Genomic DNA, 57,671 nt, shown 5'->3' on the forward strand with positions numbered 1-57,671 from the left:
CTGCTTCGTGGGGAGCCATGGGGATAACCTCCTTGCCTCGGCCATTTCTGTCGGCAATCGGGACATGGCCGAACTTCCGGCTGGTCTCTGCAATCAGCTGGGCGTCGTAGGCGGCATCCATCAGGTCGTACAGGTAGGTTAGCTTGTTACTGGTCAGCTTGATCAACGGGATAGCCACCTGGCTGTCATGCAGCGAGGCTGAAGTTGGGCGCCCAGATGTCGGTCAGCCGATTAACACATATCTCTCATGGCCTCGATCAATATCGTATCTATTGGCCCCAAATTGCCGCTCTCAAAAATCCTTTGGGTAAAAAATCAATAAAAAAGGCCGTCAGCCCACCCCTGGTGGACCGACGGCCTGAAATTCGAAAAATCAGCCAGGTTCAGCTGTTCACGCCGCAGCACTTCTTGTATTTTTTCCCGGAACCGCACGGACAAGGGGCGTTGCGGCCGATCTTGTCTTCGGCCCGCTGTATCGGTTTGTGCTCTACCTCGCCGGGTTCCCGGGCGCCGGAACGGCTGGCTTCGGCCAGCTCCCGTTCGCGCTGCTGCCGCTGCTCCTCTTCCAGCCGGGCCAACTCGTCTTCCTGGACCAACTGGATACGCATCAGGTTGGCAATGGTGTGCAGCTTGATCGCGTCGATCAGGTTGCGGAACAGGTGGAAGCTCTCCCGCTTGTACTCGTTGAGCGGATTCTTCTGGCCATAGCCCCGCAGGCCGATCCCTTCCTTGAGGTGGTCCATGTGGAGGAGATGCTCCTTCCACAGGGTATCGACCATCTGCAGCAGCACCATCCGTTCGAGCTGGCGCATCTGCTCCACGCCGTTGCGGGCCTCCTGGCGGTTGTAGAGCTCGGCCACGGCTTGTCGCAATTTTTCCGAAAACGTAAAGGAATCGAGGCTGTTGCGCTCTTCTTCCGGCCAATCGAGCTGGAGATCGAAGGCCTGGCCCACCCGTTCGCCGATGGCCGGCCAATCCCACTCCTCGGCCGAGATCTTGGCCGGGGCGTAATCCACCACCACCCGGTCAATCAACTCGGCGACGATGTCGGTGACGATCGGCTGGATGTTGTCGCTCTCAAGCACTTCGCGGCGCTGGCTGTAGATGACCTCGCGCTGCTTGTTCATGACGTCGTCGTATTCGAGCAGGTGCTTGCGGATATCGAAGTTGTGCCCTTCGACCTTGCGTTGGGCGTTTTCGATTGCCCGGGAGACCATCGAATGTTCGATGGGCTCGTCTTCCTCCATGCCCAGCTTGTCCATGATCGACAGCAGCCGATCGGAACCGAAAATGCGCAGGAGATCGTCCTCGAGCGAGAGATAGAAGCGGGAGGTGCCGGGATCGCCCTGGCGGCCGGAGCGGCCACGCAGCTGATTGTCGATGCGGCGGCTCTCGTGGCGGCTGGTGCCGAGGATATGCAGCCCGCCCAGTTCGCGCACGCCCTCGCCCAGCTTGATGTCGGTACCGCGACCGGCCATGTTGGTGGCGATGGTCACCCGGCCCTTCTGCCCGGCCTCGGCCACGATCTCGGCCTCGCGCTCGTGCTGCTTGGCGTTGAGCACCTCGTGCGGGATGTTCTCCTTGGCGAGCATCTTGGAGATCTTCTCGGAGACGTCGATGGAAATCGTTCCCACCAGGATCGGCTGCCCCTTTTCGTTCAGCTCCTTGATTTCCCGGACGATGTTCCGGTACTTCGCTTCCTGGTTCTTGTAGATGACATCGGCGTAATCCTTGCGGATCATTTTTTGGTGGGTGGGGATGACCACCACGTCGAGGTTGTAGATCTTCTTAAATTCAGGCGCCTCGGTGTCGGCGGTGCCGGTCATGCCCGCCAGCTTGTCGTACATGCGGAAATAGTTCTGGAAGGTGATGGAGGCCAGCGTCTGATTCTCGCGCTCGACCTTCACCCCCTCCTTGGCTTCCAGGGCCTGGTGGAGGCCGTCGGAATACCGCCGCCCCTCCATGGTGCGGCCGGTGAATTCGTCGACAATGACCACCGCCCCGTTCTTGACGATGTAATCGACATCGCGCTTGAACATGAAATGGGCCTTGAGCGACTGGTTGACATGGTGCAGTTGGTTGATGTTGCGAGGATCATAGAGGTTGTCGACTTCCAGCAGCTGCTCGGCCAGTACCACGCCCTCGTCGGTGAGCATGATCTGCCGGGACTTCTCCTCCTTGGTGTAGTGCTCGTCGGCCTTGAAATGGCGCATGATCCGGTCGACTTTCAGATACAGATCGGTCGACACGTCCGCCGGCCCGGAAATGATCAAGGGGGTCCGCGCTTCGTCGATGAGGATGGAATCGACTTCGTCGACAATGGCGTAGGCAAAACCGCGCTGGCAGAAGTCTTTCAAAGAAAACTTCATGTTGTCGCGGAGATAGTCGAAACCGAACTCGTTATTGGTACCATAGGTGATGTCGGCGGCATAGGCCTCGCGCCGCTCTTCGTCGTTCAGCTCGTGGAGGATGCAGCCGGTGGTCAGGCCGAGAAAACGGTAGACTTCGCCCATCCACTGCAAATCGCGCCGGGCCAGGTAATCGTTGACCGTCACCACGTGCACGCCCTTGCCGGCCAGGGCATTGAGGTACACCGGCGCGGTCGAGGTCAGGGTCTTGCCCTCGCCGGTTTTCATCTCGGCAATCTTGCCTTCGTGCAGCACGATACCGCCGAGCAGCTGGACATCGTAATGCCGCTCGCCGAGCACCCGCCGGGCCGCCTCACGAACCACGGCAAAGGCCTCGGGCAACAGTTGATCCAAGGTCTCGCCTTGGGCGATCCGCTCCCTGAACTCGACTGTCTTGGCGGCCAGTTCGGCATCGGAAAGCGGCTCGACCGAGGGCTCCAGCTCGTTAATCCTGCGGACAACCCTGCGGTATTGCTTGATCATTCTGTCGTTCTTGCTGCCGAATATCTTGGCAAGTACCTGTCCCACCATTACGATTCCCCCAGTAAGGGTCTGAAATTTTTATACAATATTTGTAGTTACCAAAGAAGCCTATCGCTCATCCGCGGGCGGCAAGCCCGATCCGGATCAGGGCGTCCTCGTCGCAGTCGGGAAATTTGGCGCAATGAATGCAGTCGCTCCAGATCTTGTGCGGCAACTCCTGCTTGTCCCGGTCCACGAACCCGAACTTGCGGAAAAACGCGGCCTGGTAGGTGAGCACGAACACCTGGTCGATCTCCAGGCTCCTGGCCTCGTCCAGGCAGGATTCGACCAGCAGGGCGCCGACGCCGCTTTTCTGCCGCTCCTCGGACACGGCCAGCGAGCGGATTTCCGCCAGATCATCCCAGCAGATGTGCAGGGCGCAGATCCCGTAGACGACTCCGTCTTCCTCGTAGACGATGAAATCGCGCAGATGGTCGTACAGAGAACTGATCGAGCGGGGCAGCATCAACCCCTTGTTGGCAAAGGTGGTGAGCAGGGCGTGAATGGCCCGGACATCGCCCATGCGGGCGGGTCGGATTCTGCCCGTTTTTACGTCGTTTTTGTGTACGGTCGCCATACTTCCTCCTCTCACCTCTCGGCACTGCCGGACGGACGACTAAAGATCATCATCGGCCGAAGGCGGCGGCACCGCTTGCGCGGATGCCCCGGTCAAGGCGCGATACAGCCACCAGTTGCCCAGTCCGGTGGTCATGCCGATGAGCAGCAAAAAAAACACCCGCGGGATCGAAGCGGGTGCGAGCAGCAACAGCAAAACAAGGGCCACGGCCGCGCCGTAAGCGACTCCGGATGCCAGGGTCAGGGTGTCCGGCATCCATTGGGGAAATTTTCGGGCCAACAATCCGGCCGCCGGTCTGGCCACGGCAAAAAAACAGCCGTAGGAGCACAGCAACAGGGGCATCACCCCGTACACTCCCCAGGTCACCAGGGTTTTATGCAGCGCCAGGCCCTGGGGCAGAGCCCCGGACTTGATCAGAATCAGGGTCACCACGGTGATGCCGTGGGCCAGAAAGAAAAAAAACAGCGGCATCACGGCCGGCACATAGACAATCAAATACTTTTTGAGATGCTGGACGAGCACCTTGCGCACCGCCGACACCGGAGAAATCCGCACCCGGCGCGTGTTGCGGCGGTTTCTTTTGTTTTTCATTGCTGGCAACGGCATCGATAAATAAAACCATGGGGCCGGTGTTCGTTGCTGCCGGTTCGAGGAACCGTTTTCCGCCACGGGTCCGGACGAGAACGTGTTAGCTACTCACTCCCCTGCGCCGTCTGCACGGGCCGGGGCGGTAGAAGAATGGTCTGTCCCGCCCAGACGCCGAGCAGGAACATCCACAAAAAAAGACAAAAACAAACCACCACCAACCCGAACATGCCCCGCCAGCCCAGCTCGATCCGAAAGGCCTTGGGACGGACGGTCTCTGCCGGCGGACGGACCTTTCGCCTAAACAATCCCACGGCTTTCCAAGCTGGTACCGGCGGCGGCGCACCGCCCTCCGGCGCCGGCCGCCATCCACGGCCGCACCGGATAATGTGTAAGAAATTCGCCAGGAAAAGCAAGTAGGGAAAGCAAAAAAAACACGGCTGCCGTCTCCCCGGCTACATGCTCTCCGGCGCCGTCAACCCGATCAGATGCAAGCCATTGCGGAACACCCGCTTCAAGCCGCCGCACAGCGCCAGACGCGCCGCCGTCAGCTCGCCATCCTCGGTCAGCACCTTGTGTTTGTTGTAAAATCCGTGGAACTGAGCGGCCAGCTCCATCAGATAAAAGACCACCCGGTGGGGTGCCAAATCGGCCGCGGCACCGGCCACCATGGTCGGATAATCGGCCATGGTCTTGAGCAGGGCGTACTCCTCCGGCTCGACCAGCCGTTTGAGCCCCTGCTCCGCCAAATCGGCCGTCTTGCCCTGCTCCGCCGCCATCTTTTCGATACTGCACAGACGGGCGTGGGCGTACTGCACGTAGTAGACCGGGTTTTCCTGGCTCTGCTTCTTGGCCAGATCGAGGTCGAACTCGATCAGGTTGTCGGGCTTGCGCATCAGGAAAAAAAAGCGCAGGGCGTCCGACCCGACCTCGTCCACCAATTCGTCGACCGTGACAAAAGTGGCCTTGCGGGTCGACATCTTCACCTGTTTGCCGTCGCGCAGCAGGGTGACGAACTGATAGAGGACCACGGTGATCCGCGAATCGTCGTAACCGAGCGCCCGGACTCCGGCGAGCACGTCGGGCACGGTGGCGATGTGGTCGGAGCCGAAGACATTGACCATCCAATCGTAGCCGCGCTTGAACTTGTCGCAGTGATAGGCGATGTCCGGCAGCCGATAGGTGGGCTCGCCGCTGCTCTTGATGATCACCCGGTCCTGCTCCTGCCCCAACTCGGTGGTCTTAAACCAGGTGGCGCCCTCCTGATCGTACACCAATCCCCTGGCACGCAGGGCGTCCACCACCTCGTAGATCCGGCCATCCTCGTAGAGGGTATGCTCGTTGAAATAGGTATCGAAGCCGATGCCGATCCGCTTGAGAGTGGCGTCGATGTCGACAAAAATGGCCTTCTGGGCGCGATCCTTGAAAACCGCGACCTCGGCCTGCGCAAATCCGTCGCCCCCCTCGGCGATCATCGAGCGGGCGATGTCGTAGATGTAGTCGCCCTGGTAGCCGTCCTCGGGAAAATCGCCGGCCAGGCCGAGCAATTCCAGGTAGCGGGCCCGGGTCGATTCGCCGAGCACGCGCATCTGGCGGCCGGCGTCGTTGAAATAATACTCCCGCTGGACGGCGTAGCCGCCGGCCTCGAGCACCCGGGCGATGGCGTCACCGAGTACGGCGTTGCGGCCATGGCCGACGCTCAACGGCCCGGTGGGGTTGGCGCTGACGAACTCCACCAGCACCCGGCGGCCGGCCCCCGCGTCGCAGCGGCCGAATTGTTCACCTTGGGCGTGGATGGGCGCCAGCACCGTGGCCCAGATCGCCTTGTCGAGAAAAAGATTGATGAAACCGGGTCCGGCAATCTCCACCCGTTCGATCATCGGCTCCTTGGCCAGGAACTCGGCCATCGGCCCGGCCAGGTCGCGGGGTTTGCGCTTGTCGACTCCGGCCGCCACCATGGCGAAGTTGGTGGAAAAATCCCCCTGCCCTTCGCGCTTGGGCACCTCGATGGTATATCGTCCCTCCGCGGCGGTGCTCCAAAGACCCTGTCGCACGCCCTCGGCGAAACAGCGCTCGACGATGGCCTTTATCCGTGATTTTATCATAGTGTTGTCTCTTCTCAAAAGGCGGATGCGCCCTAATCGACCAGTACCCGCGCGTTCAATTGACCGAACAGGCACAATACCTCGTAGCTGATGGTCTCCATCCAGCCGGCGATCTCGTCGGCGCCGATCTCCCCCTGCCCTTGCCGGCCCAGGAGCACGACCTCGTCCCCCACCTGGGGTTCGGGCAGATCGGTAACGTCGACCAGGGCCAGGTTCATCGAGATCCGGCCGACCACCGGGGCGCGGCGGCCGCCGATCAAGACTTCGGCCCGGCCGGTCAGGTTGCGCAGGTAGCCGTTGGCATACCCCACCGGCAGCACGGCAAGGGTCGAAGGCCTGGCAGTGGTGAACAGGTGGCAGTACCCCAGGCCGCTGCCCTTGGGCACGCGGCGCACCTGAATGATCCGGGTGACATAGCGCATGGCCGGCCGTAGCCGGGGCGGGGAGGCGGTGGCGGTTCCGGCCGCCCCGTCTGGGTAGTATCCGTACAGGGCGATGCCCGGCCGGACCATGTCGAGCCGGGCGCCGGCAACATAAAATAATCCGCCGGAATTGGCAAGATGGAGGCAGCATTTCCCGCAGTTGAAATCGGCCAGCATCGCGGTCGTTTGCTGAAAGGTGCGCAACACTTCGGCGGAGTTATCCGACTGTCGGTCGTCGGCCAGGGGAAAATGGGCCATGACTCCATCGAGGCGCAGGTGGGGCGTGGCCAGCACCGCCCGGACCAGATCGCGGAAATCGGCAGGCAGGGTACCCTGGCGGCCCATGCCCGCATCCACCTTGAGATGCAGTCCGAGTTCGCTGCCGCTTGCCCCGGCCAGGCGGGACAATGCCGGCAGGATCGTGGCATCGGTCACCACCGGGGTCAGGCGGGCGTCGACAATGGCCGGCAGGGTCTGCGGCACCACCCCGACCAGGACCAGAATCGGCTGGGTGATCCCGGCCTCGCGCAAACGCACGCCCTCGATGGCCTCGGCCACGCCGAAGGCCGCCGCCCCCTGGCTGGCGAAAATCCGGGCGCAATCGATCATGCCATGGCCGTAGCCATCGGCCTTGACCAGCGGCAGGATGGCGGCATCGCCGGCCAGCTGCCGGCAGACCTGAAAATTGTGGATCAGCGCCGAACGGCTGATCTCAACTCGATTAAGCGATTCCATGGTGGTGTACTCGGTGATACCATTCGCGCCAACCCAACCGGCTGGACAGGCACAGCGACCAGCCGACCGCGCCGTATAAGATGCCGATGGCCGGTCCCGGCTCGGTCAAGCTGCGCAAGGTAATGCCCGTGGCCATCATCAGCAGCACCAGCAGCCAGGTTTTCCAGGAATAGACGGCCCCCAGGCAGGTGCCGTCCTGAAAACGGATGATGCGGTCCAGGGAGCGTCGGGCAATCTTGTCGAGGATAAACAGTGACTTCAAGGTACCGAGCAGACCGGCGGCCACAAACAACAGCCTGCCCCGCCCCGGCTCGAGCCATCCCCAACCGCGCGCCATCAGCAGCCCGCCGATGGCGGTCCACAAAAAGGGGGCGGCAAACAAGTGAACCGTGCGCGGAACGCCGGGTTTCGTCAGGAGCGTCATCGCTTCTTTCTCCGAGAATTGCCCTGCCCTAGAAACAAGATAAGCCCATCCCCGGCAAGGGATGGGCTTATCGATCGACCCAGTGGACCGGGTGCGATCAGATTTCGGTAACGGTGATGGCGCTTTCGGGGCATACCTCAACGCAGGTCTCGCAGCCCAGGCACTCATCGGAATGCACCGGCTCGGCCTTGCCGCCCTGCATCTCGAAAACCTGCGCAGGGCAAGCGTTTACACACTCTTCATCACCGGAACATTTGTCTTTATCTACAACGATTTCCCACATGGCACAACCTCCAAGAAAGAATTAAGGGGCTTGATAACTCAGATACTGATTACGGCCTCGATACTCAGAAAATACAAGACACAAAATCATTTTTTTTTAAAGGACGGGCCAGGGTTTGTCAAGCGAAAAGACATGAATGGGGTACAAGCAAGGAGCCGCTTTTCCGGTCCCCCCGCCCTGTTGGACGAACCAGCTCCGGAGAGGCAGACAGGGCCGCGACCCGTCCGATCTTTTTTTGGTTTGCAGGAGCGGGAAACAGAGGTACAAAGAATTCATTTTACTCATTCAATTCGAGGTGCCGCCTTATGGTCAAGAAACAACAAGCCCGCCGGGGCAAGACAGCCCCTTCCCCGGAAACCGGGGAACAGGCGATGATCGAGGCCATTCTCGAAGGCAGCCCGGAAGCGGTGGGGGTGGCGGTGATCCGTCTCGACTGCGGTTGCCGCAAGATGGCGGCCGTCAGCTTGAGCGGCGATCCGGCCAGTAAAATCATCGTCTACCGGGACAATGCCCAGTCCATCTGCGACCAATGCAAGGACGACCACGGCGATTTCCAACGGGTGGTCAAGCAGTTCATCAGCTGGAAGAAGCCGGAGCCGGATCATGCCGCCATGGCGATGATCAGCGCCAAAGTATTGGGAAGTTAACAACCCCTTTCGGCACCGGACCGCCTGTCCGTGAGGCCCGCCTCGCTGCCGATGCCCGTTCCATGCCTGCCATGCTTGCCGATTACCCCCAAACCTCTCCTCTGACCATCGAGCTTCGCCCCCTGCTGCACCCCCTGTTCCGGCAGTTGCGCGAAGGCATCTCCGAATTCACCTTTGCCAACCTGTACCTGTTCCGGGCAACGCACCGCTACAGCGTTACCGCCCTGGCCGACGGTACCATCGCCTTGCTCGGCCGGGACGGCGCCAGGGCCTTTTTCATGCTGCCCTTCGCCCTGCCGGAAGCCGGCTTGCTCAACACCCTCTTTCACGACCACGGCATGCTCAAGTGCGCCTCCGCCGCCCAGGCACGCATCTTGGCGCAACAAGGCTACCGGATCGAGGAAGACCGGAACAATTTCGACTATCTGTACCGCCGGCAGGATCTGGCGCTACTGGGCGGACGCAACTATCACAAGAAGCGCAATCTGATCAAGGCCTTTACCCGCTCGCATGCCTTTAGCGCCAAGCCGTTGCGCACCGAACTGCGGGAAGACGCCCTGCGGGTGCTCGAGGATTGGCGCCGGGGAGCGGAGGAGGGCGGCGATTACGAAGCGGCGCGGGAAGCGGTGGTGCTGATGGACCCGCTCCAGCTCTGCGGCGGCATCTACTATGTCGAATCGCAGCCGGTGGCCTTTGTTCTCGGCGAGGAGTTGGCCGGAGGCGCCAGCTACGCCATCCACTTCGAGAAAGCGGTTCCCGGATATAAGGGGTTGTATCAATTCATCAATCAATCCTTTGCCGCTGTTCTGCCCGAAGAATACGCCACCATCAACCGGGAGCAGGACTTGGGCGATCAGGGACTGCGCCAGGCCAAAATGAGCTATCTCCCTGCTGGTTTTGTCGAAAAATTCAAGATATACCCAGAGGATTCCCCATCGTTTTAGCCACCCGTCCCATCGCCACGCCGCAGCTGGAAGGTGCATCCCCGCAAATCGCGGCGGCTTCGTCCTCCCAAAAAAACTGATTGCCACTTCGCTTCAGCCGATTGCATCCCGGAGGCTATTCCACTGAAATTTATTAAGATTTCTCCTCGCCGCGTTCGCCGAAACGACCAACAAAGGACGTTCGGGACAAGGATAACGCTGACCGCATGGCCATCTCGAACGCCGTGAGAGATCTCGCTTGATCGACCGGCTTTCCGGGGCGTCAAGAACACGGCCGGTTGCCGGCAAGCGAGCTTGGCTGAGATTCGATGGCAATCAAAAAAAAACGCCTCCTTCCCTGCGGAATGCGGGAAGGAGGCGTCTCTCACGTAGCGATTAGCCGACAAGCAGGCGGCAATCTGCCGCCCATGCGACCGTCACCCGATCAATACACGCCCAACAGGTTCAGCGCCAGCACCACCAGGCCCACGCAGGCGACCCGCTTGACCACCAGAGGGCTGACCCGCTTGGCGATCTGCGGCGCGATATAACCGCCGAGAATCGCGGCCGGGAACATGGCCAGAAAAAAATACAGGTCAAAGTTGCCGAACTGGTAATGCCGCATGGTACTGATCGAAGTGTTGAAGAAGATGGCCAGCAACGAGCTGCCAACCACCAAATACATGGGCAGCCGCAGGGCGACGGTCATCAGCGGCACCATGAACGGGCCGCCACCGAATCCGAACATCGACGACATGATGGCGATCAAAAAGCCACCGATGCAGCCGATCACCATGTTCACCTTAAATTCTTGTCCCCAAAATTCTATTTTCATAATCGATCCTCCTCGACAGATCCTTATTTTCCGCCCTTGGCGGCCTCTTCGGCGCGCTTCTTGAACTCTTTCAAAATGGCCTGTTCCTTCTTGTTCCTGGAGAGATAGCCTGGCGTGGTCTGCCAGAGCATCAACGCGGCCAGGACGAGCAGAATCCAGCCGAAAGCGAACTTAAACTGGTCCAGAGTGATCATCTCGGTCAGTTTCGGTCCGATGAAGCCGCCCAGGAGCATGGCAACGCCAATGCCGCAACCGAGCTTCCAATTGATGAATTTGATCTTCGAGTAGTTGTAGATGCCGCTCCCCTGCGAGAAGAGCACCGTCGGGGTCACCGTGCCGGCGACGATGGTATGGGGCAAGGCGGGGAACAGGGCCAGCAGCAGCGGGTTCATGATGAAGCCGCCGCCGGCGCCCATGAGCACGCCGAAGATGGCGACGCACAAGGACAGCACAAAGGGGTAGAAGATATTGAGGCTGGTGCCGGCGTTGTCCAGGTACACCAGGGGAAAGGCGATCTTGTTTTCAAAGGTCGCGGGCTCGCTCTTGGTCATCTTGTCCACCACGGCGACGATTTTGTACTTGCCGGGCGACAGGCCTTCGCGGATCTTGATCTCGGCGGCATAGGTGCCGTCCGGCTTGATGTCGACATCGGCGGCGAACACCTTGTCCGGGCTCCGGAAACGGGCCTTGGTCAGCTGCATGGCGCGCTTGCGGTTTTCCTTCTCGTCCATGGTCGGGAGCAGATCGCCCCGGCTGCCGATGATGCTGGCCATCAGGGTGGATTGATAATGCTCGATCTTCATCTTGGCCGGAACATTGAAGGCGGCCTCGGCGCCCATATCCTTCAACAGGGCGGAATAGCTCCATTTTCTCCCTTCTTTCTTGGCCGCGTCGATTTTGGCCTGCATTTCCTTCGGGGCAAAGATCTTGTAGTAGGCCGGCATCACCTCGGAGATGTAGAAAATGTAGGGCCGTTTGTTGGTTTCCTTGTCCAGCTCGCTGTCGAACCGGTTGGCACGGACATTGTGCTCAGCCGCCCAGACCTCGAGATACACCGGTTTTCCCGCCGGAACGCGGCCGCTGACCTTGATCGTGCCGCCGTTGTTGATTTCGGTTTTGTCGATGACGATCGTCGGCGCCGTCACGGCGGCGGCAGCCGGTTGATTCCCCGGCTGGACCTCCCCTTCGGCCACAGCCACGCCATTGCTCCCCATCAGCACCACCATCGCCGCCAACAGCCATGGAACGACGCCCTTTCTCATGTTCATACTTACTCTCCTGGTTATTTGTTCACTCAAACCGGCCGGATGCCGTTGCCCGGCGCCGACGGCTGTTCCTTTTCTCTTCCCTGTCGCTGGCTGCCGGTTACGGACCGGCGTTATCGCCCTTGTCGCAAGCGTGTGGCTCAACTCTTCGGTTTTGCCGCCAGCACCTTGGCCACCTTGTCTTCCAATTCGACCCGGTCGATGGGTTTGACACAGTACTCGTCCACCCCCAGGCCAATGGCTTCGCGAGCGGTTTCCACGGTCGGATATCCGGTGAGGACGATAGTCCGCATGGCGGGATGCTCCTCTTTCAGAATAGCCAACACTTCGATACCGCTCATTTTTTTCAATTTGATATCGAGAATGGCCAGATCGATCGGATGGGTGCGGGCAAAGGCGATGGCTTCGTCCTCCTCGGTGAAGGTATGGACCACATGTCCTTTTTTCTTGAGGATTTTGCCCACGAGCACCGTGGCGTCGAGGACATCGTCCAAGGCGAGAATTTCTGCCATGCTGTTCTCCTTACCCTATTGCGGCCATGATCGATTGCCCTGCCCTGCGCCCCGGTCCGCCCGTGCCGCTCCTCGGAAGATGGGTGGACATACGCATTTCAGAGGATTGCTTGCACATCCGATGCCAACTGGCAACGGCGCCATTACAAAATTTAATACATTGATATACTTATATTTTATCGAAGAAAAAATCAACGGACAGGAGCAAGGGAATCGCCCCGCACCCCGCGCAGGCGCAACAAATATGATGCAGGGCAACAAAGAAGAGGCACCGGCCGCAATGGACCGGACAGGGTCCGAGCGGACGGACGGGATCAGCGGTGCTCGTCCTTGGGCGTGGTCAGGATGCGTTCGACCCGGGGCTGGATGAGTTCCAGCAAGCCGGGATTCTCCAGGTACGGGCACGGCCGGTCGTAGGGAAAGTCGCGGCACTGCCGGGGCCGGGCTACGTGCACGGTGCAGCGTTTGCACATCCGGTCGTCGGCCAGCAGAGGGCAGGAACCGTCCTCCCTGGTCAGGAAGGTGTTCTTGTTTTCCAGGTAGCGGCGGCGGAACTCGCCATCACTGATCCCGAAATGGCGAGCCAGGCGGTTGATGTCCTGTGCATCCAGGTACAGGGTGGCGCCGGGCAGGCGGTAGCAGCAGTAACCGGGGCAAAAATTGCAATAGGATTTGTTGCGCGCCAGGACGTAGGGAGTTGGTTGCTTATCCATCGCGATAGGTCCTCGAATCGATATTGTGCCGCCGCAGCAGCCGTTGGAATGCCTGCCGTTCCATGCCGCAGTCGCGCGCCGCCGCCGTGACGTTGCCACCGGACGCACGCAGGGCCTGGGAAAGGTAGGCGGCGTTGAACCGGTGCAGCAGCGCATTTTTTGCCTGTTGATAGGAAAGCCGGGCAAGGGATGCGGCCGCGATGTCATCCGGGAGATCCATTGCCGCCCCCAATGCCGGCGGTTTTTCCATCTCCTCCCAAAGATCCGCCGGCTCGATCACCCCTTGGTCGCACAGGAGCACGCCTCGGTTGATCGTATTCTGCAACTCGCGGACATTGCCGGGCCAGCTGTGCTGCATCAGCGACTGGAGCGCCTCGGTGGAACATTCCAGGGGCTCGCGGCCGTATTCACGACTGTAGCGATCCAGAAAATGTTGGGCCAGCAGTGGGATGTCGCTGGCAATGGCCGCCAGGTTGGGCATGGTCACGGTCATCACCTTGAGGCGGTAGAAGAGGTCCTCCCTGAATTCGCCCCGGCGGATCTTGGCCTCCAGGTCCTGGTTGGTCGAGGCGATGACCCGGACATCGACCCCGAAGGTCCGATTTTGCCCCAAGGGCTGCACCTCCTTTTCCTGGAGAACCCGCAGCAGCTTGGTCTGGACGCTCACCGGGATGTCGGCGATCTCGTCGAGCAGGATGGTGGAACCGTCGGCCTCGGCGAACAGGCCGGTTTTATCGCGGTCCGCCCCGGTGAAGGCTCCCTTGCGATAGCCGAACAGTTCGCTTTCCAGAATATGCTCGGGCAGGGCCGGACAGTTGACGGTGACCATCGGCCGGCTGGCTCGCGACGAGAGCCGGTGGAGCGCCTTGGCCGCCAGTTCCTTGCCGGTGCCCGATTCGCCGCGGATGAGCACGGTGACGTTGCTCCGGGCCACCCGGCGCAGCAACTCCAGGGTCTGTTGCAGCCGCCGCGAGCGGCCGACAAAGCCGTGGTCGTGCTCCTGCCCCGAGAGCCGATCCTGCAACCTGGCGTTTTCCCGCATCAGCCGGGTCCGCTCCACGGCCCGGTCGAGGGCACGGAGAATCCGCTCGTTGTCGAAGGGCTTTTCGACAAAATCGTAGGCGCCGTCCTTGAGCGCCTGAACCGCCATTTCAATGGTGCCATGGCCGGTCATCAGTACCGTGGTCACCGCCGGATCGAGCGTGCGTATCCGCTGGAGAAAGGCCAGGCCGCCCATGCCCGGCATCTTGATGTCGGTCAGGACGGCGGCGGGCGGCTCGGCCTGCGCCTTGTCCAGGGCCTCCTCGGCGCAACGGGCCGTGACCGCCTCGTACCCGCCTTTCCTGGCCAGCATCTTGGCCAAAAAGGCAAGCAGATCGAGATCGTCGTCGACAACCAGAATGCAGGGGGGCTTGCTCGCGCTCATGGCCGCATTCTACCCGGTTTTGCCGCAGGCCGCCTGGAAATAAAGCTGGACGAACTTGCCGGAAACGGTGTCGGCCGAGGAAAACCGGAGCTCCGTGGCCAGGGGCATCCGGCCGGTCAGGATTTGATAGGCTTGGCGCGACAGCTCGGCCATGAGTCCGGCCACGGCTACGGCCACTCCGGCGTCGGTGGCCTGGCCGTAGCGGCACCGGGGCGGCCGGTCGGCGAAGACCTGGCAACGGCCGTCTGCCAGCAGCGGACAGGGAAGCGGAACGTGCGAAAAATGCGCGGCAAGCTCCTCCGTGGCCAGGCCGGGATACTGGCGGTGCAGGTCCTTCATGGTCTGGGCCAGGGCGACCGCCCGCTCGATCGCCGCCTGCCGCTGCCGCCGGGTCAGGCCCCGGTTGACCGCCTGACTGAGCGCCATGCTTTCGATCAGATCCAGGTCAAAGGGGCTGTGGCAGCAGGGGTGGTCATCAATCCCGCAACCGGTGTCGTGCGGCGGGCCGATCTGGGCATCGGCCCAGGCAATGGCCTGGGCGTAGGCCTCCAGCAGCGGTTCCACATCCGGCCGGGGGCGGTTGTCGATCCGGGGCGGGCCGGACTTGAGCGGGCCGGACTGCTTACCGTATCGCTTCAAAAAACGGCGCTGGGCAAAGGTGGACGGACTGGCGAGCCTGCCCTTCAACGTCTGCTCCGCACCCTTGAAATCGAATCCCCGGCGCAGCAGGTAGGCGGCGACAAAGGTGCCGGTGCGGCCCTGCCCCATCCGGCAGTGCACCAGCACCTTTTTGTCGAGATAAATGCTTTCGTCCAGCCAATCGAGGGCCTGCTCCATGGCCGCCAGATCCGGGGCGCATTCGTCCGCCACCGGCAGATAAAACACCTCGAAACCGCTGCTCTCCTCGATTTGGTGCAAATCGCAGAACTCGCCGCAGAGATTGACAATGGCCCGGATTCCCTGGGCGCGGATGGATTCCAGGTCCTCGTAGGACATGGGGGCATGGCCGGTGGCCAGATGATCGGTGATCCAGTGCAATCGGTACATGGGTCAGCGGGCTCCAATGCCTTTGAAAAACGCATCGATGTGCCGGTCGATCTCCTCTTCGCGCAGCGACAGGTCCAGCTGCTTGGTCAGCCCGAGCAGGCGGCCGAGACTCTCCAGTTGCAGGCGCAGTTCAACGGGCGGGCAACCCGACAGAGAAGCGTCGAGCAGCAGGGATTTGACCGTGACCGCAAACCCCAGGCGCTCAAGCACCTGCCGGAGCAGTTCGATCCGTGCCCGGCGGCCCTGTTCCGCGCCACCGCCGCCGGCAAACCGCAACCGGCAGTAGTTTGTCTGGCTGCGGTCGCCGCACAGGCAGTCGATCTGGGTGAAATGGAAGCCGAAACGCAGGTTGAGATTGACATAGTCGGCCCCGACCACCGCATACGAGGCAAAATGCTTGTCCGTCTCCGCCACGATCCCGCCGGACAGCGCCATGTCGCCAAACTCCTGCCAGTCGAAATGCGGATGCCGGTTCCATTCGATCTCCGGATGGCCAAGCCCCTGCCATAGGGCAAGAAAAGGGGTGGAATGCACCGACTCAAGAGCAATGGTGTCCGCGCCGGCATCGGCAAAACCGCCGCCAACGTCGAGCAACAAGACATCGAGCGGCACCGGGCTTGCCAATCGGCGGCAGCGGCTCAAAGCACCGCCGGAAATGTCGCCCAGGCCGAACATGGTCCGCATGGCCGTTTCATGGGCAAAACGGATGACATCGTGCAGCGAACGGCAGGCTTGGGGCCGAAATTCGGGGTCGGCGGGATCGAGCAGGTGCAGGGGGGTGATGTATTGAAGCAGAGCGCCCAGCCGGCGCCGGAAGGCGGAATCCGCCGGTGGCTGTCGAGCGCCATCGGCAAGCAGGGATTCGATCCGGCCGGGATACACGGCGGCGGTGCCGCCATCGACCGTCACTTCCATCCCTTGAGGCAAGGCGGCAAGGGCACCCTCGGCCTCCACCAACAGCACTACGCCGGATTCCCGGCAGACCGTGGCGAAATGGCCGGTGGTCGATCCCTGTTCGCAGACCACCGCGGCCAGGTTGGGCAGATGGCGAGCCAGGGAAGGAGGTAGGTGGCGGGTGACCAGCACCGTCTTCTCCGGTGGCGGATGATCGTCGGAGGCGGAAAAATGCCGGACCGTGCCGTGGGCGGCAAAGCCGGCCGCCCGCCGGGCACCGGCCAGCAGCGGCGGGCAGTCGATGGCCGGACCGGAAGCGCCCGACCGGGCAGGGGCAGCCTTTTCCAGGTGCAGCGGCCGAACCTGGAGCAGATACAAACGGCCGTCCGCGGTCAGGGTCCATTCGATATCCTGGGGCCCGTCAAAAAGGTGCTCCAGTTGCCGGGCCAGACGAACCAGCTCGGTTCCCTGTTCCGGATTGAGCGGCAAACGTGCCGCCTGTTCGTCGGCCAGCGGCACCTCGCACAAACGGTTGTCCACCAGGATCAGTTGATACCGCTGCCTGCCACGGGTTTGCTCTGCCGCAAGGTCGCTGTCGAACGGGTACGTCAGCACCGCGGGCACGGTCTCGCCGCCCACCAGGGGCAGGCCCAGGCCATGAACGGCGTGCAGCAGCAGGGGGCCGTCGCCGCTGGCCGGGTCGCGGGTGTAGACCACGCCGCTGGCCGCACCGTCGACCATCGCGGTCACCAAAACCGCCATCGCGGCCTCCTCGTCGCCGATCCCGGCACGAATGCGGTACAGCAAGGCCTCGGGCGTGTATTTCGACGCCACCACCTCCCGGTAGGCGGCAAGCAGGCCGTCCCGCCCCACTCCGAGCACCGAGCGATACTGGCCGGCAAAGCTGTGGACACCGTCTTCCAGCAAGGCCGAGGAGCGGACCGCCACCAGCGGCGCACCGCCCGGAGGCATCGTTGCCAGCCGGTCGTATTCGTCCAGAATGGCAGTTTTGATCCGATCCGGAATCTCGAGCTGCCGCACCAGGGTCATCAGGGCCTGCGAGGCGGTCCGCAGGCTGGTGTCGTCCTCGGGATCGATCCCGGCCAGGAGGAGGTCGATGGCCGGCCGCAACTGGTTGTGGGCCACCAGCAGGGAAAAGGTGGTGGTGGCGATGGTGAAGCCTTCGGGGATCGAGGCCTGGGCCTCCTGCTTGCTCCGCAGCAACTGGACGGCCTTGTTGCCGGCCAACCGGGGTTCGAGCGGCTGTTGGTGGTTGAGGACAAAGGGCGGGATTAGGAACTCCTCGGGCGGGGCCAGGAGCAGGCGGGCATAGAAATCGTATTTGTCGTAGTAGGCGCGCAACAGGTCCGACCGGCCGGGGTGCATCCGCTCCAGGGCGCTCACCATCCCGGCCACCGCCTTGCCGAACAAACGGTACCGGCCACGGGTGCGGGCCAGGTCCTCGTACCGGTTTTCGTGGTAGACGGCCTCGAACTCGGCCATCAGTTCGTGGCAGCGGCCGTCCAGGTCGAGCAGGATTTTAAAGGCTTCGTAGGTGTGCCGCACAACCCGGTCCGGGGCCCAAAGCCGCAGGGACCAGTGCTTGAACAGGGCACCGACCGGCATCCTAGTCCCCTGTCCGCTCGCGGAAATGATCGAACCCTTGATAGGCGATCCCCCGTTCCTCGCAGGTGCCGTCGGCTCGCCGCCTGAGCAGAACCACGCCTTCCCTCTCGACCACGGTGCCGACCGGCGTGGGCGCCAGCCCGCACTGGCGGCCGAGTTCAAGCAGCCGGTCGCGGGCTTCGGCCGGGGCGGTGAACAGCAGTTCGTAATCCTCGCCGCCGCCGATGGCCCACTGTTCCGGGTCGGCCCCGACCAGGCGGGCCGCCTCGACCAGGGCCGGCAAAAGGGGCAGCTCCCAGGCCGCGATCCGCGCCCCCACCCCGGACTGCTTGCAAAGGTGGGCCAGATCGGTGGCCAGGCCATCGGAAAGGTCCATCATCGCGTGCACCAGCCCGCTTTCGCCCAGACGCCGGCCCAGATCGACCCTGGCGGTGGGATCGAGATGCCTTGCCAGCAAGGGGGCAAAACCATCGCCGGCCCCGTCGAGTTGCCGGCGCAGCAGTTCCAGGCCCGCGGCGGCAAGGCCCAGGGGGCCGCTGACCCAGACGGTGTCGCCCGGCCGGGCACCGCTGCGGTAGATCACCCGCTCCGCCACTGCTTCGCCGATAACGGTCAGGGTGCAGTTGAAGCCCTGGGGACTGGCAACCGTGTCGCCGCCGATGAGCAGGCAGCCATACTCGCGGCAGCCATCGGTCAGTCCCCTGGCAAAGGCCTGGAACCAGGCTGGATCGAAGGTTTTGGGCATGCCGATGGAAAGGAGCGCGAAGACCGGCCGCCCGCCCATGGCCCCGATATCGCTGACATTGACCGAAACCACCTTGCGCCCCAGTTGTTCCGGCGGGTGGAAGGCGAGGTCGAAGTGGACCCCCTCGATCACGGTATCCATGGTCAACAGCCAGACCAGACGGCCGTCCTTCGCCACCACGGCGCAATCGTCGCCGATGCCCTTGATCAACCGGGCATCCTTCTGATCGGTCAAGGCGGCTATGTGGTCGATGATCTGGCGCTCGTTCATCCTTGATAGTACTCCTTGGGATAGAGCGTGCCCAATTCGCGGCCCAGCAGGTTGCGGACCTGGCCGCAGTCGCCGCACTGCAGCACCTGCTGGGCTATCTGCCGCAACTCGCTGCTGCGGCAATGGCGCAGCAGTCGCTTGACCTTGGGCACGATTGCCGGCCGCATCGACAATTCGTCCAGCCCCATGCCCATCAGCACCGGGGCGCACAGGGGATCGCCGGCCATTTCGCCGCAGAGCGAAACAGGAATGTTGTTGGCGTGGCCGGCCTCGACGGTCTGCCGAATCATGCGCAGCACCGCCGGATGAAACGGCTCGTACAGATGGGCGACATATTGGTTGCCCCGGTCGATGGCCAGCGAATACTGGATCAGGTCATTGGTGCCGATGGCGAAAAAATCCACCTCCGCGGCAAAGACATCGGCCATGACCACGGCGCTGGGCACCTCCACCATCATGCCGATTTCGACATCTTCGGCCACGGGATGGCCCTTGACCGCCAACTCGGTCAGCACCTCGGCGACGATTCCCTTCACCTGCCGCAGTTCCGCCGGTGCCGAAATCAGGGGAAGCAGAATCCGCAGCCGGCCATGGACCGAGGCCCGGAACAGCGCCCGCAGCTGGCTGCGGAACATATCCTGCTCATACAGGGAAAAACGAATGGAGCGGAGGCCGAGGGCCGGGTTGCGTTCCCGATCCAGCCAGGCCCTGTTGCCGGGAAAACGGTTGAAAAATTTGTCACCGCCCACATCGAGGGTACGTACGGTCACCGGGTAGGGGGCCATGGTGGCCAACAGTTGCTGGTAGGTGGTCACCAGCTGTTCCTCGTTCGGCGGCCGGCGGTTGTTGAAATAATCAAGTTCGCTGCGGAACAGGCCGATCCCCTCGGAGCCGAAACGGAGCACGGCCGGCAATTCCTCCAGCGTTTCGATGTTGGCGCTCAGCCGGACCGCAAAGCCGTCCACGGTTTCCGACACCAGATGGATATAGGCATCCAGCTCGTCGGCCAGGAGGCGGTTGCGCCGGTCGCTCTCCTGCACCCGTTGGATCTCCGCTGGGCCGGGATCGAGAACGATTCGGCCGCTGCCACCGTCGAGAATGATCAAGTCACCGGTGGCCAAAAGCGAGGTGGCGTGCTCGATGCCGACCACCGCCGGCAGGCCGAGAGAACGCGCCACGATGGCGGTATGGGAGGTGACGCCGCCCTTTTCGGTCAAAAAACCGTGCACATTGCCGGCCTGCATCCGTAAGGTGTCTTCGGGGGAAAAATCGTTGGCCACCAGGATGACCGGCCGGTCCTCGCCGGTCAGCGGACCGTGTTCCCGGCCGGAGAGCAGTCCGAAGACCCGGTCCGCCACATGCTTGATATCGGCAAATCGTTCCCGGATGTAGGGGTCGTCGATTTGGTCGAACCGTTCCTTGATCTCGCTCAAGGCCTGGGCCAAGGCCCATTCGGCATTGACGTTCTTGTGGCGGATGATCCCGATGGTCCGCTCGACCAGCATCCGGTCCCGGAGCATCAGCAGGTGGGAATCGATGATCGACAGGGCATCGGCCAGGTCGCCGGCCAGCTTTTCGCGCAGCTGCAGCAACTCGTCCCCGGCGGCCTGGACCGCGCCGGCAAAACGTTCGACCTCTTTTTCGATATGGTCCGCCGGCAGGTGGTACCACCCGGCCCGCAGGGTCTGACGCTTGAGCACCACCACGGTGGCGGCCACGATACCCGGGGACACGCCGATGCCCTGCAAGGTGCGGATCGGCGGGATGGTGTCGGCTTCCTTATCCGGCCCGGTCATGGCAGGCATCGTCCTGGGCATTGATGATTTCGGCGGCAGCGGCCAACGCCCGCTCCGCTTGCGGGCCTTCGGCCACCAGGCCCACGGCGGTGCCCCGCGCCAGGGCCAGGGACAACACATCGAGGATCGAACTGCATTCGACCCTGTCCTCGCCGTGGCAAAGGAAAAGACGCACGCCATGGCTGGCGGCAATGCCGGCGAGCCGGGTCGCGACCCGGCCATGAACTCCCCGTTCGTTGCCGACCAACACCATTTTTTCCGCCCGCATCATTTGACAATCCGCAGGCCCGGCCGCCGGCCGCGGTCCTTTGCCTGTCCCTTGCCACCGGGATCGGGCGGCGGGTCGAAGGCGGATCCGACCGGCCGGTGCTCAAGCCGGACTGCCTGGACAAACCGCCCTTCCCCGCCCATGGTGAAAATTTCCTGACCGGTGAACTGCGGGGTGCGCAACGTCCAGACCACTGTCTGGAGCGGCAGGGAAAGCAGGTGCAGGGTCACATGCCACCATTCCGCCTTGCGGGTTTCGTCGCGGACGATGTCGCCCACCACGGCATAAAGCAGCATTTGCGGTTGTTTGGCGGCGATCAGGACAATATCGCCCGGCTCCGTCGTTTCCTTGAACGGCAGCATTTTTTTCAACTCGGCAACCAATTGCTCCATAGCCACTCACCGTTTGCCTGTATGAGCAGGGGAAGGCCCGGACGGCCCATTCAATCCCCGCGCAAGGTATATTCCACTTCCATGTTAAGGGTATCCCCGGCCATGGATCCCCGAACTCGGCCGGTGGCAACGTTGTGGAGCCCGGCGAGCAGCGGCAGGCCGACCTCCCGGACAAACAGCCGCGTTTCGGGCGGCAACATCCGGTCCCACTCGCCCGTCTCCTTGGCCAGCAAGGTCAGCAGCGGCGCCAGCTGTTCGGCCACCTCGCCCACCCGAAGAAAAAGCGACACATTGCCCGGCCCGCTCTCGGGGCCGGAAGCCTTGCCTTGATGTCCGTCGAGGCGATCGGGCATCAACTGCCTCCGAACCGCCTCTGCCAGTTCCACGCTGTCGGCCAGGATCAAATGCTGCGCCAGCAGGGCGCAAGCCGGTTGCAACAGGCCGCCGGCCAACATCACCGAGTCGATTTCCAAATCGCCGGACTTGACCTTGATCACCTGGAGGCGAGCCTCCATCTGCGCGATCATGGCCGCCATTGCCGGGCGGTCGCGCAGGGCAAGGAGCAGGCCTCCCATGAAGCGGGACGATTGGTGCGCCACCTGCTGTTCGGTTATCATTACCCCGAACTCATCACCAAAGACATCAAAAAAATCGTCCAACGACTTGCCCGTGGCTTCGGAGAGCTGTTGGCCGATCAAGGCCATCAGGGCCGAGACATCGTCGCCGGCCTTTTGTCTGACAAAATCCCAGAGGTATTTCGACTTGAACCAATTGGTCCACAAGGCGAGTTTCACCTCCGGCGGCATCGGTTCCATCGAAGGTTGACGAATAGGCGCGGACAATGCATGCCGGGTCAGGAAGGCGGCTGTCGATGCCGGGTCGACCAGGGCGTTGAACTCCAGCCGGATTGTGTTCGAGGCGGCACGGCCGCTGAAGGCGAGATGCCGGGGCAGCAAGCCGCCGCTTTCGGTCTCGACCGCCTGCACCAGCGGCATCCGCCGGTGAAGTCCCTTGAGATCGACATAACAAAAAATATCGGCGCGCTCCTTGCCGAGCTGGCGCAACCGCAGATATGTGGCATTCGTGGCCAGAGAGACCTCCTTTTGGATCATCCGCCGGAGTTTCTGGTCGATGCAACGCCGAAGCAGCTCCTGTTCGCAGGCGGCGAGCACCACATTGCGGTGCCGCCAATAAAAAAACTCCTGTCCGTCGTCGGCAGCCAGATGCCGGAGGGTTTCTCCCTGATAGCTGACGGGCTGGCGCGTTTGCAGGCGTGCGAGCATTTCCTCGAAGCGCTGTTCGGCTTCGTGGTCATCGATTCGTACCGCCACCATCCACTGCCGGGATACAGCAAATTCGGCTTGCCCGGCACGTTCCGGCAACAAGGCGAAGGTGGCGCCATGGTCAAGCAGGGAGGAGATGAGCGGATGCTTGGCCAATGCCTCTCCGGCGGCGATCATCTTCCGGGTCTCGGCGATCAAGGTGTCGCTGCCGCCCATCTGCTGCAGGAATTTGTACCATGTCGCGGCCGAGATCGACTTCCCGTTTTGCCCGGATCGCCCTGGTCCAGCCAAGCGGATCGGACGCTCGACCTCCAGAAAAAGCAAGGTGTTCTCGGGAAGGTAATCGACCAGATCGATATCGAGCACCGGCCGTACAGCCAACAGGAGGCCGCTCACCGCCAGGACCAGGCACAGCAGAATCAGAGCCAGGAGCCGGGTCATGGGCCATCTCCCTTGTCATCAAAGCCCTGCCGGAAATCGGCGGCGGCCAGGAATTGGTTCAGCAGCCGTAACACCAGTGGACCGTCGATCGGCTTGGCAATGTATTCGTCCATGCCGACGGCCAGGCATTTATGCCGGTCATCGCTCATGGCGTAGGCGGTCATGGCAATGATCGGGATATGCTCTCCGGTCGCCGCCTCGGCCTCGCGGATGCGGGCCACCGCTTCGTATCCGTCCATTTCCGGCATTTGGATATCCATGAGAATGCAATCGAAACCACCGCCTCGCCAGGCTTCCACCGCCTCGATCCCGCTGCGGGTTGTCGTCACCCGGAAACCGGCCTGGTCCAGGAGGGCATTGATGAGGACGGTATTGATGTATTCATCCTCGGCCACCAAAATATGTCCCTTGCGTCCCTTCGGCAGATTCCGCCAATTACAGGCCGTGGTGGTGTCGGCCGATGGCGGCCCCTCCGAATGTTCCATCAAGGGGAGGGCAAAGGCGAAGGTGGTGCCCTTGCCCGTTTCGCTGTCGAACCAAATTTTACCGCCCATGAGTTCGACCAAACCTTTGCTGATGGACAATCCCAGCCCCGTGCCCCCAAAGCGGCGGCTATGGGAGGAATCGACCTGGGCAAAGGATTCGAAGACCTTGTCCCGGTAGGCGGCGGGAATGCCGATACCGGAATCGGAGACACTGAATGCGAGAGCCGGCGGTAGATCCTGGCGGCCCGGTTCGTATCGGAGTTCGAGGCGCACAAATCCTTTCCTGGTGAACTTCAAGCTGTTATCGGCAAGATTGGTCAGCACCTGCATGAGCTTGTCCTGATCGCCCACAATCAGCGCCGGGACAGCCGGATCCACGATCATCTGCAATTGCAGACCTTTCCGGCGTGCCGTGGGTTCCATGGGTTGAACGATCTCCCGCAGCAAGCCGCGCACGTCAAATGAACGGTACTCCAGTTCGAAGCGGCCGGCCTCCAGTTTGGAAAAATCGAGGATGCCGTTGATGATGGTCATCAGCCTGCGGGCTGAGCGCCGGATCAATTCCAGGTGATTGTTGCGGATTTTCTCCGGCATGTCGCTATGGAGCAGCAGATTGACCAGGCCGATGATGCCGTTCATGGGAGTGCGGATCTCATGGCTCATGTTGGCGAGGAATTGTCCCTTGGCAAGACTGGCCGCTTCGGCGGCGCTACGGGCCTCCATCAATTCGCGTTCGGTTGTTTTCCAGCGGGACACATCCTCGATGACCCACACGGTCCCGCGGACCAGACTGGTACGGTCAATCGCCTTGCCGCTGAGGGTGCAGGGAATGAGGGTCCCATCCTTTTTTTTCAGATCGTACTCGATTTGCTCGATATTGCTCTCCATGAGCCGATGCAGATAACGACGGGCAAATCGCCGAAAGGCACGGCGGCCGGCAAACAGGCAGCGCACCGAGTTGCCGATCAGTTCATCCCGGCCATAGCCGAACATTTCGTCGACCCGTTTATTGGCGTTGGTAATGAGCCCGTCTCGCACCAAGACGATGCCAACGAGACTGGTGCTGAAAATGGTTTCCAGTTCCTGAACCGAGGCCTGGTGCGCGGCGTGTGCCCGATCGCTCTCTTCCTGACCGGCGCGCACCTGCCCTGCCAGCCGCCGCTCGCGAGCGGCGTTGAGGACGACGTTGACGGACAAGGCGCCGAGGGCCACGATCACACTCCATAGCAAGACGACCTCCAGCCAGGGAAAGGGCAAGGGTGCCAACAGCGCGATCTGCCATCCTGGAATGTCAAGCGAGCGCAAGGCAACCGTCGCCCGCATGCCATTGTATTCGACAATCGATTGACGCAGCGAAAAAGGCAGGACATGCAGGTTCTGATCGCCGAACTGTCTGCTGCGCTTGATCGCCTCCAATCGGTCCGGTGTAACCGGCAGGGCGGCACCAAAGAGCCATTGCTTCCTGGAGGAAGAGAAGACGATGCCGTCGGGAGACAACAGCAAGGCCTCAATCTTGTTCGGAAGCGTGGAAAAATAATCGTCGAAGACCGTGGAATTGGCTTTTATCACCGCAACGCCGACGGGCGGCTGCCCCTGCCCGACGGCATAAATCGGCGCACTGAAATAAACCCCCCGGACATCGGTTGTCACCCCGAGCCCAGGAAATACTGTCGGGAAACCAGCAATCGCCTGCGTGAAATACGGCCTAAAACCATAATATTTCTCCGTCAAATCTTCTATTGCCGTTGCGCTGGAAAAACTCACCACCTGTCCTTCCGAGTTCATGACATACACCAAAGAAGCATTGAGCAATTGCCTGGCGGTGTCGAGAACCCGCTGAAGTTCCGCGCTATCGCCTGGGGAGTTGCCAACGCAGACAGCAACCGTTTCTTCTCTGGCGGCCAGGCTTTTGCTCGAATCGGAATAGTATTGAACAATGAATCTATTCAACTCGCGGGCAAAGTTGTCGACCAGGGGGCGTTGTTGTTTTTGCTGAAACAACAACGCGATATGGTCACAGGCAAAATAAACGAAGAGCGAAGCCAGAGAGACGCTCACGGCAATCGCAATAAGCCTGAAGCGCAATGAGGTGCGTTCCGGAGAAGAATCAGTGGTGGGAGCGTACGTGTCGGTCATCAAGCTAGGCAAGGCGATTGGGCCAGACGATGGAATCAGCGCAAGGCGGTTCAGAAAGAAAATCTCAACAGCCAGGACCTGGGGGTATTCATACCTCTTCAGCGCCAAGAAAAAAAGGGGAAGGAGAGGCGCATCGCCTCTCCTTCCCCTTTTGAAACAGGAAGGAATGGAAAGAAGTCAGATCAAACCGCGATAGGATACAGGCTGATCGCAAAAACACAAAGGACGAGAACAAAGGTGCAAGCCGGCGCCCAGCAGGACTCTGCGGGCTCGTCAAACTGTTCCTCGGCCTCTTGGAAATACATGGCAATGATCAGACGGAGATAATACCACATGGAAATAATGCTGCTCACAATACCGAGAACGGCCAAGGTTACCTCACCGGCATTGATAGCGCTGGTAATGATGTAAAATTTCCCCATGAAGCCCGCGGTCGGCGGAATGCCGGCCATGGAAAGCAGGAAAACGGAGATAGCCGCCGCCGAATAGGGCCGCGCCTTGGCGAGTCCCTTGAAATCGTCAAAGGTCTTCCTTGCTTCCCCCTTACCGCCAAGATAGGAAAGCGCGGTGAAGATGCCCAAGGTGCCGGCTGCGTAGGCGGCCAGATAAAAGGCGATCACACTGCCGGTGAAGTCCTTGGTGCCGACGGCGACCAGGGCAATCAGCAGATAACCGGAATGGACGATACCGGAAGCCGCCAGCATCCGTTTCAACGATTGCTGTCCAATGGCAATCAAGTTGCCGATGAACATCGTCAGCACGGAAATGTAGAACAGGAAGGTAATCCACTTCTGCTGCAGGGCGCCATCAATCACCAGGAAATTGGCGAACACGGCAAAGATGGCGGTCTTGAGACCAGTAGCCATGTATCCGGTCACAGGAACGGAAGCGCCGTCGTAGACATCGACCACCCAGGCATGAAAAGGAAAAGCAGCCGCTTTGAAGAGGAAAGCAACCATGATAAAGAAGGCACCGCCGATCATGGCCGGCGAGTGCAGCATGCCGTTGGTTGCCAAGTATTGGCCGATCTTGACGAATTTGGTGCTTCCAGCCGCACCGTAGACAAAGGCGCTGCCCATGGTGAAAAAAGCACCGGCAAAGGCCCCCAGCATGAGGTATTTCAAGACCGCCTCGGTGCTGATCACGTTCTTGCGGTCATAGCCAACCAAAATATAGATGGCCAGAGACATGATTTCCAAGGCAATGAAAACGGAAATCAACTCCTGGGCCATGGTCAGGAGCAGCATGCCGGAAGCTGCGAAAGCGGTCAGGCTGTAGTATTCCGAGCTGCAAAAATTATTGCGCTTGAAGTATGCCTGGGAGCTCAGGGAAGTAAAGAACCCACAGGCAAGGATGATCAATCCGGCAGCTTTGGAAAAATTGCTCGCTACCAGGATACCGTTGAAAGCTTCGGAAAAGGGTGCGACCTTGCCAGCAATGCAGAAGGAAAGCTGGACGAGAAACGCCACGGCAAAAATTCCTGCGCTACCATAGGCGGCAAGCTCATGCGTGAGTTTGTCATAGGTCGAGGCGATCATCAACAGAATCGCCCCTGCACCAACGATAATCAGTGGCATTAATAACATTAAATCGTTTGTCATGATTACAATCCGGCCTTATTTCTGTTCAATGGTGAGCCCAAGATTCTGGACGTTGGATGCAGGAATCTGTGCGACAACTGACGCTGGCTGAGCGAACTGCAATGCGGTTGAAGGTGTAATTTTGCTGAGAAAGGGATGGGGATAAATACCCATCACGATGATCAGAAGAATTACGGGCAAGAATACCAGACCTTCGACAAGGGTCAATTCCTTGAAATTTTCAGCACGGCTGCTGGTCTTCTCGAAAAAGACCCGCTGGAACATCCACAGCATGTAACAAACGCCGATGATCAGGGTCGTACCGGCCAACACGCCGATGACGGTGTTAAATTTAATCGCGCCGAGCACGATCATGAATTCACCGATAAAGCCGCTGGTGCCGGGAAGACCGACCGAAGCCAGCATGGCAATGGCGAAGTACAGCGCGAAAACCGGCGCCTTGGCCGCGATGCCGCCCAAGTCGTCGATGGTCCGGGTATTGGTCCGTTCCTCAAGAATGCCCGCAAACAGGAACAGCACGCCGGTGCTGGTCGCATGCGCGACGATCTGATAGATGCTGCCGGTCAGGGCCTGGAGGTTCATGCAGAAAACGCCCAAGGCAATCACCCCCATGTGGGAGGCGGAGGAAAAGGCGAGCATCCGCTTGAAGTCCTTTTGGGCGATCGCCGCCAACCCGCAGTACATCATGCCGATAACTCCGGCATAGGCCAGCAGGATGGCAAAGCGGGCAAACTCCAGATCAAACACCGGAACAACGAAGCGAATGACCCCGTACACACCGATCTTGGCCATGACCGCGGAGAGCACGAAGGTCGCTGCCGTCGGCGCCTCGGTGTAGGCATCGGGCAGCCAGGTGTGGAAGGGGAAGAGTGGAATCTTGATGGCAAAGGCGATCATGAAGCCGAAGAACGCGACTGCCGCCACCTGCCCGGTGAGATTGAGCTGGGCCATTTTATCCATGGCGAAGCTCCACTCGTTGAACTGAGCATGGTAGCTGACCCCGAGATACACGATGGCGGCCAGCATCAGCAGCGATCCGGCAATCGTGTACAAGGTGATTTTCAAGGTCGCCGGCAACCGGCGCGGTCCGCCATAAAGGCCGAGCATGAAGAAAACCGGCAGCAGCATCACCTCCCAGAAGATGTAGAAGAGGACCATGTCCGTGGCGCAAACCGCCCCGGCCATGGCTCCCTGCACGATCAGAAGGTTGGCGTAATATCCCTTTTCCTTGGTGCCGAAGACGAAATAAACAAGGGGCAGCAGCACCGAGCCGGCCATGAGGATGAACAGGCTGATGCCATCGACGCCAAGGCCATAGGAAATGCCCAGCGACTCGATCCATGGAATGTTTTCCACGCATTCGAGCAGTCCCGTTCCCTTGAACCCCATGTATAGGTCAAGGCTCAGGATGAGCGTGGCCAGGGAAATGGCAAGCCCCGTGAATCGGGCGATCACCTTGCTTGCCGGTGTGGCAAGCAGGAGCAGCCCGGCGATAATGGGCAGAAAGATTATGACGGAAAGGACATGTTCAAACATTCTTTCACCTTCTATCAGTTCAACGATTGAGAAAGGAGCAGGCTCATAATACTCAGCCCAAGGACCATATACAGCGCGTAGATCCTGACGTAGCCCACTTGGAAGACCTTAAAGGCGGTGCCAAGTACCATGTACAATCTGGAGACGCCCTTGATCGGGGCATCGGTGACATTGGGTTCGATCACCTTCCAGATGCTGGAGCCGATAGCTTTGTAGGGTTGAACGATGATCCTGTCATACAGTTCATCAACATAGAACTTGTGATAGGCAAAGTCGGCAAATCCTGAAAAGGACGGTTCCGGAGCACCTTGTCCGAATTTGCCGTAGGCGATCTTGATACCGATGGCAAAGGCCACGACGCTGGCGCCGATGGCAAGTATTTCAACGAAAAGATTGCCATGGGGATGCTGCTCCGACAGACTCGGCGCCAGCCAGTGGGAAACGATCTGGTCACCACCGAAAATACCGGGCAGGTTGAGGAATCCGGCAAAGAGCGCGCCCACCGCCAGGATGATCAGGGGGACGGTCATCACATTCGGCGCCTCGCTGGCATGCTCATAGGCGTGTTGATCACGCGGCTCGCCATGGAAGACGACGAAAATCATCCGGAAAGTGTAGTAGGCCGTCATTCCGGCAACCAGCACGCCCACGGCCCAAATGCCGAAGTGGCCGGTAGCCAGGGCGCTGTACAGGATCTCGTCCTTGCTGAAGAAGCCGGAGAAGGGCGGGCAACCGGCCAGGGCCAAGGCGCCGATGACCATGGTAATGTAGGTCTTGGGCATCTTGTTTTTCAATCCGCCCATTTTCCAGATGTTCTGCTCATGATGCAGGGCATAGATGACCGCACCCGCGCCAAGGAAGAGCAGGGCCTTGAAAAAGGCATGGGTGAAGACGTGGAAGATGCCGGCCGAGTAGGCGGCCACGCCCACGCCGGCGAACATGTATCCCAGCTGGCTGACGGTGGAGTAAGCCAGCACCTTCTTGATGTCATCTTGGAACATGCCAAAGATTGCCGCCAGCAAGGCGGTGAGAATGCCGACCCAGGCAACGATGGTGCCGGCCAGTTCGACACCGGCATAGAGAAAACTGAAACGGGCGACCATGTAGACACCGGCGGTGACCATGGTGGCGGCGTGGATCAGAGCCGAAACCGGGGTGGGGCCGGCCATGGCGTCCGGAAGCCAGACATACAGGGGAATCTGGGCAGACTTGCCGGTGGCGCCGACAAAGAGCAACAGACAAACCGTCAAGGCGATGGCCGGTTCAAGGTGCTGAACATTGGCTTTCAAAGAAAGATAGTCGAAACCGTTGGCGCCGATCCCCCAGAACAGGAACGACATGCCCAAGACAAAACCGAGGTCGCCGACCCGGTTGACGATGAACGCCTTGTTGCCGGCCAGGACATTGGAACGATCCTCGCTGTAAAAACTGATCAGCAGATAGGAGCACAAACCGACGCCTTCCCAGCCAACGAACATGACCACCGGGCCGTCGCCCAACACCAGCACCAACATGCTGCCGAGGAACAAGTTCATGTAGGCGAAGAATTTGCCGTAGTTCTTGTCACCGCCCATGTAGCCGATCGAATAGATATGAATCAGCGAGCCGATGAAGGTGACGAACAGGAGCATCAAGCAGCTCAGGGGGTCGGCCAAGAATCCCATGTTAATATGGAGGTCGCCGACGCTGAACCAGGTAAAGGCCTTGTGGGTGAGGAAGCGTGCCTCCGGTGCCAGAGCCTTCAAGGCGACAAAAACCTTGAGCGCCAGGACAAAGGATAGAACCGGGCCGATGCAGGCCAGAATGCCGTACACCTTTTCCGGCAACGCGGTCCGCTTGCAGGTAAAGACGTGCAGCAGTCCGATGAGGACCGCACCCATCAAGGGAAAAAGCGGGATCAATCCCAGATAATTGACACTTTGTTCCATGGAATCACCCCTTCAACAAACTGAACACGTTGGTGTCGAGTTTGCCCTTGTGTTTGTGCAGAAGGATCACAACGGCAAGCGCTAGGGCCGCTTCAGCGGCGGCGACTGCCATCACCATCATTGCCAGAACGTGTCCATCCATGCTTTCATGCACCCGTGCAAAGGTCACAAAAGCCAGATTCGCTGCGTTCAGCATCAATTCGATGGACATGAACACGGTGAAAACGTTCCGCCTGGCGACAACGCCGACAATACCGAGGCAGAACAGGATAATGCTCAGATAGAGGTAGCAATGCATCATTTCGTGATCCCCCTTTTACCTGCAAGGATGACAGCACCGACCAAGGAGACCAGCAGAAGAAGCGACACAATCTCGAACGGGATCAGCCAGTCGCGGAACAAAAGCAGTCCTACTTCCTTGACGCCACCGAAGTTGCCGCCCATGATTGCGGTCGAATGTTCGGGCAGACTTTTGACAATCTTGGCCAGGAACAGACCGATGGGTACCACCAGGATTCCACCGCCCAACACATAGAGCAATTTCGTCTCTTCCTTGGGCAGGTCATCGGGTTGGATATTCAGGAACATGATGATGAAAACGATCAGTGACATGATCGCCCCGGCGTAAACAATCAGCTGCAGGGCAAAGATCAGCTTCGCTGACAGCAGTGCGTACAGTCCTGCCAGGGAAATCAGGGTCACAACAAAGCTCATCGCTCCGTTCATCGGGTGTCGGAACAGGACCAGTCCTACCGCACCCAACACGGCAAGCGCGGCAAACATTATAAATAGACCGTCGGCAAACATTGTATCAAGCGCCCCCTTTCTTGTACTCTTCTTCGGAAAAAGCACCCGGTGTGGCCAGCAGTGCATCGAGTCCCATGACAAACGACTGTCTATCGCTCCCGGTCACGGCAAAGATGCCGGTATCCATGCGGATGGCATCCATGGGGCAGGCTTCTACGCAGTAGCCGCAGTAGATGCACTCCAGCAAGTCGATATCGAACCGGACCGGCATTTTTTCGGTCCGCCCGTCCACGCGCTCGCCGGCTTCGATCATGATGCACTTGGCCGGACAGTTGGTCTGGCACATGAAGCAGGCCACGCATTTCATGGTGCCGTCTTCGTGCTTGGTCAACCGGTGCCGGCCGCGCCACCGCGCGGTGATCTCGGGTTTCTGCTCGGGATAATGCCGAACATAGAGTTTTGAGTTATCAAGGAAGTTGGAAATAAAGTGACCGAAGGTCACTGCCATCCCCTTGAAGATCTCGACTAGATACAGTCGCTCGTAAAGGTCTTTGCCTTTACGCTCCATTATTTTCACTTTTCCACTCATGCCAGCTCCTTTCTTAACTCAATGCAACCACGATTGCACTTGTGACAAAGATATTCAGCAGTGAAAGCGGCAGGAGAGTTTGCCAACCCAATTTCTGCAGCTGATCATAGCGAAAGCGCGGCAGGGTCCACCGTACCCAGACATAGACAAAGCACATGAGGGTTGTCTTGACCAGGAAGGTGACGATCTGCAACAAAGCGACCAAAATACGATCTGCAACACCACCTGAAACCGTGATGAGGTAGATGAAAAGAACAATTTCAAGCGCCGCAACCGCGCCCCAGAGGATTTTGGTGTAGATCTGGGCTTCCCGGACCCTGGGATCATCGGGACGGTCGTAGTGGCTTTTGTTGTTCTTGGCCATCCACAGGGCAAATACCCAAGCGAATGCGGGAATCAACAGCATGAGCAGGACGGTGAAGGCCCGGGCGTTGTTGACCAGGGTCTCGGTTGAGAACCAGGGGATCTGGTAACCGCCGAAGTACAGGGTGACGATGATCGCACTGGAAGTGAACATGGCCACATACTCGCCCATGAAAAACATGCCGAATTTCATCGAACTGTACTCGACATGAAAGCCCGCGACCAACTCGCTTTCACCCTCGGCCAGGTCAAACGGGGTCCGGTTGGCCTCGGCAAAGGCGGCGACAATGAAGATAATGGCGCCCAAGGGTTGCAGTACCACGCCCCACATCGGGATGAAGCCGAAAAGGAGCTGTCCTTGATACTGGGCGATCTCCGTCAGGTTGACCGTGCCGTAGACGACGAGCGCACTGATGATGGCCAGGCCCATCGGGATTTCATAGCTGATGACCTGGGCAGCCGCGCGCAGGCCGCCGAGAACGCCGTATTTATTGTGGGAAGACCAGCCGGCCAAAATAATTCCGTATACGGCAAAACCCGCCAGAGCCAGGAACCAGAGGATACCGAGATCCGTGGGAATGGCCTGCATGAGATATTTCTTGCCGTTGATGATCAGGGCATCGGCAAAGGGTATGGCGGCAAAGGAAATCACGGCAATGGTGAAGACAATGACCGGCGCCAGAACAAAATAAAATTTGTGTTTGACGTGGTCCGGAATGATGTCTTCCTTGGTGATCAGCTTGACCGCATCGGCGAGGTTCTGCACCAGACCGGCGGCCCTGAAGCCGAAGATGTTCGCTCGGTTGGGGCCCGATCTATCCTGAAAAAAAGCGGCGCCACGACGTTCCATCCAGACCAGAACCGCTATGAAGCAAAGCGGCACAAACGCTCCGAAGGCAACTCGGAGAACTATGAGAAGAATATCAAGCTGCGACATGGGCGACCTCGCTTTCAGTAAGTGCGATCCCTTCTGTCGGGATCTGTTCCAAATCGATATCCTTCAGGACAGCGACTGCGGCTTGCAAACCGGCCCGGGCTTCCTGATTATTCGCGATTTCGCCCCCAATGAGGTTCGTTACCTCAATCAAGCTCTTGAGCGGCTGATTTTTCGCCACGGCAATCTCGTACCGCTGGAGGCGGCCGTCACAGTTGATGAGGCTTCCCGAATCCTCGCTGTAGGATGCCACCGGAATCGCCACCGCGGACTTGGCCGCGCAGCCGGTCGCAGCACTCGAGATCGTGATCAGCTTGACATTGGCCAGCACGTTCGCCAACTGATCCTCGGCCAGGGAGCGGCCAAGGTCGTTCTGGAAGCTGATCAGCAGGTCGGCGCCGTTGAGCGCGGCATCGAATCCCGCCTTGGAATCATCGATGTTCAGCAGAGTAAACGCCGCCCGGTTGGCCGATTTGTCGTCCTGAATCAGAAAATCGTCTCCATCTCCCGCCTTGATGTAACCATCGCTGTACCCGCTCAGGGCAGCATTGATCGAGGCGGCAAATTGTTGGATGGCGTACATCTGCTCCAGAGAAGCGTTCGGCGACACCAACACCGCGATTTTAGTCGCACCGCTGACAGCCCGGCGGACGGCCTCGATCGCCTCGGCAAAACCGGCCTCGCGGCCGTCGACCTGGGAAGCAATCAGGCGGTCGTCGTTTTCCAGCTTATAGGTCATGCGGCCTTCGTCGCACATGAAATAGCCGTTGACCTTGTCGTTGAGCCGCGGCCGAAAGCGGTAGATGACATCGTCCTTGTATTTTTCTCGATTGTGGTCGATGAAAATGTTGCATCCTTTGCTGCAGCCCTGGCAGATGGACGGGCTCTTGGTGAGGAACCAGGCCCGTTGCTTGAACCGGAAATCGCGGCTGGTCATGGCCCCGACCGGGCACAGGTCAACCACGTTCAGGGCATAGCGGTTATTGAGCGGTCGCCCCGGGAAGATATTGACCCGGGCATAATCGGTCCGGTTGACGATTCCCAGTTCGCCGGTTTTGGTGACCAGACGGGTAAAGCGGACACAGCGGGCGCAGAGCACGCATCGTTCCTGATCGTGCACCACGCCGCAGCCGAAATCCATCTTCTTGGCTTTCAAAACCGGCTTGACGGTCATCCGGCTCGGCTTGCCGTCATACTTCATGTAATAATCCTGCAGCTTGCACTCGCCAGCCTGATCGCAGATCGGACAATCGATCGGGTGATTGATGAGTTCAAGCTCCATGATGTCGCGCTGGATCTTTTTAATCTTTTCCGCGTCCAACTGGACCTTCATCCCTTCGGCAACCTTGGTTTTGCAGGCAGGCACGAGCGGGGGCCGGCCATCCTCGATGCCGACCAGGCACATACGGCAGTTGCCGTCGGCACCTAGGGCGGGATGGTAGCAGAGATGCGGGATTTCGATCCCGATCGCGCCAAAGGCGTCGATCAGATTCTTCCCTGCTTCGACTTCTACTTCTTGACCGTTAACAAACAGTTTTACCTTCTCAGCCATGGTAAACCCTTATCCCTGTTACATCGCAGCCTGAGCCGGAGCGCCGCCTGCGACGTACGCCTCGAATTCATGCCGGAATTTGTTCAAGTAACTGCGCGTCGACATGGTGCATGCTGCCGAGAGGACGCAGACGGTCTTCATCTCAATGTTGTCGCACAACTCGGTCAGCAGATCGATATCGGCCGTGGTTCCCTCGCCCCGGATGATTTTCCGCACGATCTTCAGCATCCAGCCCAGCCCTTCCCGACAAGGCGTGCATTGACCGCAGGATTCGTGGTGGTAGAAGTAAATGAGGTTTTCCACCAGTTTGACCATGTCGACCGTGTTGTCGAGCACCACGATGCCGCCGGAGCCGAACATGGTCTTATGGGCGGCCATGGATTCGTAATCAAGGGTCACGGTCTGGGCCTCTTCCGGGGTCAAAACCGGGGTCGAACTACCACCGGGAATGACACCCTTCAGGGTCCGGCCGTCGCGCACGCCGCCCGCGACCTTCTCGATCACCTCAAGCAAGGGCAATCCCAGGGGCAGCTCATACATGCCGGGCTTCTTAACCAAGCCCGAGATACCGAACAGGTGGGTACCCGGACTCTTTTCGGTGCCGTAGGCCTTGTAGGCGTCGGGGCCATTGGCCAGGATGAACGGCAGGGAGCCGATACTCTGGACGTTGTTGATGATGGTCGGACAACCGTACAGACCCTCGACCGCGGGAAACGGCGGCTTGCTCCGCGGCTGTCCTTTTTTGCCCTCGATGGACTCGAGCAAGGCTGTTTCCTCGCCGCAGACATAGGCGCCCGCACCCCGATGGACCGTCACGTCGAGCTTGTAATCGTGGCCGGCGATGCTCTCGCCGAGATAACCGGCCGCATAGGCCTCATCGATGGCGGCCTGCAGGACCTTGACCTGGGTGGTGTATTCGCCGCGGATATAGATATAGGCGGCATGGCTCTTGATCGCATAGCAACAGATGATGATACCCTCGATCAGCATGTGCGGGTCGCGAACCAGGATGTAGCGGTCCTTGAAGGTGGCCGGTTCGGACTCGTCCGAGTTGACCGCCAGGTAGACCGGTTTATCGATATTTTTCGGCAGGAAACTCCATTTCAGACCCGTGGGAAAACCGGCGCCGCCACGACCACGCAATCCACTTGCCTTGACCACCTCGATGATTTCCTCGGGTTGCATGGCAAAAACCTTCTCCAGGGTGGAGTAGGCCCCGTGCTGCTTGGCAACGTCGATCTTGTTGGCGTCCGGGATGTCAAACCTGGCACTGAGTACTTGTACTTGCATCTGTTCGCTCTCCTTATTTCAGCGTGGCCAAGAGTTCTTTGAGTTTGGCGACATTCATGTCTTCATAGAACTCTCCGTTCACCTGGACCACGGGAGCGGTGCCGCAATGCCCGAGACATTCCACTTCTTCCAGGCTGAATTGTCCGTCCGCACTGATCTCTCCGGGTTTGATGCCAAGCTCCTGCTTCAGATAGTCGACAATCTCCTGCTTGCCGAGCAAATAGCAGGAAAGGGTCCGACATACGCAGATATGATTTTTCCCCTTGGGCTGCAGGTTGTACATGGTGTAGAAGGTGGCAGCCTCGTACACCATGCTGGGGAAGGTGCCGATGCGGTCGGCGATGAAGGCCATGGCCTCGGCGCTGATCCATCCTTCCTGTTCCTGCACGAGCCAGAGCGAAGGCAGAATCATCGATTCCCTGGTGGGATACCGCTTGACCAGCCGCTCGAATTCCGCATCCCTCTGCGCATCAAAAGCAAACGGTTTCCCCGTCTCTATTAGCTGTGATCGATCGCTCATCTGTCCAACTCTCCGCCAATGATATTGATGCTGCCGAGATTGATCACGGCGTCGGCAATCATTTCACCTTCAACCATTTCGTGGTATCCGCTCATCATATAGAAGCACGGCGGACGCACCTTGCACTTGTACGGCCGGCCGGAACCGTCGGAAACGAAATGGAAGCCCAACTCGCCGTTGGCGGCCTCGAAGGAGTCGTACCACTCTCCGGCCGGGACCTCCACGCCTTCAAACACCAGTTTGAAGTGGCTGGCCAGGCCCTCGATATTCTTGTAGACCTCTGCCTTGGCGGGAAGAGTGACGTTGTTGTCGCTGACCGTCACCGGTCCCTTGGGAATGCGCTTCATCGCCTGGCGGATGATGCCGATGCTCTGGAAGATTTCCTCGTAGCGGATCATCAACCGATCGTAGATGTCGCCCTTGGAGCCGAGCGGGATGGTGAAATCGAAGGTGTCGTAATAGTAGTACGGGTTGTCCTTGCGCAGATCGAAGGGAACTCCGCTGGCGCGCAGACAGGGGCCGGTATAGCCGTAGGACAGGGCCCGATCGGCCGGCATGACGCAGACGTTCTGGGTCCGGTCGTGGACGATCCGGTTTTTCAGCACCAGCTTGAGTGAATCGGTGGTCCCTTTCTCGATGTCCTGCAGCTGTTTTTCCATGTCGGCTTCCCAGCCTTCATAGAAATCGCGGTACATGCCGCCGATCCGGGTGAAGGAACTGGTGAGGCGGGCGCCGGTCAGCCGGCTGATGAAATCGTAGGAAGCCTCTTTCTCGTTGTAGAGATACCAGTAGTTGGTCAAGCCGCCCATGTCGACCAGGTTGGCGGCAATGCACACCAAGTGGTCCTGTACCCGGAAGAACTCGGACAAAATGACCCGCATGAACTTGGCCCGCTCGGTGATCTCGATCCCGAGCCAGGACTCGACCGCCTTGGCATAGGCGATGTTGTTCATCAACGCCGAGCAGTAGTTGAGCCGGTCGGTGAGGGGAATCACCTGGTTGTAGGTCCTGTTCTCGGCAGTCTTTTCGAAGCCGCGGTGGAGATAGCCGATCTCGTTGACATTGGCGAGGATGGTTTCGCCGTCAAGGGCGGTGAGAATACGGATCGCACCGTGGGTTGCCGGATGGGAAGGTCCGAGATTGAGATACATGATCTCGGTGTTGATATCTTCCATCAGGCTCTGGTCGACACCGTTGCGCGCCAATTGGGCCTTAATTTCCTTTTCCAGGCTGTCGCTCTCGTAGCAGACCTGGCCCTGGAGGATATTGTAGTCCTTCCGCAGGGGATGCCCCTGGAACTGCCAGTGATTGAGGATGCGGCGAAGATCCGGATGCCCCTGGAAATTGATTCCGTATTGGTCGTAGGCCTCGCGCTCGCCCCAATTGGCCGAAGACCAGAGCGGGGTTGCCGAGGGCACTCCCGTTTCCGGGTCGGCGACCGGAGTCCGGACCTGGACCAGCATGTTCTTCTCCCAGTTCCGCAGGGTGTAGACCACATAAAAACGCGCCTCCTGCTGCACCGGGTATTCGAGGTAATCGACCGCGGTCACGTCAAGAAGCAATCCGAAATTGAGCGCCGGATCATTTTTCAGGCGGGCAAGCGTTGGTTCGAGTTGCGCAGGCTGCACCGTCAGCACCACCGCCTCGACCGAAGTCGTGCAGGATGCATCCGGAAACGCGGCCTGGAGTACTTCTAGTGCCGTCGTATTCATATCAGTCGAGAATTCCTTTGAAGTCTTTGTGGCGATCTTTCAGCACAGTTTCACCCTTGATCTGATCCTGGATCTTCATCAGGGCATCCAGAACCGCCTCGGGCCGGGGAGGACAACCGGAAATGTACACATCGACCGGGATGACGGTATCGATCCCCTGGACAGTGCAGTAGTTGTCGTAGATGCCGCCGGAGCTGGCGCACGCGCCCATGGCCACGACCCATTTGGGTTCGGGCATCTGCTCGTAAATTTGTTTGAGAACCGGTGCCTGCTTGTAGCTGATGGTGCCGCAGACGAGCAACAGGTCAGCCTGCCGGGGCGAGAAGCGTACAACCTCGGCACCCCAGCGCGAAATATCGAGCTGACTTGCAGCGGCACTCATGAATTCGATCGCGCAGCAGGCAGTCCCGTAGACAAACGGCCACAGAGAGTACTGACGCCCCCAGTTGATGACTGCGTCGAGCTTGGTGGTCAGTACCGAATCACCCAGACTTGCTTCTAATCCTAACGCCAATTGAGCACCCCTTTCCGAAGAATATAAATAAGTCCGGTCAACAGTAGCACCATGAAGACGACCATTTCCGCGAACCCGAACCAACCCAGCTCGCGTACACCGACCGCCCATGGGTACATGAACACCGCCTCAATGTCGAACAGCAGGAACAGAATGGCCAACAGGTAAAACTTGACGCTGAACTTCTGTTCCGCCAAGCCGATCATCCGTTTGACACCACTTTCATAGGGTTGATTCTTCATCACCCCGCCGGCCCGCGGACCGAACACCGTTGTCACCAGCATGAACAGCGGGACAACGATGGCAATTCCGATCAGGGCCATTGCTGATAGCACCAGTTCCGTCACCATGAATCCAACCTCTCCCTCAGACGTGAAATAGATACGTAACCTTCTATGAACAGCAGGTTATCACAACAAACGAAAATGAACGGCTATTCATTACCGGTAGAGGTATCATCTGTCAAGAAAAATAGTTTTTGGGCACGATCCCCCCAACTTTGCCCCAACAGCGCCTCTATAAAAGCAATTACGGGAAGATCCGCACCCGTTCATCCCATCGGCAATCGATCAGCCGGCAGCGGCCGCAAAAGAGGCCGCCGATGCGTCCTCACGCAAGCCCTTGCCGCCCGCTGCCGAACCTCCACGCCAACCAAAGCGCTCGGAACGGCGCTTCCGGCCGCAGGCGACCGCTTGTCACCGCCCTGCAAACGCATGAAACAGCACAACCCGGACAGCGTATGCCATCCGGGTTGCGGGTGCGCTCCAGGAGCGCGACTCAAAACGGAACATCGTCGCCCATGGGCGGCGGCTCGGGGAACGGCTCCGAACCATAGCCCTGGTTGCCGCCTCCGGATTCGCCTCCGCCACCGGAACGGGGCGAAAGCATTTTCATCTCCCGGGCGATGATCTCGGTGGTATAGCGGTCATTGCCGTTTTGATCCTGCCATTTGCGGGTTTGGAGCTTGCCCTCGATGAACACCCGCGAGCCTTTGGAGAGATACTCGCCGCAGATCTCGGCCAGCCTCCGCCACGCCACGATACTGTGCCATTCGGTCTGTTCCTGCATCTGCCCATCCTGGCCTTTCCAGCGTTCGGTGGTTGCCACCCGGAAGGTGGCGACCGGCGTGCCGCTCTGGGTATAACGAATTTCCGGATCGGCCCCCAGATTGCCGATTAATATCACTTTGTTGACCATCGTTCACCTGCACTTAGAAGTTGCTGGAAGACTCGGCACCTTGACTCTATGCTTCCACGTGGCCGGCATCATAAACCACTTGCCCCTTGAATGCAAAACCTGCGTATCCCATCGCCGCATCCCAGGCCGCAAATGTTGTGACGCTAACCGCAAAAAAAGGGCGCCCCTGGCCGGGACGCCCGCGTTTCTTTTTTTCATCTGATTACCATCGAACTTCAACCAGGCTCGTTTGCCGACAAGCAGCAATGTTCTTGACGCTCCTGAAAGCCGATCGACCAAACGAGATCTCTCACTGCGTTCGAAATGACCATGTGGCCAGCGTTATCCTTGCCCCGAACGTCCTTTGTTGGTCGTTTCGACGAACGCAGCAAGGAGAAATCTCAAGAAATTTCAGCAAAATACCATTCAGGATGCAATCATCTGAGTTTGCGTGGTCATCGTTTTTTTCAAGGGCCGAATCAAAGGTGATACGCCGACTCGCCATGGCTGACCGTGTCCAACCCTTCCCGCTCCTCTTCCTCCGTCACCCGCAGGCCGATGACCAGGTCGACCAGCTTGTAGGCCACGATGGACACCGCTCCCGACCAGAGAATGGTGGTGCCGATGCCCCATAGCTGGCTGACGATCTGGGCGGAGATGGAGTAGTCGGCGACCTTGTCGGCCGCATAGTCGTAGATGCCGACGCCGCCGAGCGCGGGATCGGCAAAGATGCCGGTGAGGATTGCGCCCAACATGCCGCCCACGCCGTGCACACCGAACACATCCAGGGCATCGTCGGCACCGAGCATCCGCTTGAGGCCGTTGACGCCCCACAGGCAGACCACCCCGGCTGCCAGGCCGATAATCAGGGCGCCGCCGATTCCGACCCAACCGCAGGCCGGGGTGATCGCCACCAATCCGGCGACCGCGCCGGAGGCGGCGCCGAGCATGGACGGTTTTCCCTTGAGCATCCACTCGGCAAAGGTCCAGGAAAGCGCGGCCCCGGCGGTCGCGGTCATGGTGTTGCCGAAGGCCAGTGCGGCCAATCCGGTGGCCTCGAGGTTTGAGCCGGCATTGAAGCCGAACCAGCCGACCCACAGCAGGCAGGCACCGATCATGGTCATGGTCAGGCTGTGCGGCGCCATGGATTCCCTGCCGTAGCCGATGCGTTTGCCGATCATGAACGCGCCGATCAAACCGGCAATGGCTGCATTGATATGGACCACGGTTCCGCCGGCAAAGTCGATCGCCCCTTTCTGGAAAAGAAATCCGGCGCTCGCACCGGCCTTGGCGGCGGCCGCGGCATCGGTATACGCGTCGGGACCGGCCCAGAACCAGGCCATGTGGGCGATCGGCAGGTAGGCAAACGTATACCACAGGGCAATGAAGGCCAGGACCGCCGAGAACTTCATCCGCTCGGCAAAGGCGCCGACGATCAAGGCCGGGGTGATGGCGGAAAAAGTCGCCTGGAAGAACACATAGGCCAATTCGGGAATGACCACGCCCTTGCTGAAGGTGGCGGCCACCGCATCCACTCCCACCCCTTTGAGCAGAATCTTGTCGAAACCGCCGAAAAAGGCAGTGCCTTCGGTAAAGGCGATGCTGTACCCGTAGAGCACCCAAAGGACGACACACAGGCAGAAGACCGTGAAAACCTGCATAAGCACGGACAACATGTTCTTGCTGCGCACCAGGCCGCCATAAAACAGGGCCAGACCGGGAATGGTCATCAGGGTGACCAGAAGGGTGGAAACCATCAGCCAAGAGGTATCGCCCTTGTTGGGAACAGGGGCGGCCACATCGGCCAAAGCGGGCTCAGCAAGGCACACGCCCAGGGCCATCAGCGGCATCAAGGAGAAAACTGTCGATTTTTTCATGGAATTTTGCTCCTTTCCATTCGTATCACAGCGCTTCCGAACCGGTTTCTCCGGTCCTGATGCGCATCACCTGTTCGAGATCAAAGACAAAAATTTTTCCATCGCCGATCTTGTCGGTGCGGGCCGCCTGCTTGATGCCCTCGACAACCTGTTCGAGCTGGTTGTCGTCGATGGCAACCTCCACTTTTAATTTTGGAATAAATTCGATGACATATTCGGCACCTCGATACATCTCGGTATGCCCCTTCTGCCTGCCGAAGCCCTTGACCTCGGTTACGGTCACACCCCTGACGCCGAGCGCGGTCAGACTTTCCCGCACCTCGTTCAATTTGAAGGGTTTGATTATCGCGCTGACAAACTTCATGAATCGCTCCTTTTCCGGCAGCCGCCGATCCTGGCCGCCCTGCCCTGTTGATTGAGTTGACATCTCAGATGTTTGCAAACAATTGCCGCTCGTTTCCCTTATCCGGCCAGGCGACAAGACGCCACGGCCGCAATCGGTGAACATCCCCGAAACACGTCCCGTTTCTCTTTTTCGCCTCTTCCTCCCTGGTTGATTGTTGCGCCTTCTTCATCTCCTGCTCGCATCCGGGGTCGGGGTCACGCACACCACTTTATAACAATTTTCATGCCGTTTTTGTGTTTAAGTAAAATTATTTATAAAATCATATAGATTTGATCAAATCACCCTGGCAATCGTGCGCGTAAATAAAAAAACAATTCAATTTTGTATTTATTTTTATTGATGAATAACAAATATGAAGACAATCGACTGAGGGGCAAAGCAAGGGGATGGGAGCCGGCAAAAGAAGGATTGCATTCGCCGGAAAAATAGGAATAAATACACGCTCACCGTTTTCTTCTTTGAGATCGAGGGAAAAGCGCCCATGCCGGCCCAGGAATCCATCGAATCGCCCCCGGAAGACACCCGCTGGCAAGTGGTCGACCGGACCATGCAACGCCTCGACCATCGGCCGGAGGCCCTTATCGAGACCCTGCATGCCGCCCAGGACGCCTTCGGCTATCTCGACAGCGCGACCCTGGCCCGCATCGCCTCCCGGCTTCGCCTGCCCCCGGCCAAGGTGCTCGGGGTGGCCACCTTCTACAACCATTTCCGGCTCAAGCCCAATGGCGAGCACACCCTCTCGGTCTGCACCGGAACCGCCTGTCACATCAAGGGCAACGACAGAATTCTCGCCTGGATGCGGGAGCGCTATGGCCTGGCGCCCGGCGACACCACCCAGGACAACCGCCTCTCCCTGGTCGAGGTCCGCTGCGTCGGCGCCTGCGCCCTGGCGCCGGTGATCCTGACCGACGGCACCCTCGCCGGCAAAAAGAGTTTTACGGAAGCAACCACCATCATTCGGGAGTGGCTGGGCGATGCACCGTGAAGAGCTGGTCGCGCTCGCGGCCGAACATCAACGCCACCTCGACTCTTTTGCCCACCACATCCTGGTCTGCGCCGGCCTGGGATGTCCGGGCAACGAGGCGATCGTCGCCGCCCTGCGCCGCGAGATCGCCGAGCGGCAGCTACAAGACCGCGTGCTGCTGCGCAAGGCCGGCTGCATGGGACTGTGCGCTCTGGGCCCGATCGTCCTGATCCAGCCCGGCGAAATCGCCTACCAGACAGTGGGCCCGGACGATGCCGCCGAGATCGTCGCCTCACTGGACCGAGAGCCGGTCGCGCGCCTGCGCCTGCCGCCAGACCTGCCCTTTTTCGCCCGCCAGCACAAAAATGTCTTGGCCCTGTCCGGCCGGATCGATCCGGAAGACATCCGCGATTACATTGCCGCCGGCGGATATGGCGCGCTGTGCACCGCGCTCGCCACCATGCGGCCGGTCGATGTCGTTCGCTGCATCCAGGAAAGCGGCTTGCGCGGCCGCGGCGGCGCCGGTTATCCCACCGGCTTGAAGTGGGCCACCGTGGCCAAGGCGCCCGGCAACAGGAAATATTTGATCTGCAACGGCGACGAGGGCGACCCCGGCGCCTTCATGGACCGCTCCATCCTCGAAAGCACCCCCCATGCGGTGCTGGAAGGGATGATCATCGCCGCCTATGCCGTGGGTGCCAGCCAGGGATACATCTATGTCCGGGCCGAATACCCCCTGGCCATCAAACGGCTCCGGCTGGCCATCCGCGAGGCGGAGCGCAGGAACCTGCTCGGCCACGCCATCTGCGGCCTGGGCTTCGATTTCACCCTCCAGCTCCGGCTGGGCGCCGGCGCCTTTGTCTGCGGCGAGGAGACCGCCCTGATCGAATCGGTCGAGGGCCGCCGGGGCATTCCCCGGCCCCGCCCCCCCTATCCGGCGGAAAAGGGCCTCTGGGCCTGCCCCACCCTGATCAACAATGTCGAGACCTATGCCAACATCCCGCCGATCGTCGAGCGCGGTCCGGCCTGGTTCTCCGCCCTGGGCACGGAGCGCAGCAAGGGCACCAAGGTGTTCGCCCTGACCGGCAAGATCCGTCATGCCGGCCTAGTCGAAGTACCGATGGGCATGAGTTTGCGCGAGATCATCTTCGATATCGGCGGCGGCATTCCCGACGGCCACGCCTTCAAGGCTGTGCAGACCGGCGGCCCCTCGGGCGGCTGCATCCCGGCGGAATTTCTCGATACTCCAGTGAGTTACGAAAGCTTGAACGAGCTGGGTTCGATCATGGGATCGGGCGGCATGATCGTCATCGACGAAACCTCGAGCATGATCGACGTGGTCAGGTATTTCATGGAATTCTGCTTGGAAGAGTCCTGCGGCAAGTGCGTGCCCTGCCGGGTGGGCACGGCCCAGGTTCATCGCCTGCTCACCCTTTTCCTCGAACACCGGGCCACTGCCGCCGACCTTGCCATGCTGGAGGCCCTGTGCGACCTGATGAAACACGCCAGCCTGTGCGGCCTGGGCCAATCGGCCCCCAACCCCGTGCTGAGCACCTTGCGCTATTTTCGCCAGGAATATCTCGACCGGATAGCACCGGCAGAGCCGGCCACGGAGGAACAGCCATGAGCGCGCCGATCCTCACCCTGACCATCGACGGCCGCCAGGTCAGCGGCCTGGCCTCGGAAACCGTTCTGCAGGTGGCCAGGGAAAACGGAATCGACATCCCGACCCTCTGTTTCCTCGAAGGACTGTCGGCCACCGGTGCCTGCCGACTGTGCATGGTCGAGATCGAAGGCAGCCCCAAGCTGCATCCCGCCTGCGTCACCCCCATCCAGGAAGGCATGGCGGTCACCACCGACTCCAAACGGCTTTTCGGCTATCGCCGGGCCATCGTCCAACTGCTGTTTTCCGAACGCAACCATGTCTGCGCGGTCTGCGTTGCCAACGGCCACTGCGAACTCCAGGAACTGGCCCGGACATTCGGCATCGACCATGTCGAATTCCCCGGCCTCCACCCGGCCCTGGAGGTCGACGCCTCCCACAGCCGCTTCGTCCTCGACCATAACCGTTGCGTGCTGTGTACCCGTTGTGTCCGGGTTTGCGGCGAAATCGAGGGCGCCCACACCTGGGACGTCAAGAACCGGGGCATCCGCAGCCAGATCGTCGCCGACCTCGACACCCCCTGGGGCACTGCCGCCACCTGCACCGGCTGCGGCAAATGCGTTCACGTCTGCCCCACCGGCGCCTTGAGCGAAAAGGGCAAATCAATGGCGGAAATGCGGCAAAAACGCCCTTTCCTCCCCTATCTGGTGGCCAATCGGGCCGAGGAGCGACAATGAGCAAACTGCGCCTGGCCACCCTTTGGCTCGACGGCTGTTCCGGCTGCCACATGTCGCTGCTGGACACGGACGAGCGGCTGCTGGAGCTGGCCGCGCGGGCGGACATCGTCTACAGCCCGCTGGTCGACGCCAAGCAGTTCCCCGAGCGGGTAGACGTGGTCTGCATCGAGGGCGCGGTTTCCACCGGGGAGGACGAAGCCCGGTTGCGGCTGGCCCGCCAACGAAGCGGGCTGCTGATCGCCATGGGTGACTGCGCGGTCACCGGCAATGTGCCGGCGATGCGCAATCCCCTGGGCGCCGAGGCGATGCTCCAGGCCGTTTACCGGGAAAGCCCGGTCCTGGCGCCGCAGATTCCCACCGAGGATTTGCCGCGCCTGCACGACCATGCCCTGCCCCTGCACCGTTTCGTGCCGGTCGACCTCTTCATCCCCGGCTGTCCGCCCGCCGCCGGCACCCTGTTCGCCGCCCTCGACGCCCTGATCGCGGGCACCGCCGACGGCCTGCGGCTCGACACCCGGTTCGGCGCCTAGGAGATTTCCATGCAGCAGATCACCATCGAACCGGTCAGCCGCATCGAGGGACACGCCGCCATCCGTCTTTTTCTAGACGATGCCGGCCGGGTCCGGGATGCCCGCTTCCAGGTCAATCAGTTCCGCGGCTTCGAACGGTTCGCGGTCGGCCGGCCCTTCTTCGAGATGCCCGCCCTCACGGCCCGGACCTGCGGCATCTGCCCGGTCAGCCACGAGCTGGCGTCGGCCAAGGCTTGCGACCAGTTGCTGGCGGTCGCCATCCCGGCGGTGGCGGCCAAGCTGCGCCGCATCCTGAACCTGGCCCAGCTCATCCAATCGCACGCCTTGAGCTTTTTCTATCTGGCCGCGCCGGACCTCCTTTTGGGCATGGACCACCCGCCGGAGAGCCGCAACTTTTTCGGCCTTGCCACCGCCGATCCCCAATTCGCCCGCGACGGCATCCGACTGCGCCAATTCGGCCAACAGGTGATCGAGCGCCTTGCCGGACGGCGCATCCACCCTTCCTGGGCGGTGCCGGGCGGCGTCGGCTCGCCGTTGGCCGCGCCCGCGCGCGAGGCCATGCTCGCCGAACTGCCGGCAATCGTCGCCCTGATCCGCACCCATCTGGACCGGTTCAAGCACACCCTTGATCGCCACCGGGAGCACGACCGCTTCTTTGCCCGTTTTCCCAGCCTGTTTCTCGGGCTGGCCAACGAGGCCGGCACGCTCGAGCACTACGACGGCCGGCTGCGGTTCATCGACGCCGAGGGCGCGCCGGTGGCCGACGACCTCGACCCCGGCGCGTACCGACAGGCCATCGGCGAGGCGGTCGAGCCCTGGACCTATCTCAAGTTCCCCTATTATCTGCCCCACGGCTACCCCCAGGGCATGTACCGGGTGGGGCCGTTGGCCCGCCTCAACCTCGCCCGCCGTTGCGGCACCGAGTTGGCCGACCGCGAACTGGCCCTGTTCCGCGCCCTGGAGCCCGGACCGGTGCTCGGCACCTTCCAGGCGCACTACGCCCGCTTGATCGAAATCCTGTACGCAACGGAGCACATCGAGCGCCTGTTGGCCGAACCGGACATCCTCGACCAACGGGTCAGGGCCGTGGCCGGGATCAACAACCTGGAAGGCGTCGGCATCGCCGAGGCCCCGCGCGGCACCCTGATCCACCATTACAAGGTCAACGAAGACGGCCTGATCGAATGGATCAACCTGATCATCGCCACCGGCCACAATAACCTGGCCATGCAGCGGGGCATTCTCCAGGCGGCGCAGCACTTCCTCGACGGCACCCCTCCCCGCGAGGGCCTGCTCAACCGGATCGAGGCGGTGATTCGCAGCTTCGATCCCTGCCTGGCCTGCGCAACCCACGCGGTCGGCACCATGCCCCTGACCATCGATCTCGTCGGCCCGGACGGACGCCTCCTCGACCGACTCCAACGCTGACTCGCCCCGCGCATCTCGCCCGCCCGACCAGCCATTCCCCGTTTTTTTCAGCTGTTGCGCCGCCGCCGAATCGCGCCGCCACAGCTGATGCCCCAGTCGAAACCGAAAAAGAGAGATACCACATTCACGCTGTCTCCAATCGGTAACAACTCCATATTTTCCCGCTTTCTCCGGTGATTTGATGAAACAGCCCCTTGCATTCCCCGCTCATTTGACGTAAGTATATCTGCATATGTTTCCATCTACCGACTGCCGCCCAGCCGGTTTCGGGAAACGCAGCCTCCTATCCGACACAGATCGGGAAGGGCGCAAGAGCCCCGCGCGTCCGTGGACGCCAAACGATTGCACGAGGGGGATTGCATGGCTCCGGCATACAGAAAGAGTACCGCGTCAGGCCACCCGCCTCCTTTCCCGTTCGGGATTCGGCGGCCGTTCGCCTCCTCTCCGGACAGCGCCGGTCGTGGCGCCCGTGACAGAGGCACTTCCACGAAACCTCGCCCCTTCGCTCTTTTCCTTGCCCGCCTGATCTGGCTGGGCGCCCTGCCGCCGGTGCTGGTGGCAGCCTGGCTGGCCGCCGACAGCATCCTCGACCGGCAGAAGCAGCTTCACCAGCAGGCCGCCGGCATCGCGCAAAATTTCATCGCCGCCGTCGACCGCGAGCTCGATGCCCGCATCCGAGCCCTGGAGGTCCTGGCGATGTCGCCGCTGATCAACGATCCCGACCGATGGCCGGAGCTGTACGCCGAGGCCCGCGCCTACCACAACAGCTTGGGCAACCATTTCATCCTGGCCGATACCGGCGAGCCGATGCAGATGTTGTTCAACACCAACCATCCCTTCGGCACCGCCCCTTCCGCCCTGCCGCTACCCGACGGCCATGCCGCCGCCCCCTCCGCCCTGGTAACCGGCCGGCCGGCAATCGGCGACACCTTTCCCGGACCGGTTGTCAAGCAGGCGATGGTCACGGTGGTGGTTCCGGTCGTCCGGAACGACCAAACCACGCATCTCTTCCTCGCCTTCCTAGAGGCGGAACAATTCCAGGAACTGCTGGACCAGGTGGCTTTCCCGGACGGCTGGGCCGTCACCCTGCTGGATGGGCGCGACAATGTCATCGCCCGCCGGGCATCGCAAGGATTCAACGGCGGCGGCGATGCGAACGAAAAGGAACGGTTTGTGAGCCACTCCTCGACCGCTGCCTGGTCGGCGATGGTGGAAATTCCCCGGTCAGTGATCCATATGCCTCTGCTGTCCGCGACAGCGATCTTGTCCCTGGCCGTTCTGGCCGCCAGTGCCGCCAGCGCGATCGGCGGCCTCCACGCGGGCCGGCGGCTGGGGAGGCAGGTCGCTGCCCTGGCCGATGCCGGCAGCCCCGACGAACCGTCCCTGATCGCGGAAATCGTCGCGGCCCGGAAAAGCCTGGCGGACGCGGACGCCCGTCTGCGACACAGCGAAGCCCTTTGGGCCGCCACCATCGAACAGGCCACGGTCGGCATTGCCGTGGTCGCCGTGGACGATGGCCGCCACCTGGCCGCCAACCACGCCCTGGGCGCCATGTTCGGCTACAGCCGGGAAGAGCTGTTGGCCACATCCTGCCCGCAATTGAGCCATCCGGACGAGGTGGCGGAGGACCAGGAGCATCTCGAACGCCTGCTTGCCGACGAGGCTACGTCCTATACCAGGGAAAAACGGTGCGTTGCCCGCGACGGCACCGTGTTCTGGGCCCAGATCGGCGTCTCTCTGATCAGACAGCCCGACGGTACGCCGGACTGTTTCGTGGTGGTGGCGGAGAACATCCAGGCGCGCAAGGCCATCGAAGCGGCCGTGCGCGAAAGCAGCCGGATGCTCAACGATATGGCCGCGATGGCCCATATCGGCGGCTGGAGCTTCGACCTGGCGAGCGCCAAGGGCTCATGGACCGCCGAGGCGGCGCGGATCCACGATTTGCCGGAAGACACGCCGATGGATATCGACATCTGCCTCGGCTGTTTTACCGGCGAACACCGCCCCGCCATCGAAACCGCGGCCCGGGCCGTCATCGACCGGGCCATCGGCTTTGATCTCGAACTGGAGATGCGGACCTGGACCGGCCGTTGCAAATGGGTCCGGATCCTCGGCCATCCGGTGATGGTCGAGGGCAAGGTCATCCAGGTGCAAGGCACCATCCAGGATATCACCAACCGCAAACTGGCGGAAATGGCCCTGGCCAAAAGCGAACAGAGCTATCGCGAGGTGGTGGAGAACGCCAACAGCGCCATCCTCCGCTGGTCGAGCGACGGCATCATCACCTTTGCCAACGCATTCGCCCAGCAGCTTTTCGGCTGGGACCGGACCGACCTGTCCGGGCGCCATATCGGCGTGCTGGTGCCCGAACGCGAATCCACCGGGGCCGATCTGTCCGGACTGGTCGCCGACATCGCCGCATACCCGGAACGCCACCGCTCCAACATCAACGAAAATATCCGGCGCGACGGCAGCCGTCTCTGGATGGCCTGGACCAACCGGGCGGTCCGCAACGCCCAGGGCCAGGTCGCGGAAATACTCGCCCTGGGCAACGATATCACCGAACATAAACTCCTGCTGGAAGAACTCAAGCGCCGCAACGAGGAACTGGAACGATTCAACCGCGCCTCGGTGGATCGGGAACTGCGCATGATCGAACTCAAGCGCACGATCAACCAACTGTCGAGCCAACTCGGTCGTCGATCCCCCCACGACATTTCCTTCGTCGACGAGCCATGAAACCCATTACCCGGAACCGATTCATCGTCCAGGCCACCCTGGGATATTTTCTGCTGGCGATCGGTTGGATCTTTCTCTCCGACCGGCTGCTGATGGCCTTTGTCGACGTGCCTTCCCTGGTCTGGCTGTCCACGGCCAAGGGGATCTTTTTCGTGCTGGTCAGCAGCGCCTGCTTTACCCTGGCCCTGCACATCGTCCCCGCCGACGATCACCGGATGCCGGCCAAGACCTGCGCAGAAGAGGTCATCGACGTCCTGATCTCCCATCCCTGGCCCCGCCAGCTTTCCTATGTCTTCGCGGTCGTGCTGACCCTCGTCATGTTCTTCGTCCGCAAGCAGATGCCCGTTGACTTCGACGAGCGGCCGTTGCTCATTCTTTTCGTGCTGCCCGTCTCCCTGGCCGCCCTGCTGGGCGGGCTGGGCCCGGGTTTGCTTGCCACCGCAATCGCCAGTCTGCTCTGCCTGTACTGCTTCGTCCCGCCGGTGCACGGTTTTGTCGGCAAGGCCAGCCACGATCTCTTCCAATGGGGCATGCTGGTTCTCGACGGCCTGATCATCAGTCTGGCCAGCGAAACCATCCATCGGCTACGGTATCGGGAGCAGGCGCGCCGGCAACAACTCGAGGAAGTCAACCAGGCCCTGCGGGCCAGCGAGGAGCGATTCCGCCGACTGTTTGAAAACGCGCCGGTGGCCATGTCGCTGGCCGACAGCGGCTCGACCATCCTGGCGCAGAACAACCGCATGAACCAGCTGTTCGGCTATGCCCTCAACGAACTCCCCACCATTGCCGACTGGCAGCAACGGAGCTATCCCGATCCCATGGTCCGGGCGCAGGCGCAGTCCCAATGGCAGCAGGCCATCGCCCGGATGCCGCATCCGGACCATGCCATCGACGCCGGCGAATACCGCGCCATTTGCAAGGATGGTTCCGAAAAAAACATCCAGCTCTTCAGCTGCAAGCTGTCCGACGGCTCCTACCTCACCACCTTCATCGACATCACCGAACGGGTGCGCGACCGGGAAACCATCCTCGACCGCGAACGCAAGCTCAGCGCCATCGTCGACAACACCCTGGCCCTGTTCAGCCTGAAAACCGTCGACGGCCGCTACAACCTGGCCAACCCCAACCTCCAACGCCTCCTGGGCATGGACGAAAAGACGATCGTCGGCAAGACCGACGCCGACCTCTTTACCGCCGAAAGCGCCGAGACGCTCCGCGCCAACGACCGGAAGGTGCTTGCCGCGCGAAGCCCCTGCACCACGGAAGAGGTTCTCGTCGTCAAGGACAGATCCCTCACCTTTGCCGCCAACATTTTTCCCATCTTCGATCGCCAAGGAACCATTGCCTACCTCTGCAGGATTGCCCACGATATCAGCGAGCACAAACAGACCGAGGCCGAACTGAAAAGCCTTCTGGAACAACAGCAGGAGGCGCGGCTCGCCGCCCTCAACCAGATGCAGGACGCGAACATCGCCTGGGCACGGGCCAAGGACACCCTCAAAATCCTGCAAGAGAGCGAGGAACGGCTGTCGCTGTTCATCGAACACGCCCCGGCGGCCCTGGCCATGTTCGATCGCACTATGCGCTACCTGGCGGCCAGCCGCCGATGGCGGGACGACTACACCCTTGGCGACCGGATCATCATCGGCCGGTCGCACTACGAGGTGTTCCCGGAAATCGGCAAAACCTGGCAGACCGTGCATCGCCGGGCCCTGGCCGGCGAAGTCATCCGCGTCGACGAAGACAAATTCGTCCGGGCCGACGGCCGGGTGCAATGGCTGCGATGGGAGGTCCGCCCCTGGAGGGATGCCGAGGGCGAGGTCGGCGGCATCGTCATTTTCACCGAGGACATCACCCGATTCAAGGAAGCCGAGGAGGAGATCCACCGGCTCAATGCCGATCTCGAGCGGCGGGTGGTCGAACGCACGGCGGAACTCACCGCCTCCAACCGCGAGCTGGACATCTTCGCCACGCCGTTTCCCACGATCTCCGCGCCCCGCTTCGGGCGATGAACGGTTTTTCTCGGGCCCTGATCGAGGATCACGGCGGGCAGCTCCAGGGCGACGGCAGGATGTTTCTGGAGCAGATCATCGCCGGCAGCCGCAAGATGGGCGAGCTGATCGACGGACTACTGACCTTGTCCCGCTCGATCCGGGGGCCGATGCGGCGGCAGCGGATCGACCTGGCCGAGATGTCGGTGCGGCTGCTGTCGGAAATGGCCCGCAACGAGCCGGAAAGAAAGGTCCGCTGGGAAGTTGAGCCGGAACTGGTCGTCCGGGGCGATGCGCCCATGATCGAGGCGGCCCTGCACAATCTGCTGGCCAATGCCTGGAAATACACCTCCCGCCGGGAAGAGGCGCTCATCCGGGTGTACGTCACCCAAGACGGCGAGTCGGCCTGGATATGCATCGGCGACAACGGCGCCGGGTTCGACCCCTCCCATGCCGGCAAACTGTTCCAGCCGTTCCAGCGGCTTCACCGCCAGGAGGAGTTTCCGGGCATCGGCATCGGCCTGGCCACGGTCCAGCGGATCATCCACCGCCACGGCGGCACCATAACGGCCAGCGGCCGCGTCGATGCCGGCGCCACCTTTTGTTTTTCCCTTCCCTGATCGCTTCAAGTGTGTCAATGAGGTTTCATGCGCAACAAAACCATTCTCCTGGTTGAGGACAACCCCCAGGACGAACTGCTGATCCTACGGGCCTTGAACAAGGTCAACATCGCCAACCGAATAGACGTGTTCCGCGATGGGCAGCAGGCCGTCGATTTCCTGCTCAACCGGGGCGAGTACCTGCAGTCGCAACTGTCCGAACTGCCGATGGTGGTGCTGCTCGACATCGGCCTGCCGAAGTTGTCCGGGCTGGAAGTGCTGAAAATCATTCGGACCAACTGGCGCACCAGACTGCTGCCGGTGGTGGTCCTCACCTCCTCGGACGAGGAGCGCGACCGGCAGCGGAGCTACGAGACCGGTGCCAACAGCTTTGTCCGCAAACCGCTGGATTTCGTCGAACTCGCCGACGCGGTGTCGCGGTTGAGCACCTACTGGCTGTCCATCAACGAACCGCCTGTAAATCGCCCATGACCCCCTTGCGCATTCTGCTGATCGAAGACGAAGAGGCCGACTATCTGCTCATCTCCCACCATCTCCGCAACAGCGGCCTGGCCGCGATCTTGCACCGGGTCAAGGACGGCCCGGAGCTGGAAGAAGCTCTGGAAACGGGCGGCTGGGACCTGGTCCTTTCCGACTACAAGGTGACCGGGATCGATTTCCACGACACCCTGCGCCGGCTCGCCACCCGCCTGCCCCATGCCCCTGTCTTGCTTGTTTCCGGCAATACCGGCGAGGAAACCGCGGCGGAGCTGCTGAAATCCGGGGTGACCGACTTCATCCTCAAAGACAGCCTGGCCCGCCTGATTCCGGCCATCGAGCGCAGCCTGAACGAGGCGGCGGAAAAAAGGCGGCGGGAAGAGGCTGAGGCGCAGCTTCGAAAACGGGAAGAGGAATACCGGCGGCTTTCGCTGGCCTACCGGGCCCTGCTCGACAATGTCCCGGACGGCATCGTCCATCTCTCGCCGGAATTGAAGGTCCGCTGGGTGAACACCGCCGCCCGGCAGATGTTTTGCCTGGGTGAGGATGCGCTCACCGCGGACTCCCCCTGCTATACCACATTCTGGCAGCACGACGGGCCCTGCCCTTCCTGCCCGGTGGTGGACTGTCTCACCTCGCATCGCAACGAAATCGGCTACTTGGTCCCGCGGGGCGACAATCGGGAATTCGAAATCCGGGCGATCCCGATCACCAATCACCAGGGCGGCATCGAAGGCATCATCGAGATCGTGCGCAACATCACCGACCACCGCAGGCTGGAGGAACAATTCCGCCAAGCCCAGAAGATGGAATCCATCGGCACCCTGGCCGGCGGCATCGCGCACGATTTCAACAACATTCTCTCGGCCATCCTCGGCTATGCCGAGATCGCCCTGGACGATCTGGCCGAGGAGCATCCGGCCCGGAAAAGCGTGCACACCATCCTCGAAGCAGGCTTGCGCGCCTCGCATCTCACCAAGGACCTGCTCATGTTCAGCCGCAAGCAGGCCTCCCGCAAGGAGCCGGTCGACATCAACCAGCTGATCACCCGCATCGAGAAATTCATCCGCCGGGTGATCGGCGAGGATATCCAGTTCGAAACCCGCTTGGCCAAGGAGGAGCTGAGCGTCTTCGCCGACAGCCACCAGCTCGACCAGGTGCTGATGAACTTCGCCACCAATGCCCGGGACGCCATGCCGGGCGGCGGCTACCTGACCATCGCCACCGAGCGGCTGAAGCTCGACCAGAAGTTCGTCGACCGACACGGTTTCGGCCATCCGGGTTCGTATGTGCGCATCGCGGTCGCCGATACCGGCAAGGGCATGGACCAGCGGACCGCGGCCAAGATTTTCGATCCCTTCTTCACCACCAAGGAGATGGGCAAGGGCACCGGCCTGGGCCTGTCGGTGGTCTACGGGATCGTCATGGAACACCAGGGCCACGTCGTGGTCGAGAGCGAGCCGGGCAAGGGCGCGACCTTCATGGTCTATCTGCCGCTCAGTGAGGAATCGCGGCAGGAGGAGCAGGGCAAGGACCGGCGGGAACGCGTCCGGGGCGGCAGCGAGACCATTCTTCTGGCCGAGGATGAAGGCGCGGTGCGGCAGCTCTATGTAAGGGTGCTGGAGCAGTTCGGCTATTCGGTTCTGACCGCGGTGAACGGAGAGGAAGCGGTGCGCCTTTTCACCGAGCAGCATGACGGCGTCGACCTGCTGGTTTTCGACCTGGTCATGCCCAAAATGAACGGCAAGCAGGCCATGGATGCCATCCACCGGATAAAACCCGAGGTGAAAGGGATTTTCATCAGCGGTTATGCTCCGGAGAACATTCAGCAAAAAAAGCTGTTGGACGTGCACACCGAAATTCTCTACAAGCCCGTCTCGCCCAAGGAACTGCTGCGCACGGTGCGCACGATCCTGGACGCCCCCTGATGGCGGCCCGTCCCAACCTTTTTTCTCCCCCAAGATGTGCCGGGCGATCCGGCCATCCTTTCTCGCTCGCGCTTTCCCGCCTTCCCGTTTTAGGCCGTAAGTCCGCGGCCGCGTCTTTTTTCGGCCGACATCAAAAAACAAGGGACAACGCCGCACCATATCGTAAGTAATATTACATATCGCTCGATAAAATAGCACTCTGGTCATAGCGAGGCATACCCCGGCGAGGCTGTTGGCCGCTCGACCGGTTGTACCTTGATGTTTGCCGGGTCGACCGGACCCGGTGGGATCAACCCTCACTTCCAAGGAGGCACATGCGATGCAAGACGACCACCGCACCCCCACCACCACCGATGCCGGCATCCCCGTTTCCAACGATGAATACTCGCTGACCGTGGGACCCGACGGCCCGATTCTGCTGCAGGATCATTACCTGATCAAGCAGATGGCCAACTTCAACCGGGAACGGATTCCGGAACGCCAGCCCCATGCCAAGGGCGCCGGCGCCTTCGGCTTCTTCGAAGTGACCGAGGACGTCAGCGCCTTCACCAAGGCCGCGGTGTTCCAGCCCGATACCAGGACCGACACCCTGATCCGGTTTTCCACCGTGGCCGGCGAACGCGGCAGCCCCGACACCTGGCGCGACCCGCGCGGCTTTGCCCTGAAGTTCTACACCAGCGAGGGAAACTACGACATGGTCGGCAACAACACGCCGGTCTTCTTCCTGCGCGACCCCATGAAATTCCAGCATTTCATCCGTTCGCAAAACGCCGGGCGGACAACGGCCTGCGCGACCATGACATGCAGTGGAATTTCTGGACCCTCTCGCCCGAATCGGCGCACCAGGTCGCCTGGCTGATGGGCGATCGGGGCATTCCCAGATCCTGACGGCACATGAACGGCTATTCGAGCCACACCTCTATGTGGGTCAATGCCCGGAGCGAACGCTTCTGGGTGAAATATCATTTCAAGACCGACCAGGGAATCGATTTCCTCATTCAGGAAGAGGCGGATTACCTGGCCGGTGTGGACGCCGACTATCACCAACGAAACCTGTTCGAGGCCATCAGGCGGGGGGGAATATATCAGGCGGGGGGAATATCCCAGCTGGACGCTGCAGGTGCAGATCATGCCCTTTGCCGACGCCACCATCTACCGATTCAACCCGTTCGACCTCACCAAGGTCTGGCCGCACGGGGACTATCCCCTGTACACGCAGTGGGACGGCTGACCCTCAATCGCACTCCCACCGATTTCCATATCGAGATCGAACAAGCCGCGTTCGAGCCGAACAACCTGGTGCCGGGGATCGGTCTCAGCCCGGACAAGATGCTGCTGGCCCGCCTTTTCGCCTATGCCGATGCGCACCGTGCCCGTCTGGGCGTCAATTACAAGCAAATCCCGGTCAACCGGCCGAGATGTCCGGTGCACAGCTACAGCAAGGACGGGGCGATGCGGGTGGAAAACGTTGCCGATCCGGTCTACGCGCCCAACTCCAAGGGCGGTCCCCAAGCGGACGGGGCGCGCTATCCGCAGGTCGAGGTCTGGCATGCCAGCGGCGACTTTGTTCGCGCCGCCTATACCCCGCGCAAGGACGACAACGACTTTGTCCAGGCCCGAGCCCTGGTGCGGGACGTCATGGACGATTCCCAACACGGCCGGCTGGTGGCCAATGTGGTCGGCCATTTGAAAAAAGGGGTTTCCGCACCCGTGCTCCAGCGGGCGCTGGAATATTGGCGCAACATCGACCGGGAAATCGGCGACCGCATCGCCAATGGTGTCGAGGGCAAGGGTGCCGAGGGCGGAACCATGGTCATCCGGCACTTGCCGGGAAGGCGCATATCATCGCCAGCGCACCCCTTGGGTCCAGCAAGAAATCGCGGGCGGGACAACCTCGGGCCATGCGGCCGTGGCCCCGCCCACTGTCCGCCGTGAACGGCACCGAAGCGCCAACCACAAAAAATTCTTTGTCTTTTCCCTGAAATCCTTTTAGACAACAATCAGTCTCGTTCGCTCCAAGCCCTTGCCGACGGTTGGGCAGCTTCCCGCCGCCGGTTCGGCGCACCGGGCCGGATCGCACGAGCCCGGCCCCTGGATGCCGCGTTTTTCCGTTTACCGATGCCCCGGACCTTTCGTGAAAAAAA

Annotated in this window: 50 protein-coding genes and 1 pseudogene (1 of these 51 running past the window's edge); 15 read left to right on the plus strand and 36 right to left on the minus strand. The window is 60.7% G+C overall.

Features of this window, described 5'->3' with window-relative positions; genetic code table 11:
* Nucleotides 1-383: 383 nt before the first annotated feature.
* From secA to RMR13_RS11065, 7 genes are all read right to left on the minus strand, one after another.
* Nucleotides 384-2,939: a preprotein translocase subunit SecA gene (gene secA / locus RMR13_RS11035; RefSeq protein WP_310600686.1), complete on the minus strand. Its 2,556-nt coding sequence runs from the start codon at nucleotides 2,937-2,939 to the stop codon at nucleotides 384-386.
* Between the two features lie 67 nt (nucleotides 2,940-3,006).
* A complete protein-coding gene (locus tag RMR13_RS11040) occupies nucleotides 3,007-3,507 on the minus strand; it encodes an N-acetyltransferase (RefSeq protein ID WP_310600687.1) in 501 nt (166 codons plus the stop codon).
* Between the two features lie 39 nt (nucleotides 3,508-3,546).
* Complete coding sequence (locus RMR13_RS11045) at nucleotides 3,547-4,098, minus strand: hypothetical protein (RefSeq protein WP_310600688.1); 552 nt, start codon at nucleotides 4,096-4,098, stop codon at nucleotides 3,547-3,549.
* Between the two features lie 449 nt (nucleotides 4,099-4,547).
* Nucleotides 4,548-6,197, minus strand: coding sequence for an arginine--tRNA ligase (gene argS / locus RMR13_RS11050; protein ID WP_310600689.1), 1,650 nt, complete (start codon nucleotides 6,195-6,197; stop codon nucleotides 4,548-4,550).
* Between the two features lie 32 nt (nucleotides 6,198-6,229).
* On the minus strand, nucleotides 6,230-7,354 hold the full coding sequence (gene alr / locus RMR13_RS11055; RefSeq protein ID WP_310600690.1) for an alanine racemase: 1,125 nt from the start codon (nucleotides 7,352-7,354) through the stop codon (nucleotides 6,230-6,232).
* Nucleotides 7,341-7,778, minus strand: coding sequence for a hypothetical protein (locus RMR13_RS11060; protein ID WP_310600691.1), 438 nt, complete (start codon nucleotides 7,776-7,778; stop codon nucleotides 7,341-7,343). The genes alr and RMR13_RS11060 overlap by 14 nt, the downstream gene beginning before the upstream one ends.
* 97 nt (nucleotides 7,779-7,875) lie before the next feature.
* Entirely contained in the window at nucleotides 7,876-8,061 is a 186-nt protein-coding gene (locus RMR13_RS11065) for a 4Fe-4S binding protein (RefSeq protein WP_028317338.1), read from the minus strand.
* Nucleotides 8,062-8,366: 305 nt separating this feature from the next.
* On the opposite strand from RMR13_RS11065, the gene RMR13_RS11070 reads away from it, so the two are divergent.
* Both RMR13_RS11070 and RMR13_RS11075 read left to right on the plus strand, forming a co-directional pair.
* Complete coding sequence (locus RMR13_RS11070) at nucleotides 8,367-8,708, plus strand: hypothetical protein (RefSeq protein WP_310600692.1); 342 nt, start codon at nucleotides 8,367-8,369, stop codon at nucleotides 8,706-8,708.
* Between the two features lie 62 nt (nucleotides 8,709-8,770).
* On the plus strand, nucleotides 8,771-9,652 hold the full coding sequence (locus tag RMR13_RS11075) for a DUF2156 domain-containing protein (protein ID WP_310600693.1): 882 nt from the start codon (nucleotides 8,771-8,773) through the stop codon (nucleotides 9,650-9,652).
* Nucleotides 9,653-10,076: 424 nt separating this feature from the next.
* Here RMR13_RS11075 and RMR13_RS11080 read toward each other — a convergent pair whose 3' ends face one another.
* From RMR13_RS11080 to RMR13_RS11140, 13 genes are all read right to left on the minus strand, one after another.
* Entirely contained in the window at nucleotides 10,077-10,466 is a 390-nt protein-coding gene (locus RMR13_RS11080; protein ID WP_310600694.1) for a sulfite exporter TauE/SafE family protein, read from the minus strand.
* Nucleotides 10,467-10,489: 23 nt separating this feature from the next.
* Nucleotides 10,490-11,734: a sulfite exporter TauE/SafE family protein gene (locus RMR13_RS11085; protein WP_310600695.1), complete on the minus strand. Its 1,245-nt coding sequence runs from the start codon at nucleotides 11,732-11,734 to the stop codon at nucleotides 10,490-10,492.
* 137 nt (nucleotides 11,735-11,871) lie between these two features.
* Complete coding sequence (locus RMR13_RS11090) at nucleotides 11,872-12,243, minus strand: response regulator (protein ID WP_310600696.1); 372 nt, start codon at nucleotides 12,241-12,243, stop codon at nucleotides 11,872-11,874.
* A 314-nt stretch (nucleotides 12,244-12,557) separates the two neighbouring features.
* Nucleotides 12,558-12,956 carry a YkgJ family cysteine cluster protein gene (locus RMR13_RS11095; protein ID WP_310600697.1) on the minus strand — a complete coding sequence of 133 codons (399 nt, stop codon included), beginning with the start codon at nucleotides 12,954-12,956 and terminating at the stop codon, nucleotides 12,558-12,560.
* Entirely contained in the window at nucleotides 12,949-14,382 is a 1,434-nt protein-coding gene (locus RMR13_RS11100; RefSeq protein ID WP_310600698.1) for a sigma-54 dependent transcriptional regulator, read from the minus strand. Before RMR13_RS11100 ends, RMR13_RS11095 begins: the two co-directional genes overlap by 8 nt.
* Nucleotides 14,383-14,391: 9 nt before the next feature.
* Nucleotides 14,392-15,429 (minus strand): dual specificity protein phosphatase family protein, encoded by a 1,038-nt coding sequence (locus RMR13_RS11105; protein ID WP_310600699.1) that lies wholly within the window; start codon nucleotides 15,427-15,429, stop codon nucleotides 14,392-14,394.
* 3 nt (nucleotides 15,430-15,432) lie between these two features.
* Complete coding sequence (locus RMR13_RS11110) at nucleotides 15,433-17,949, minus strand: PEP/pyruvate-binding domain-containing protein (RefSeq protein WP_310600700.1); 2,517 nt, start codon at nucleotides 17,947-17,949, stop codon at nucleotides 15,433-15,435.
* 1 nt (nucleotide 17,950) lies between these two features.
* On the minus strand, nucleotides 17,951-18,964 hold the full coding sequence (thiL, locus tag RMR13_RS11115) for a thiamine-phosphate kinase (RefSeq protein WP_310600701.1): 1,014 nt from the start codon (nucleotides 18,962-18,964) through the stop codon (nucleotides 17,951-17,953).
* A complete protein-coding gene (ptsP, locus tag RMR13_RS11120) occupies nucleotides 18,961-20,760 on the minus strand; it encodes a phosphoenolpyruvate--protein phosphotransferase (protein WP_310600702.1) in 1,800 nt (599 codons plus the stop codon). Before ptsP ends, thiL begins: the two co-directional genes overlap by 4 nt.
* Entirely contained in the window at nucleotides 20,744-21,031 is a 288-nt protein-coding gene (locus RMR13_RS11125) for an HPr family phosphocarrier protein (RefSeq protein ID WP_310600703.1), read from the minus strand. The genes ptsP and RMR13_RS11125 overlap by 17 nt, the downstream gene beginning before the upstream one ends.
* Entirely contained in the window at nucleotides 21,028-21,420 is a 393-nt protein-coding gene (locus tag RMR13_RS11130) for a hypothetical protein (protein WP_310600704.1), read from the minus strand. Before RMR13_RS11130 ends, RMR13_RS11125 begins: the two co-directional genes overlap by 4 nt.
* 50 nt (nucleotides 21,421-21,470) lie before the next feature.
* The gene (locus tag RMR13_RS11135; protein WP_310600705.1) at nucleotides 21,471-23,144 is read right to left on the minus strand and encodes a hypothetical protein; all 1,674 of its coding nucleotides are present in this window, start codon (nucleotides 23,142-23,144) and stop codon (nucleotides 21,471-21,473) included.
* A complete protein-coding gene (locus tag RMR13_RS11140; RefSeq protein ID WP_310600706.1) occupies nucleotides 23,141-25,198 on the minus strand; it encodes an ATP-binding protein in 2,058 nt (685 codons plus the stop codon). Before RMR13_RS11140 ends, RMR13_RS11135 begins: the two co-directional genes overlap by 4 nt.
* A 243-nt stretch (nucleotides 25,199-25,441) precedes the next feature.
* Between RMR13_RS11140 and RMR13_RS11145 the strand changes: the two genes are divergently transcribed.
* Entirely contained in the window at nucleotides 25,442-25,717 is a 276-nt protein-coding gene (locus tag RMR13_RS11145) for a hypothetical protein (protein ID WP_310600707.1), read from the plus strand.
* 230 nt (nucleotides 25,718-25,947) lie between these two features.
* On the opposite strand, the gene RMR13_RS11150 is transcribed toward RMR13_RS11145, so the two are convergent.
* From RMR13_RS11150 to RMR13_RS11225, 16 genes are all read right to left on the minus strand, one after another.
* Nucleotides 25,948-27,366 carry an NADH-quinone oxidoreductase subunit N gene (locus RMR13_RS11150; protein WP_310600708.1) on the minus strand — a complete coding sequence of 473 codons (1,419 nt, stop codon included), beginning with the start codon at nucleotides 27,364-27,366 and terminating at the stop codon, nucleotides 25,948-25,950.
* A 15-nt stretch (nucleotides 27,367-27,381) separates the two neighbouring features.
* Nucleotides 27,382-28,902 (minus strand): NADH-quinone oxidoreductase subunit M, encoded by a 1,521-nt coding sequence (locus tag RMR13_RS11155; RefSeq protein WP_310600709.1) that lies wholly within the window; start codon nucleotides 28,900-28,902, stop codon nucleotides 27,382-27,384.
* 14 nt (nucleotides 28,903-28,916) lie between these two features.
* Nucleotides 28,917-30,830, minus strand: a complete 1,914-nt coding sequence (nuoL, locus tag RMR13_RS11160) for an NADH-quinone oxidoreductase subunit L (RefSeq protein WP_310600710.1) — start codon at nucleotides 30,828-30,830, stop codon at nucleotides 28,917-28,919.
* A gap of 4 nt (nucleotides 30,831-30,834) precedes the next feature.
* A complete protein-coding gene (gene nuoK / locus RMR13_RS11165; protein WP_309412555.1) occupies nucleotides 30,835-31,131 on the minus strand; it encodes an NADH-quinone oxidoreductase subunit NuoK in 297 nt (98 codons plus the stop codon).
* Nucleotides 31,128-31,613, minus strand: coding sequence for an NADH-quinone oxidoreductase subunit J (locus RMR13_RS11170; RefSeq protein WP_310600711.1), 486 nt, complete (start codon nucleotides 31,611-31,613; stop codon nucleotides 31,128-31,130). Before RMR13_RS11170 ends, nuoK begins: the two co-directional genes overlap by 4 nt.
* Nucleotides 31,614-31,641: 28 nt before the next feature.
* Nucleotides 31,642-32,166 (minus strand): NADH-quinone oxidoreductase subunit I, encoded by a 525-nt coding sequence (locus RMR13_RS11175; protein ID WP_310600712.1) that lies wholly within the window; start codon nucleotides 32,164-32,166, stop codon nucleotides 31,642-31,644.
* Nucleotides 32,167-32,179: 13 nt separating this feature from the next.
* On the minus strand, nucleotides 32,180-33,412 hold the full coding sequence (locus RMR13_RS11180) for a complex I subunit 1 family protein (protein WP_310600713.1): 1,233 nt from the start codon (nucleotides 33,410-33,412) through the stop codon (nucleotides 32,180-32,182).
* A 40-nt stretch (nucleotides 33,413-33,452) separates the two neighbouring features.
* A complete protein-coding gene (locus RMR13_RS11185) occupies nucleotides 33,453-35,015 on the minus strand; it encodes a 2Fe-2S iron-sulfur cluster-binding protein (protein WP_310600714.1) in 1,563 nt (520 codons plus the stop codon).
* Nucleotides 35,016-35,033: 18 nt separating this feature from the next.
* Complete coding sequence (gene nuoF, locus RMR13_RS11190) at nucleotides 35,034-36,305, minus strand: NADH-quinone oxidoreductase subunit NuoF (protein ID WP_310600715.1); 1,272 nt, start codon at nucleotides 36,303-36,305, stop codon at nucleotides 35,034-35,036.
* Nucleotides 36,306-36,318: 13 nt separating this feature from the next.
* Nucleotides 36,319-36,825 (minus strand): NAD(P)H-dependent oxidoreductase subunit E, encoded by a 507-nt coding sequence (locus RMR13_RS11195; RefSeq protein WP_310600716.1) that lies wholly within the window; start codon nucleotides 36,823-36,825, stop codon nucleotides 36,319-36,321.
* On the minus strand, nucleotides 36,822-38,537 hold the full coding sequence (locus tag RMR13_RS11200) for an NADH-quinone oxidoreductase subunit D (protein ID WP_310600717.1): 1,716 nt from the start codon (nucleotides 38,535-38,537) through the stop codon (nucleotides 36,822-36,824). Before RMR13_RS11200 ends, RMR13_RS11195 begins: the two co-directional genes overlap by 4 nt.
* Nucleotide 38,538: 1 nt before the next feature.
* On the minus strand, nucleotides 38,539-39,051 hold the full coding sequence (locus tag RMR13_RS11205; protein WP_408936583.1) for an NADH-quinone oxidoreductase subunit B: 513 nt from the start codon (nucleotides 39,049-39,051) through the stop codon (nucleotides 38,539-38,541).
* Nucleotides 39,042-39,401 carry an NADH-quinone oxidoreductase subunit A gene (locus RMR13_RS11210; RefSeq protein ID WP_309412547.1) on the minus strand — a complete coding sequence of 120 codons (360 nt, stop codon included), beginning with the start codon at nucleotides 39,399-39,401 and terminating at the stop codon, nucleotides 39,042-39,044. Before RMR13_RS11210 ends, RMR13_RS11205 begins: the two co-directional genes overlap by 10 nt.
* 427 nt (nucleotides 39,402-39,828) lie before the next feature.
* Nucleotides 39,829-40,248: a single-stranded DNA-binding protein gene (locus RMR13_RS11215; protein ID WP_310600718.1), complete on the minus strand. Its 420-nt coding sequence runs from the start codon at nucleotides 40,246-40,248 to the stop codon at nucleotides 39,829-39,831.
* A gap of 458 nt (nucleotides 40,249-40,706) precedes the next feature.
* Nucleotides 40,707-42,104 carry an ammonium transporter gene (locus RMR13_RS11220; protein WP_310600719.1) on the minus strand — a complete coding sequence of 466 codons (1,398 nt, stop codon included), beginning with the start codon at nucleotides 42,102-42,104 and terminating at the stop codon, nucleotides 40,707-40,709.
* A 25-nt stretch (nucleotides 42,105-42,129) separates the two neighbouring features.
* Nucleotides 42,130-42,468 carry a P-II family nitrogen regulator gene (locus RMR13_RS11225; protein ID WP_310600758.1) on the minus strand — a complete coding sequence of 113 codons (339 nt, stop codon included), beginning with the start codon at nucleotides 42,466-42,468 and terminating at the stop codon, nucleotides 42,130-42,132.
* A gap of 523 nt (nucleotides 42,469-42,991) precedes the next feature.
* On the opposite strand from RMR13_RS11225, the gene RMR13_RS11230 reads away from it, so the two are divergent.
* The 12 genes and pseudogenes from RMR13_RS11230 to RMR13_RS11290 form a co-directional block, all read left to right on the plus strand.
* On the plus strand, nucleotides 42,992-43,495 hold the full coding sequence (locus tag RMR13_RS11230; protein WP_310600720.1) for an NAD(P)H-dependent oxidoreductase subunit E: 504 nt from the start codon (nucleotides 42,992-42,994) through the stop codon (nucleotides 43,493-43,495).
* The gene (locus RMR13_RS11235; protein ID WP_310600721.1) at nucleotides 43,485-45,101 is read left to right on the plus strand and encodes a NuoF family protein; all 1,617 of its coding nucleotides are present in this window, start codon (nucleotides 43,485-43,487) and stop codon (nucleotides 45,099-45,101) included. Before RMR13_RS11230 ends, RMR13_RS11235 begins: the two co-directional genes overlap by 11 nt.
* On the plus strand, nucleotides 45,098-45,814 hold the full coding sequence (hoxU, locus tag RMR13_RS11240) for a bidirectional hydrogenase complex protein HoxU (RefSeq protein ID WP_310600722.1): 717 nt from the start codon (nucleotides 45,098-45,100) through the stop codon (nucleotides 45,812-45,814). Before RMR13_RS11235 ends, hoxU begins: the two co-directional genes overlap by 4 nt.
* Nucleotides 45,811-46,344 carry an NADP oxidoreductase gene (locus tag RMR13_RS11245; protein ID WP_310600723.1) on the plus strand — a complete coding sequence of 178 codons (534 nt, stop codon included), beginning with the start codon at nucleotides 45,811-45,813 and terminating at the stop codon, nucleotides 46,342-46,344. The genes hoxU and RMR13_RS11245 overlap by 4 nt, the downstream gene beginning before the upstream one ends.
* A 9-nt stretch (nucleotides 46,345-46,353) precedes the next feature.
* Nucleotides 46,354-47,772: a Ni/Fe hydrogenase subunit alpha gene (locus RMR13_RS11250; protein ID WP_310600724.1), complete on the plus strand. Its 1,419-nt coding sequence runs from the start codon at nucleotides 46,354-46,356 to the stop codon at nucleotides 47,770-47,772.
* Between the two features lie 555 nt (nucleotides 47,773-48,327).
* On the plus strand, nucleotides 48,328-50,511 hold the full coding sequence (locus tag RMR13_RS11255; protein WP_310600725.1) for a PAS domain S-box protein: 2,184 nt from the start codon (nucleotides 48,328-48,330) through the stop codon (nucleotides 50,509-50,511).
* On the plus strand, nucleotides 50,508-52,523 hold the full coding sequence (locus RMR13_RS11260) for a PAS domain S-box protein (protein ID WP_310600726.1): 2,016 nt from the start codon (nucleotides 50,508-50,510) through the stop codon (nucleotides 52,521-52,523). Before RMR13_RS11255 ends, RMR13_RS11260 begins: the two co-directional genes overlap by 4 nt.
* Entirely contained in the window at nucleotides 52,520-53,122 is a 603-nt protein-coding gene (locus tag RMR13_RS11265) for an ATP-binding protein (protein ID WP_310600727.1), read from the plus strand. The genes RMR13_RS11260 and RMR13_RS11265 overlap by 4 nt, the downstream gene beginning before the upstream one ends.
* 27 nt (nucleotides 53,123-53,149) lie before the next feature.
* On the plus strand, nucleotides 53,150-53,593 hold the full coding sequence (locus RMR13_RS11270; protein ID WP_310600728.1) for a response regulator: 444 nt from the start codon (nucleotides 53,150-53,152) through the stop codon (nucleotides 53,591-53,593).
* The gene (locus RMR13_RS11275) at nucleotides 53,590-55,527 is read left to right on the plus strand and encodes a response regulator (protein WP_310600729.1); all 1,938 of its coding nucleotides are present in this window, start codon (nucleotides 53,590-53,592) and stop codon (nucleotides 55,525-55,527) included. Before RMR13_RS11270 ends, RMR13_RS11275 begins: the two co-directional genes overlap by 4 nt.
* A gap of 319 nt (nucleotides 55,528-55,846) precedes the next feature.
* Nucleotides 55,847-57,462 (plus strand): annotated as a pseudogene (locus RMR13_RS11280) (catalase).
* 199 nt (nucleotides 57,463-57,661) lie between these two features.
* A protein-coding gene (locus tag RMR13_RS11290) for an efflux RND transporter periplasmic adaptor subunit (protein WP_310600730.1) crosses the window boundary here: on the plus strand, nucleotides 57,662-57,671 show its beginning. Its footprint extends 1,163 nt past the window's final position; only the first 10 of its 1,173 coding nucleotides appear in the window; the start codon lies at nucleotides 57,662-57,664; its stop codon lies off the right edge, out of view.

The sequence above is a fragment of the Desulfobulbus sp. genome (assembly GCF_031547805.1).
Taxonomy (GTDB): Bacteria; Desulfobacterota; Desulfobulbia; order Desulfobulbales; family Desulfobulbaceae; genus Desulfobulbus.

Excerpts from the sequence above, each read along its gene's own strand:
- RMR13_RS11260 (WP_310600726.1), top strand. The coding sequence starts at position 50,508 with ATGAAACCCATTACCCGGAACCGATTCATCGTCCAGGCCACCCTGGGA.
- RMR13_RS11225 (WP_310600758.1), bottom strand. The coding sequence starts at position 42,468 with ATGAAGTTTGTCAGCGCGATAATCAAACCCTTCAAATTGAACGAGGTG.
- RMR13_RS11090 (WP_310600696.1), bottom strand. The coding sequence starts at position 12,243 with ATGGCAGAAATTCTCGCCTTGGACGATGTCCTCGACGCCACGGTGCTC.
- RMR13_RS11135 (WP_310600705.1), bottom strand. The coding sequence starts at position 23,144 with ATGACCCGGCTCCTGGCTCTGATTCTGCTGTGCCTGGTCCTGGCGGTG.
- RMR13_RS11150 (WP_310600708.1), bottom strand. The coding sequence starts at position 27,366 with ATGACAAACGATTTAATGTTATTAATGCCACTGATTATCGTTGGTGCA.
- RMR13_RS11085 (WP_310600695.1), bottom strand. The coding sequence starts at position 11,734 with ATGAACATGAGAAAGGGCGTCGTTCCATGGCTGTTGGCGGCGATGGTG.
- RMR13_RS11265 (WP_310600727.1), top strand. The coding sequence starts at position 52,520 with ATGAACGGTTTTTCTCGGGCCCTGATCGAGGATCACGGCGGGCAGCTC.
- nuoL (WP_310600710.1), bottom strand. The coding sequence starts at position 30,830 with ATGGAACAAAGTGTCAATTATCTGGGATTGATCCCGCTTTTTCCCTTG.
- RMR13_RS11250 (WP_310600724.1), top strand. The coding sequence starts at position 46,354 with ATGCAGCAGATCACCATCGAACCGGTCAGCCGCATCGAGGGACACGCC.
- RMR13_RS11080 (WP_310600694.1), bottom strand. The coding sequence starts at position 10,466 with ATGAAAATAGAATTTTGGGGACAAGAATTTAAGGTGAACATGGTGATC.
- RMR13_RS11235 (WP_310600721.1), top strand. The coding sequence starts at position 43,485 with ATGCACCGTGAAGAGCTGGTCGCGCTCGCGGCCGAACATCAACGCCAC.
- RMR13_RS11210 (WP_309412547.1), bottom strand. The coding sequence starts at position 39,401 with ATGGTGACGGAACTGGTGCTATCAGCAATGGCCCTGATCGGAATTGCC.
- RMR13_RS11130 (WP_310600704.1), bottom strand. The coding sequence starts at position 21,420 with ATGGAGCAATTGGTTGCCGAGTTGAAAAAAATGCTGCCGTTCAAGGAA.
- ptsP (WP_310600702.1), bottom strand. The coding sequence starts at position 20,760 with ATGACCGGGCCGGATAAGGAAGCCGACACCATCCCGCCGATCCGCACC.
- RMR13_RS11095 (WP_310600697.1), bottom strand. The coding sequence starts at position 12,956 with ATGGATAAGCAACCAACTCCCTACGTCCTGGCGCGCAACAAATCCTAT.
- RMR13_RS11105 (WP_310600699.1), bottom strand. The coding sequence starts at position 15,429 with ATGTACCGATTGCACTGGATCACCGATCATCTGGCCACCGGCCATGCC.
- RMR13_RS11230 (WP_310600720.1), top strand. The coding sequence starts at position 42,992 with ATGCCGGCCCAGGAATCCATCGAATCGCCCCCGGAAGACACCCGCTGG.
- nuoK (WP_309412555.1), bottom strand. The coding sequence starts at position 31,131 with ATGATGCATTGCTACCTCTATCTGAGCATTATCCTGTTCTGCCTCGGT.
- RMR13_RS11045 (WP_310600688.1), bottom strand. The coding sequence starts at position 4,098 with ATGAAAAACAAAAGAAACCGCCGCAACACGCGCCGGGTGCGGATTTCT.
- RMR13_RS11100 (WP_310600698.1), bottom strand. The coding sequence starts at position 14,382 with ATGAGCGCGAGCAAGCCCCCCTGCATTCTGGTTGTCGACGACGATCTC.
- RMR13_RS11125 (WP_310600703.1), bottom strand. The coding sequence starts at position 21,031 with ATGATGCGGGCGGAAAAAATGGTGTTGGTCGGCAACGAACGGGGAGTT.
- RMR13_RS11170 (WP_310600711.1), bottom strand. The coding sequence starts at position 31,613 with ATGTTTGCCGCGCTTGCCGTGTTGGGTGCGGTAGGACTGGTCCTGTTC.
- RMR13_RS11155 (WP_310600709.1), bottom strand. The coding sequence starts at position 28,902 with ATGTTTGAACATGTCCTTTCCGTCATAATCTTTCTGCCCATTATCGCC.
- thiL (WP_310600701.1), bottom strand. The coding sequence starts at position 18,964 with ATGAACGAGCGCCAGATCATCGACCACATAGCCGCCTTGACCGATCAG.
- argS (WP_310600689.1), bottom strand. The coding sequence starts at position 6,197 with ATGATAAAATCACGGATAAAGGCCATCGTCGAGCGCTGTTTCGCCGAG.
- RMR13_RS11185 (WP_310600714.1), bottom strand. The coding sequence starts at position 35,015 with ATGGCTGAGAAGGTAAAACTGTTTGTTAACGGTCAAGAAGTAGAAGTC.
- RMR13_RS11060 (WP_310600691.1), bottom strand. The coding sequence starts at position 7,778 with ATGACGCTCCTGACGAAACCCGGCGTTCCGCGCACGGTTCACTTGTTT.
- RMR13_RS11110 (WP_310600700.1), bottom strand. The coding sequence starts at position 17,949 with ATGCCGGTCGGTGCCCTGTTCAAGCACTGGTCCCTGCGGCTTTGGGCC.
- RMR13_RS11200 (WP_310600717.1), bottom strand. The coding sequence starts at position 38,537 with ATGAATACGACGGCACTAGAAGTACTCCAGGCCGCGTTTCCGGATGCA.
- RMR13_RS11270 (WP_310600728.1), top strand. The coding sequence starts at position 53,150 with ATGCGCAACAAAACCATTCTCCTGGTTGAGGACAACCCCCAGGACGAA.
- RMR13_RS11075 (WP_310600693.1), top strand. The coding sequence starts at position 8,771 with ATGCCTGCCATGCTTGCCGATTACCCCCAAACCTCTCCTCTGACCATC.
- RMR13_RS11220 (WP_310600719.1), bottom strand. The coding sequence starts at position 42,104 with ATGAAAAAATCGACAGTTTTCTCCTTGATGCCGCTGATGGCCCTGGGC.
- RMR13_RS11175 (WP_310600712.1), bottom strand. The coding sequence starts at position 32,166 with ATGAGTGGAAAAGTGAAAATAATGGAGCGTAAAGGCAAAGACCTTTAC.
- RMR13_RS11195 (WP_310600716.1), bottom strand. The coding sequence starts at position 36,825 with ATGAGCGATCGATCACAGCTAATAGAGACGGGGAAACCGTTTGCTTTT.
- RMR13_RS11065 (WP_028317338.1), bottom strand. The coding sequence starts at position 8,061 with ATGTGGGAAATCGTTGTAGATAAAGACAAATGTTCCGGTGATGAAGAG.
- RMR13_RS11070 (WP_310600692.1), top strand. The coding sequence starts at position 8,367 with ATGGTCAAGAAACAACAAGCCCGCCGGGGCAAGACAGCCCCTTCCCCG.
- RMR13_RS11245 (WP_310600723.1), top strand. The coding sequence starts at position 45,811 with ATGAGCAAACTGCGCCTGGCCACCCTTTGGCTCGACGGCTGTTCCGGC.
- RMR13_RS11215 (WP_310600718.1), bottom strand. The coding sequence starts at position 40,248 with ATGGTCAACAAAGTGATATTAATCGGCAATCTGGGGGCCGATCCGGAA.
- RMR13_RS11040 (WP_310600687.1), bottom strand. The coding sequence starts at position 3,507 with ATGGCGACCGTACACAAAAACGACGTAAAAACGGGCAGAATCCGACCC.
- nuoF (WP_310600715.1), bottom strand. The coding sequence starts at position 36,305 with ATGCAAGTACAAGTACTCAGTGCCAGGTTTGACATCCCGGACGCCAAC.
- RMR13_RS11275 (WP_310600729.1), top strand. The coding sequence starts at position 53,590 with ATGACCCCCTTGCGCATTCTGCTGATCGAAGACGAAGAGGCCGACTAT.
- hoxU (WP_310600722.1), top strand. The coding sequence starts at position 45,098 with ATGAGCGCGCCGATCCTCACCCTGACCATCGACGGCCGCCAGGTCAGC.
- secA (WP_310600686.1), bottom strand. The coding sequence starts at position 2,939 with ATGGTGGGACAGGTACTTGCCAAGATATTCGGCAGCAAGAACGACAGA.
- alr (WP_310600690.1), bottom strand. The coding sequence starts at position 7,354 with ATGGAATCGCTTAATCGAGTTGAGATCAGCCGTTCGGCGCTGATCCAC.